Annotated in this window: 55 protein-coding genes and 1 riboswitch (1 of these 56 running past the window's edge); of the genes, 25 read left to right on the top strand and 30 right to left on the bottom strand. The window is 70.8% G+C overall.

What is annotated here, in order from left to right; genetic code table 11:
- The 5 genes from groL to VHU88_14050 form a co-directional block, all read right to left on the bottom strand.
- A protein-coding gene (groL, locus tag VHU88_14070) for a chaperonin GroEL (protein ID HEX3612808.1) crosses the window boundary here: on the bottom strand, window positions 1–867 show its 5' portion. The gene continues 777 nt to the left of window position 1, outside the view; 867 of the gene's 1,644 nt are visible here — the first part of the coding sequence; its start codon is at window positions 865–867; its stop codon lies off the left edge, out of view.
- A 188-nt stretch (window positions 868–1,055) separates the two neighbouring features.
- Window positions 1,056–1,721, bottom strand: a complete 666-nt coding sequence (locus VHU88_14065; protein HEX3612807.1) for a pyridoxamine 5'-phosphate oxidase family protein — start codon at window positions 1,719–1,721, stop codon at window positions 1,056–1,058.
- Window positions 1,722–1,849: 128 nt separating this feature from the next.
- Complete coding sequence (locus tag VHU88_14060) at window positions 1,850–2,050, bottom strand: cold-shock protein (GenBank protein ID HEX3612806.1); 201 nt, start codon at window positions 2,048–2,050, stop codon at window positions 1,850–1,852.
- 213 nt (window positions 2,051–2,263) lie between these two features.
- Window positions 2,264–3,517: a threonine synthase gene (gene thrC, locus VHU88_14055; GenBank protein HEX3612805.1), complete on the bottom strand. Its 1,254-nt coding sequence runs from the start codon at window positions 3,515–3,517 to the stop codon at window positions 2,264–2,266.
- Between the two features lie 12 nt (window positions 3,518–3,529).
- Window positions 3,530–3,685, bottom strand: a riboswitch (SAM riboswitch).
- Window positions 3,686–3,824: 139 nt separating this feature from the next.
- Entirely contained in the window at window positions 3,825–5,333 is a 1,509-nt protein-coding gene (locus VHU88_14050) for a hypothetical protein (protein HEX3612804.1), read from the bottom strand.
- Window positions 5,334–5,600: 267 nt separating this feature from the next.
- Here VHU88_14050 and VHU88_14045 point away from each other — a divergent pair, with 267 nt between their 5' ends.
- Both VHU88_14045 and VHU88_14040 read left to right on the top strand, forming a co-directional pair.
- Window positions 5,601–6,698 (top strand): polysaccharide deacetylase family protein, encoded by a 1,098-nt coding sequence (locus tag VHU88_14045; protein HEX3612803.1) that lies wholly within the window; start codon window positions 5,601–5,603, stop codon window positions 6,696–6,698.
- Between the two features lie 10 nt (window positions 6,699–6,708).
- Window positions 6,709–8,148, top strand: coding sequence for a trehalose-6-phosphate synthase (locus tag VHU88_14040; GenBank protein ID HEX3612802.1), 1,440 nt, complete (start codon window positions 6,709–6,711; stop codon window positions 8,146–8,148).
- Between the two features lie 42 nt (window positions 8,149–8,190).
- Here VHU88_14040 and VHU88_14035 read toward each other — a convergent pair whose 3' ends face one another.
- From VHU88_14035 to VHU88_14005, 7 genes are all read right to left on the bottom strand, one after another.
- Window positions 8,191–10,455: a molybdopterin-dependent oxidoreductase gene (locus VHU88_14035; protein ID HEX3612801.1), complete on the bottom strand. Its 2,265-nt coding sequence runs from the start codon at window positions 10,453–10,455 to the stop codon at window positions 8,191–8,193.
- Between the two features lie 89 nt (window positions 10,456–10,544).
- The gene (gene otsB, locus VHU88_14030; protein ID HEX3612800.1) at window positions 10,545–11,351 is read right to left on the bottom strand and encodes a trehalose-phosphatase; all 807 of its coding nucleotides are present in this window, start codon (window positions 11,349–11,351) and stop codon (window positions 10,545–10,547) included.
- Between the two features lie 88 nt (window positions 11,352–11,439).
- Window positions 11,440–12,045, bottom strand: a complete 606-nt coding sequence (locus VHU88_14025) for a LytR C-terminal domain-containing protein (GenBank protein ID HEX3612799.1) — start codon at window positions 12,043–12,045, stop codon at window positions 11,440–11,442.
- A 23-nt stretch (window positions 12,046–12,068) separates the two neighbouring features.
- Window positions 12,069–12,377 (bottom strand): DUF3263 domain-containing protein, encoded by a 309-nt coding sequence (locus tag VHU88_14020; protein ID HEX3612798.1) that lies wholly within the window; start codon window positions 12,375–12,377, stop codon window positions 12,069–12,071.
- A 265-nt stretch (window positions 12,378–12,642) separates the two neighbouring features.
- The gene (locus VHU88_14015; protein HEX3612797.1) at window positions 12,643–13,557 is read right to left on the bottom strand and encodes a hypothetical protein; all 915 of its coding nucleotides are present in this window, start codon (window positions 13,555–13,557) and stop codon (window positions 12,643–12,645) included.
- 366 nt (window positions 13,558–13,923) lie between these two features.
- Window positions 13,924–14,502, bottom strand: coding sequence for a TlpA disulfide reductase family protein (locus VHU88_14010; protein ID HEX3612796.1), 579 nt, complete (start codon window positions 14,500–14,502; stop codon window positions 13,924–13,926).
- Between the two features lie 68 nt (window positions 14,503–14,570).
- Window positions 14,571–15,014: a hypothetical protein gene (locus VHU88_14005; protein ID HEX3612795.1), complete on the bottom strand. Its 444-nt coding sequence runs from the start codon at window positions 15,012–15,014 to the stop codon at window positions 14,571–14,573.
- Window positions 15,015–15,236: 222 nt separating this feature from the next.
- On the opposite strand from VHU88_14005, the gene VHU88_14000 reads away from it, so the two are divergent.
- The 3 genes from VHU88_14000 (at window position 15,237) to VHU88_13990 (ending at window position 18,108) form a co-directional block, all read left to right on the top strand.
- A complete protein-coding gene (locus VHU88_14000; GenBank protein HEX3612794.1) occupies window positions 15,237–15,692 on the top strand; it encodes an SRPBCC family protein in 456 nt (151 codons plus the stop codon).
- A gap of 182 nt (window positions 15,693–15,874) precedes the next feature.
- The gene (locus VHU88_13995) at window positions 15,875–16,639 is read left to right on the top strand and encodes an SDR family oxidoreductase (GenBank protein HEX3612793.1); all 765 of its coding nucleotides are present in this window, start codon (window positions 15,875–15,877) and stop codon (window positions 16,637–16,639) included.
- A 35-nt stretch (window positions 16,640–16,674) separates the two neighbouring features.
- The gene (locus VHU88_13990; protein HEX3612792.1) at window positions 16,675–18,108 is read left to right on the top strand and encodes an aldehyde dehydrogenase family protein; all 1,434 of its coding nucleotides are present in this window, start codon (window positions 16,675–16,677) and stop codon (window positions 18,106–18,108) included.
- A gap of 81 nt (window positions 18,109–18,189) precedes the next feature.
- Here VHU88_13990 and VHU88_13985 read toward each other — a convergent pair whose 3' ends face one another.
- Complete coding sequence (locus VHU88_13985; GenBank protein ID HEX3612791.1) at window positions 18,190–18,450, bottom strand: DUF2752 domain-containing protein; 261 nt, start codon at window positions 18,448–18,450, stop codon at window positions 18,190–18,192.
- A 118-nt stretch (window positions 18,451–18,568) separates the two neighbouring features.
- Here VHU88_13985 and VHU88_13980 point away from each other — a divergent pair, with 118 nt between their 5' ends.
- From VHU88_13980 to VHU88_13955, 6 genes are all read left to right on the top strand, one after another.
- A complete protein-coding gene (locus tag VHU88_13980; GenBank protein HEX3612790.1) occupies window positions 18,569–19,780 on the top strand; it encodes a CaiB/BaiF CoA-transferase family protein in 1,212 nt (403 codons plus the stop codon).
- A 207-nt stretch (window positions 19,781–19,987) separates the two neighbouring features.
- On the top strand, window positions 19,988–20,602 hold the full coding sequence (locus VHU88_13975) for an ATP-binding cassette domain-containing protein (protein ID HEX3612789.1): 615 nt from the start codon (window positions 19,988–19,990) through the stop codon (window positions 20,600–20,602).
- Window positions 20,603–20,700: 98 nt separating this feature from the next.
- Window positions 20,701–21,141: a hypothetical protein gene (locus tag VHU88_13970; GenBank protein ID HEX3612788.1), complete on the top strand. Its 441-nt coding sequence runs from the start codon at window positions 20,701–20,703 to the stop codon at window positions 21,139–21,141.
- A 21-nt stretch (window positions 21,142–21,162) separates the two neighbouring features.
- Window positions 21,163–21,717 carry a hypothetical protein gene (locus tag VHU88_13965; GenBank protein HEX3612787.1) on the top strand — a complete coding sequence of 185 codons (555 nt, stop codon included), beginning with the start codon at window positions 21,163–21,165 and terminating at the stop codon, window positions 21,715–21,717.
- Between the two features lie 49 nt (window positions 21,718–21,766).
- Complete coding sequence (locus VHU88_13960) at window positions 21,767–22,951, top strand: DUF1015 domain-containing protein (protein ID HEX3612786.1); 1,185 nt, start codon at window positions 21,767–21,769, stop codon at window positions 22,949–22,951.
- Window positions 22,952–23,090: 139 nt separating this feature from the next.
- Window positions 23,091–23,246: a hypothetical protein gene (locus tag VHU88_13955; GenBank protein ID HEX3612785.1), complete on the top strand. Its 156-nt coding sequence runs from the start codon at window positions 23,091–23,093 to the stop codon at window positions 23,244–23,246.
- Between the two features lie 47 nt (window positions 23,247–23,293).
- Here VHU88_13955 and VHU88_13950 read toward each other — a convergent pair whose 3' ends face one another.
- Entirely contained in the window at window positions 23,294–23,845 is a 552-nt protein-coding gene (locus VHU88_13950) for a phosphatase PAP2 family protein (protein ID HEX3612784.1), read from the bottom strand.
- Window positions 23,846–24,181: 336 nt separating this feature from the next.
- Between VHU88_13950 and VHU88_13945 the strand changes: the two genes are divergently transcribed.
- The 3 genes from VHU88_13945 (at window position 24,182) to VHU88_13935 (ending at window position 26,394) form a co-directional block, all read left to right on the top strand.
- Window positions 24,182–24,400 carry a hypothetical protein gene (locus VHU88_13945; protein ID HEX3612783.1) on the top strand — a complete coding sequence of 73 codons (219 nt, stop codon included), beginning with the start codon at window positions 24,182–24,184 and terminating at the stop codon, window positions 24,398–24,400.
- A gap of 100 nt (window positions 24,401–24,500) precedes the next feature.
- A complete protein-coding gene (locus VHU88_13940) occupies window positions 24,501–25,649 on the top strand; it encodes a glycosyltransferase family 2 protein (protein ID HEX3612782.1) in 1,149 nt (382 codons plus the stop codon).
- 1 nt (window position 25,650) lies between these two features.
- Complete coding sequence (locus tag VHU88_13935; protein ID HEX3612781.1) at window positions 25,651–26,394, top strand: class I SAM-dependent methyltransferase; 744 nt, start codon at window positions 25,651–25,653, stop codon at window positions 26,392–26,394.
- A gap of 16 nt (window positions 26,395–26,410) precedes the next feature.
- On the opposite strand, the gene VHU88_13930 is transcribed toward VHU88_13935, so the two are convergent.
- A complete protein-coding gene (locus tag VHU88_13930; GenBank protein ID HEX3612780.1) occupies window positions 26,411–28,756 on the bottom strand; it encodes a hypothetical protein in 2,346 nt (781 codons plus the stop codon).
- Between the two features lie 278 nt (window positions 28,757–29,034).
- On the opposite strand from VHU88_13930, the gene VHU88_13925 reads away from it, so the two are divergent.
- Window positions 29,035–30,339, top strand: a complete 1,305-nt coding sequence (locus tag VHU88_13925; protein ID HEX3612779.1) for a glycosyltransferase 87 family protein — start codon at window positions 29,035–29,037, stop codon at window positions 30,337–30,339.
- 25 nt (window positions 30,340–30,364) lie between these two features.
- Here the strand turns inward: VHU88_13925 and VHU88_13920 are convergent, their stop codons facing one another.
- The 6 genes from VHU88_13920 to VHU88_13895 form a co-directional block, all read right to left on the bottom strand.
- Window positions 30,365–31,690 carry an acyltransferase gene (locus VHU88_13920; GenBank protein HEX3612778.1) on the bottom strand — a complete coding sequence of 442 codons (1,326 nt, stop codon included), beginning with the start codon at window positions 31,688–31,690 and terminating at the stop codon, window positions 30,365–30,367.
- A 9-nt stretch (window positions 31,691–31,699) separates the two neighbouring features.
- The gene (locus VHU88_13915) at window positions 31,700–32,509 is read right to left on the bottom strand and encodes a phosphatase PAP2 family protein (GenBank protein HEX3612777.1); all 810 of its coding nucleotides are present in this window, start codon (window positions 32,507–32,509) and stop codon (window positions 31,700–31,702) included.
- A 193-nt stretch (window positions 32,510–32,702) separates the two neighbouring features.
- Window positions 32,703–33,485 carry a polyprenol monophosphomannose synthase gene (locus VHU88_13910; protein HEX3612776.1) on the bottom strand — a complete coding sequence of 261 codons (783 nt, stop codon included), beginning with the start codon at window positions 33,483–33,485 and terminating at the stop codon, window positions 32,703–32,705.
- 141 nt (window positions 33,486–33,626) lie between these two features.
- On the bottom strand, window positions 33,627–34,496 hold the full coding sequence (locus tag VHU88_13905; protein ID HEX3612775.1) for an ABC transporter permease: 870 nt from the start codon (window positions 34,494–34,496) through the stop codon (window positions 33,627–33,629).
- Window positions 34,483–35,466 carry an ATP-binding cassette domain-containing protein gene (locus tag VHU88_13900; protein ID HEX3612774.1) on the bottom strand — a complete coding sequence of 328 codons (984 nt, stop codon included), beginning with the start codon at window positions 35,464–35,466 and terminating at the stop codon, window positions 34,483–34,485. Before VHU88_13900 ends, VHU88_13905 begins: the two co-directional genes overlap by 14 nt.
- 37 nt (window positions 35,467–35,503) lie before the next feature.
- Window positions 35,504–36,622, bottom strand: coding sequence for a hypothetical protein (locus VHU88_13895; GenBank protein ID HEX3612773.1), 1,119 nt, complete (start codon window positions 36,620–36,622; stop codon window positions 35,504–35,506).
- Between the two features lie 285 nt (window positions 36,623–36,907).
- Here VHU88_13895 and VHU88_13890 point away from each other — a divergent pair, with 285 nt between their 5' ends.
- Window positions 36,908–38,323, top strand: coding sequence for a hypothetical protein (locus VHU88_13890; protein ID HEX3612772.1), 1,416 nt, complete (start codon window positions 36,908–36,910; stop codon window positions 38,321–38,323).
- A 140-nt stretch (window positions 38,324–38,463) separates the two neighbouring features.
- Entirely contained in the window at window positions 38,464–38,817 is a 354-nt protein-coding gene (locus VHU88_13885) for a hypothetical protein (protein ID HEX3612771.1), read from the top strand.
- Window positions 38,818–38,827: 10 nt separating this feature from the next.
- On the opposite strand, the gene VHU88_13880 is transcribed toward VHU88_13885, so the two are convergent.
- The 8 genes from VHU88_13880 to VHU88_13845 all read right to left on the bottom strand — a co-directional run bounded on the left by VHU88_13880 (window position 38,828) and on the right by VHU88_13845 (window position 48,125).
- Window positions 38,828–39,778 (bottom strand): hypothetical protein, encoded by a 951-nt coding sequence (locus VHU88_13880; GenBank protein HEX3612770.1) that lies wholly within the window; start codon window positions 39,776–39,778, stop codon window positions 38,828–38,830.
- 80 nt (window positions 39,779–39,858) lie between these two features.
- On the bottom strand, window positions 39,859–40,554 hold the full coding sequence (locus VHU88_13875) for an ABC transporter ATP-binding protein (GenBank protein HEX3612769.1): 696 nt from the start codon (window positions 40,552–40,554) through the stop codon (window positions 39,859–39,861).
- Between the two features lie 16 nt (window positions 40,555–40,570).
- Complete coding sequence (locus tag VHU88_13870) at window positions 40,571–42,097, bottom strand: ABC transporter substrate-binding protein (GenBank protein HEX3612768.1); 1,527 nt, start codon at window positions 42,095–42,097, stop codon at window positions 40,571–40,573.
- Window positions 42,094–43,998 carry an ABC transporter permease gene (locus VHU88_13865; GenBank protein HEX3612767.1) on the bottom strand — a complete coding sequence of 635 codons (1,905 nt, stop codon included), beginning with the start codon at window positions 43,996–43,998 and terminating at the stop codon, window positions 42,094–42,096. Before VHU88_13865 ends, VHU88_13870 begins: the two co-directional genes overlap by 4 nt.
- Window positions 43,991–44,533 carry a hypothetical protein gene (locus VHU88_13860; protein HEX3612766.1) on the bottom strand — a complete coding sequence of 181 codons (543 nt, stop codon included), beginning with the start codon at window positions 44,531–44,533 and terminating at the stop codon, window positions 43,991–43,993. The genes VHU88_13865 and VHU88_13860 overlap by 8 nt, the downstream gene beginning before the upstream one ends.
- Window positions 44,530–44,835: a hypothetical protein gene (locus VHU88_13855; GenBank protein HEX3612765.1), complete on the bottom strand. Its 306-nt coding sequence runs from the start codon at window positions 44,833–44,835 to the stop codon at window positions 44,530–44,532. The genes VHU88_13860 and VHU88_13855 overlap by 4 nt, the downstream gene beginning before the upstream one ends.
- Complete coding sequence (locus VHU88_13850; GenBank protein HEX3612764.1) at window positions 44,832–46,148, bottom strand: hypothetical protein; 1,317 nt, start codon at window positions 46,146–46,148, stop codon at window positions 44,832–44,834. The genes VHU88_13855 and VHU88_13850 overlap by 4 nt, the downstream gene beginning before the upstream one ends.
- 120 nt (window positions 46,149–46,268) lie before the next feature.
- The gene (locus VHU88_13845) at window positions 46,269–48,125 is read right to left on the bottom strand and encodes a metallophosphoesterase (GenBank protein HEX3612763.1); all 1,857 of its coding nucleotides are present in this window, start codon (window positions 48,123–48,125) and stop codon (window positions 46,269–46,271) included.
- A 659-nt stretch (window positions 48,126–48,784) separates the two neighbouring features.
- On the opposite strand from VHU88_13845, the gene VHU88_13840 reads away from it, so the two are divergent.
- Window positions 48,785–50,089, top strand: a complete 1,305-nt coding sequence (locus tag VHU88_13840; protein HEX3612762.1) for a helix-turn-helix domain-containing protein — start codon at window positions 48,785–48,787, stop codon at window positions 50,087–50,089.
- 139 nt (window positions 50,090–50,228) lie between these two features.
- Window positions 50,229–51,833: an ABC transporter substrate-binding protein gene (locus VHU88_13835; GenBank protein ID HEX3612761.1), complete on the top strand. Its 1,605-nt coding sequence runs from the start codon at window positions 50,229–50,231 to the stop codon at window positions 51,831–51,833.
- A gap of 94 nt (window positions 51,834–51,927) precedes the next feature.
- On the opposite strand, the gene VHU88_13830 is transcribed toward VHU88_13835, so the two are convergent.
- Window positions 51,928–52,596: a TetR/AcrR family transcriptional regulator gene (locus tag VHU88_13830; GenBank protein HEX3612760.1), complete on the bottom strand. Its 669-nt coding sequence runs from the start codon at window positions 52,594–52,596 to the stop codon at window positions 51,928–51,930.
- Between the two features lie 251 nt (window positions 52,597–52,847).
- On the opposite strand from VHU88_13830, the gene VHU88_13825 reads away from it, so the two are divergent.
- The 6 genes from VHU88_13825 to VHU88_13800 all read left to right on the top strand — a co-directional run bounded on the left by VHU88_13825 (window position 52,848) and on the right by VHU88_13800 (window position 57,519).
- On the top strand, window positions 52,848–53,096 hold the full coding sequence (locus VHU88_13825) for a hypothetical protein (GenBank protein HEX3612759.1): 249 nt from the start codon (window positions 52,848–52,850) through the stop codon (window positions 53,094–53,096).
- Window positions 53,097–53,113: 17 nt separating this feature from the next.
- Window positions 53,114–54,238, top strand: a complete 1,125-nt coding sequence (locus VHU88_13820) for a hypothetical protein (protein ID HEX3612758.1) — start codon at window positions 53,114–53,116, stop codon at window positions 54,236–54,238.
- A 2-nt stretch (window positions 54,239–54,240) separates the two neighbouring features.
- Entirely contained in the window at window positions 54,241–54,912 is a 672-nt protein-coding gene (locus VHU88_13815) for a phosphatase PAP2 family protein (GenBank protein HEX3612757.1), read from the top strand.
- Between the two features lie 88 nt (window positions 54,913–55,000).
- Window positions 55,001–55,438 carry a hypothetical protein gene (locus VHU88_13810; GenBank protein HEX3612756.1) on the top strand — a complete coding sequence of 146 codons (438 nt, stop codon included), beginning with the start codon at window positions 55,001–55,003 and terminating at the stop codon, window positions 55,436–55,438.
- Window positions 55,439–55,474: 36 nt separating this feature from the next.
- Window positions 55,475–56,161 carry a response regulator transcription factor gene (locus tag VHU88_13805; GenBank protein ID HEX3612755.1) on the top strand — a complete coding sequence of 229 codons (687 nt, stop codon included), beginning with the start codon at window positions 55,475–55,477 and terminating at the stop codon, window positions 56,159–56,161.
- Complete coding sequence (locus VHU88_13800) at window positions 56,158–57,519, top strand: HAMP domain-containing sensor histidine kinase (protein HEX3612754.1); 1,362 nt, start codon at window positions 56,158–56,160, stop codon at window positions 57,517–57,519. The genes VHU88_13805 and VHU88_13800 overlap by 4 nt, the downstream gene beginning before the upstream one ends.
- Window positions 57,520–57,671 lie beyond the last annotated feature (152 nt).

The raw sequence follows: 57,671 nt of genomic DNA, 5'->3' as shown, positions 1-57,671 counted from the left end.
GTCCTGCAGCATGGCCTTGCGGCGGTCGCCGAAGCCGGGAGCCTTGACGGCGACCGACTTGAACGTGCCGCGGACCTTGTTCACGACCAGGGTGGCCAGGGCCTCGCCCTCGACGTCCTCGGCGATGATCGCCAGCGGCTTGCCGGACTGCATGACCTTCTCCAGCAGCGGCAGCAGGTCCTTGACCGAGGTGATCTTGCTCTCGACGAGCAGGATGTATGCGTCCTCCAGGGCCGCCTCCATCCGCTCCGGGTCGGTCCAGAAGTACGGCGAGATGTAGCCCTTGTCGAAGCGCATGCCCTCGGTGAGCTCGAGCTCGAGGCCGAAGGTGTTGCTCTCCTCGACGGTGATGACGCCTTCCTTGCCGACCTTGTCCATCGCCTCGGCGATCATGTTGCCGATAGCGGTGTCGGCCGCGGAGATCGATGCGGTGGCCGCGATCTGCTCCTTGGTCTCGACCGGCTTGGCGATGTTGGTCAGCTCCTCGCTGACGCGCTCGACCGCGGCCTCGATGCCCTTCTTCAGAGACATCGGGTTCGCGCCGGCGGCGACGTTGCGCAGCCCCTCGCGAACGAGAGCCTGGGCCAGGACGGTCGCCGTCGTCGTGCCGTCACCGGCGACGTCGTCGGTCTTCTTCGCGACCTCCTTGACCAGCTCGGCCCCGATCTTCTCCCACGGGTCCTCGAGCTCGATCTCCTTGGCGATGGAGACACCGTCGTTGGTGATCGTCGGCGCTCCCCACTTCTTCTCAAGAACGACGTTGCGGCCCTTGGGCCCCAACGTGACCTTGACGGCGTCCGCGAGCGCGTTCATACCGCGCTCGAGACCGCGCCGCGCCTCCTCGTTGAAGGCGATGATCTTGGCCATTGGTGAGGGTCCTCCCAGCGGAGTTGCTTGCGCAGATCGGGCGGTGCCCGCGACGGACGACCGAAAGCTCGACGGCCCCTTGCCGCAGCGCTTCCGGCCTCACCGGCCGACCTGATGTTTCTGTCACTCCCGGCCTGGGAGTGCTAACACATGCTTAGCACTCGCCCCCGACGAGTGCAAGCCGGCGGTCAGGCCCCGCTGGGGGCACTGGGCGAGGGCACGGTGCCGCCCTCGCGGGCAGCGGTGACCCCGAAGTAGTCCCCGCCTTTGCGCTTCACGTCGTCGGTGCCCCACTCGACCTGCTTGTCGAGGCGGGCCAGCAGCGGGATGTGCTTGGAGCAGTGGATGTAGGCCTCGTGGATGTCGACCACGACCCAGCGTTCGGGCCGGCGCCCGCCGGTCCGGGTGAGCATCTCCAGCAACGGGATCGTGACTCGCTCGTCGGCCAGCAGTTCCTCGTGCGCCATCGCCGTGGCCGCGCCGTTGACGTGCAGGCCGATCAGGTCGGTGAAGAAGTCGACGAACAGCAGCCCGATGTGCGGGTTCTCCGAGATGTTGCCGAGGCTCGCGTAGACGCCGTTGCCGCGCAGGTCCGGGAAGACGATGGTGCGCTCGTCGAGTGGGGTCACGAAGCCGGGTTCGCCGGCCCGGAACGAGCAGTCACACTCACCGCGCGAGTCCGCGGTCGACACGAACATCATCTGCTGCCGGGCGAGGAACTCCTGCATCCGGTCGTTCAGGTGGTCGAGGACCTGTCGGTCGTAGAAGGTCTGGGCCCGGTCGACCGAGTCCCATTCCTCCTGCATGCGGTGCTCGCCGTCGGATCCGGGCAGCAGCCGGGGTTCATCAGACACCGTTCAAGGTTACTGGCCGCAAGTGACTGGCGTCGGACAGTTGAACATGTCGCCGGTCATCTTCGTCAGGGACAACACGAGGGCCGACCCGATCGGGTCGGCCCTCGATTCAGGACGTTTCGGAGCCGTCAGACCGCGCGCACCGCGTCGGCCTGCGGGCCCTTCTGACCCTGGGTGATCTCGAACTCCACCCGCTGACCCTCGTCGAGCGAGCGATAACCATCTGCCTGAATCGCCGAGTAGTGCACGAACACGTCCGCGCCACCGTCGACCGCGATGAAGCCGTACCCCTTCTCCGCGTTGAACCACTTGACGGTGCCCTGAGGCATTGATCTCTCCTGGTGCAACAGTGCATCGAACCCGCACGTCGCGAGCCGGGTCGTACTCGTACACCCGGGCCGCGTCCGGCCGTTCGAACGAGAGAGAGATGGCGCACGTCCGGTATGACCTACGCCACTTGATCGACCGAGGCCGACTTTATAGCTCCGACACGCCCGGGCAACAGATCCACAATGCCCAATATCGCCGAGCGTTACCCCTGGTCAGAGCCGGGCGATGGCTTCGCGGTAGGAGCGCAGGGTCGGCGCGATCGTGGCCGTCGGGCCGACGTGGTCGGCGATCGCGTCGAGCGTCTTGAGGCCGTCGCCGGTGTTGAACACGACGGTCTCGGCGTCGGGGTCCAACTGGCCGGCGGCGAGCAGTTTGCGCAACGTCGCGATCGTGACCCCGCCGGCTGTCTCACCGAAAATGCCCTCGGTGCGCGCCAGTAGCCGCATGCCCTCGATGACCTCCTCGTCGCTGACGTCCTCGACGACCCCGCCGGTGCGCCGGCAGACGTCGAGCACGTACGGCCCGTCGGCGGGGTTGCCGATGGCCAGCGACTTGGCGATCGTGTTCGGCCGGACCGGGGCGACCACGTCTTGGCCGGCCTTGAACGCGCCGGCCACCGGGGAGCACCCGGTCGCCTGGGCGCCGAAGATCTTGTAAGGGGTGTCGTCGACCAGGCCGAGCTTGGCGAACTCGGTGTAGGCCTTGTCGACCTTGGTCAGCTGCGAGCCCGACGCGATCGGGATGACCGTCTGGGCCGGGATACGCCAGCCGAGCTGCTCGGCGACCTCGTAGCCGAGCGTCTTGGAACCCTCGGCGTAGTAGGGCCTGACGTTGACGTTCACGAACGCCCAGTCCTCCTCCTCACCGGCAAGTTCGGAGGCGAGGCGGTTGACGTCGTCGTAGTTGCCCTGCACCGCCAGCAGCGTGCCCGCGTAGACGGCAGTGGTCAGGATCTTCTGCTGCTCGAGATCGGCCGGGATCATCACGACCGAACGGATTCCGGCCCGGGCCGCGGCGGCGGCCACGGCGTTGGCCAGGTTCCCGGTGGACGGGCAGGCCAGCACGCTGAAGCCCAGTTCACGGGCCGCGGCCAGCGCGACGGCGACCACCCGATCCTTGAACGAGTGGGTCGGATTGCCGCTGTCGTCCTTGACCCACAGCGACCGCATCCCGAGTTCCTTGGCCAGGTTGTTCGCCTTGACCAGCTTGGTGCAGCCGGGCTCCAGGTTCGGGGTCGAGGCGACGTGCGAGGGCACCGGCAGCAGGTCGGCGTAGCGCCAGATGTTGTGCGGACCGGCAGCGATCGACTCGCGGGTGATCTCCGGGAACTCGTAGGAGACCTCCAGCGGGCCGAAGCACTCACCGCAGGCGTAGAGCGGGCCGATCTCGTAGTTGGCGCCGCACTCGCGACAGGACAGGTTCGTGGCCGACCCGAGCAGGCGGGTCTGGGCGGTGGCAGGCGACATCGGGGAAGTTCCTCCTCATCTTTCCCGCGGACGCGTTGCCCGGCGGGCCGGAGTTGGCACCTGCTCCCGCGTACAGCCCGACACAGCTTCGTGTCGGTGCCGGTTTTAACTGCGCGGGTGGTTGCCGGGGCTTCGTCGGGCCGTTCCCTCTGCCCCTCTGGATGAGCTGTCTCAAGTTGTGAGCCCGCGCCAGGCGCGAACCGGTTGAAGTCTAATCGAAGCGCCAGAGATGCGACGGAGCTGTGCCGCAGCCCACGAACCCCGGCCGGCGTGACCGCCGACCGGGGTTCGAGTGACTGGGGTGCAGCTAGCGGAGCGAGGCCGGGTCCGCCTTGCCGGCCGGCCGGGCCGCGTCCGGCGCGGAGTCGGCCGGGAGCCGATCGGAGGTGGGCCGGGTCGTTGTGCCCGGGGTCGGAGTGGCGGTCGGCTGACTGTCCCGCGCGCCCTGGTGGCCGGCCACCGGTGAGCTGTTGGGCGGGGACGCCGGGTCGTTGACCTCGGTCGAGGTCGCCGGCGGTTGCGCGGGCTGGGCCGGCCGCGCGGGCGCCTGCGGCTGGGCGGGCTGCGCAGCCGGGGCTTGGGTCTGGGCGGGCTGCTGCGGGGCCGCCGGAGCCTTGGTCTCGGTGGGGTGCTGGGCCGGTTGCTGCGGGGCCGGCTGTTGCGGGGCCGCCGGAGCCTGGGTGTGAGCGGGCTGCTGCGGGGCAGCCGGGGCCTGCGCCGGTTGCGCCGGTTGCATCGGATGGTTGGGCTGCACGACCACCGTGCTGGGCGGGGAGTAGTAATCGGCATCCGAGGCGTGGTCCATCCGGCGGTGCCGGCCGCGGTCGCTCTGATCGCCCTGGCTCGGATGCTGGCTGTGCACCTGGCCGGGGTTCTGCGCCGGTTGCTGGTTCTGGATCGGCTGCTGGTTCTGGACCGGTCGCTGGCTCTGCGTGGGTTGCTGGTGCTGTGTGGGCTGCTGGTTCTGGACCGGGCGCTGGTTCTGCGTGGGTTGCTGGTGCTGCGTGGGCTGCTGGTTCTGGACCGGGCGCTGGTTCTGCGTGGGCTGCTGGTGCTGCGTGGGCTGCTGGTTCTGGACCGGGTGCTGGCTCTGTGTGGGCTGCTGGTTCTGGACCGGCCGCTGGTCGTCGGTCCGCCGGTGCCTGCCGGAGCCGGGGTCGGTGGAGATCACCCCGCCGCCGGAGCCGGACGAACCGGACGAGCCGCCGACGGAGGCCGGGGCTGAGCCGGCGGACGACGAGGAGTTCCGGCTCGTGCTCGGGGTGGACGCATGGGACGTGCTCGGGCCGGCCAACTTGGTGGAATCGGCGGCGGCAGCCGGGGCCGGGGCCGACGCGACCGGTGCCTTGGGCGCCGGGACTGCCGGGGTCACCGGGGCGGCCGGCTGCGCGGGGACCGCGGCCGGAGCCGGGGCAGCGGGTGCCGCCGGAGCAGCCGGGGCGGCGGGTGCGTCCTGGTTCACCACCGGCGCCACGACGGGCTTGGCCTTGGGCCCGGCCACCGTCAGATTCTCGGTGGCCACCTTCGGGCCCTGCGCGGACGGGGAGGAGATGAGGTTGACGACCGCCCAGGCCGGCACGGCAGTGCCGACGACCGCGGCCGCGACCACGAGCGAAGTCTTCCGGGACAGGCCGGCCGATCCGGCCTTGGCCGAACCTGCCGCCCGGACAGGCTGCGGCGCAGCCGTGCTGCGGGCCGAGGGGATGCGGCGCAATTCGCGGCGCCGCTGGAACTCCCGGCCCGAACCCGCGATCGCCTGCAGCCACAGCGACATCTCGTCGCCGAGGCGGGGCTTGGGACGCTGTCCGTCGGTCATCGTCACTCCTCCGACGACCCTGTCGGGCGGCCGCCTTTGGCTCTTCGGAGCACTTTTCGACAAGGCGGTCGAAGTGACCGCAGCAGTGCCGTCCGTGCCCATCTCCGGAGCAGTCACGCTAATTTCGTGAACAGCAACCCTGACCCGGATTTGCCGGAACAAGGCTTGTTACGGGCGCAATATGGAAGTAGGTGGAGTAACCAACTCGCCACCAAATCTGCCTTTCCCGGAACAACCGGCGGACCCGATCCGAGGCAGCATGGACGGATGGTTGCACGCCTCGGAATCCTGTCCACCGCAATGTTTGCGTTGACGGCCTGCGCGGCAGCCCGCAGCGGTGCCGTCGCGGTCCCGCCGACCGCCACGTCGACCCCGGACACGACCGCCGCGCCCGCCACCCAGTTCGCCTGGACGGCCGCGGCGGACAGCGGCGGGAAAGCCCGGGTTGTGCTGACCGCGCCGATCTACGACTCCCCCGGCGCCCGCGTCCCGGTGATCGTCACCGTGCACGACGCGCCCGCCGGCCTGCCCGCCGACGCCCTGAGCGCGACGGCCTCGGACGGCAGTCGGATCACCGACTGCACAGATGTCTGGCGCAACCAGAGCCAGGCCACCGTCTCGCGCACCTGCTACCTGTTGGCGCCGGCCTCGCTGACGCACCTGGAACTCACCGGCCACGCCCGCTGGAACGCGGCCGGCGGCGGTGCAGTCTCGCTGGAGTCCCCCACGGTGCGCTTCCGCACTTCCGGTCCCGTCTCCGGGCCGGTCAGTCTGGAGGCCGCCCACCGGATCGAGAACTGCGGCAACCCCGGCCCGGCGGTGTGGCTGACCTTCGACGACTACGTGCCCTCGGTCGCGGTCGCCCACTCGCTGGTCGACACCCTGGGACGCAACCACGCCCGGGGGCGGTTCTTCCTCAACCACGTCACCCCCGAGATCCGGCACATCCTGGAGTCCTCGGGACACATCGTGCAGGACCACACCCGGGACCACCTGGCGATGAACGACCTGAGCGACGCCGGAATCCATGAGCAGATCACCACCGGCCCGCATCCGACGGCCGGGGCGCCGCCACTGCTGCGTCCGCCCTACGGGGCCGGCGCCGAGGCGTCCCGGGTCGTGGACCTGATCGCCAAGGACGGCTACGCGACCTGCCGCTGGACGGTCGACAGCCGCGACTGGGCCGGCTACCCGCCGGAGCAGATGGCGCAAGCGGTCCGGGACGGAAACTCGTTCACCCCGCCGGTGGCCGCAGGCGGCGTGATCCTCATGCATGCCAACCACTTCACGCCGGAGAAGTTGCAGGCCGTGGTCGACGCGGTGCACGCCCGCGGGCTCGAGGTGGACGGACCGGGCAACGGATAACGTGTGGCCCATGTCGGAAGGCCCGCCCGAGATATTGCTGGCTTCCAACCGAGGCCCGTTGAGCTTCCACGTGGGCCCGGACGGCCGGTTGAGTGCGACCCGCGGCGCCGGCGGCCTGGTGGCCGGGCTGGACCGGTCCGGCGTCGCCGAGCGCGCGATGTGGGTGTGCGCGGCACTTTCCGACGCCGACCGCACGGCCGCGCACACCGCGCCGAACGGCCGGCTGGACCTGGCCGGGCACGCGGTGCGCGGCAGGGTCCGGATGCTGCCGATCGACCCGACCGTGTTCAGCCACGCGTACAACGGGGTCGCGAACTCGGTGCTGTGGTTCGTCCACCACCTGCTGTTCGACGTGGCGCGCAACCCGGCCTTCGACCACAGCTTCAGCCGCGCCTGGAACGACTACGTCGGCTACAACACCACCTTCGCCGAGGCCCTCGCGGCCGATGCGGCCCCGGACGCCCGGGTGCTGGTTCAGGACTACCACCTGACGCTGGTGCCGGCGTTGTTGCGCAAACTGCGGCCGGACCTGCGGGTGGCGCATTTCTCGCACACCCCGTGGGCGCCGCCGGACTACTACCGGATGCTGCCGGACGAGGTCGGCGCACAGGTGCTGCGCGGGATCCTCGGCGCCGACCATGCCGGCTTCCTGACCCCGCGGTGGGCCCGGGCGTTCCTGGACTGCTGCGAGCAGTCGTTGGCCGCCGAGGTCGACCGCGTGGGGATGACGGTCACCTACGAGGGCCGGACCACTCGCATCCGGGTGCACCCGCTGGGCATCGACGTGACGTCGCTGCGCGAGCGGGCCGGCGCCCCGGACGTCGCGATGCACATAGCGACGCTGCGCAACCAGGTCGGCGACCGGGCTGCGATCGTCCGCGTCGACCGCACTGAGCTGTCCAAGAACATCGTTCGCGGGCTGTACGCCTATCGGGAGCTGCTGCGCCAGGCGCCGCACTGGCAGGGCCGGGTGGTGCACCTGGTGATCGCGTACCCGAGCCGGCACGACCTGCCCGAGTACCGCGAGTACAGCGCCTCGGTGCAGCGGGTCGCCCGCGAGATCGACGACGAGTTCGGCACCGAGAACTGGCGGCCACTGCTGCTGTTCACCGACGACGACTTCCCGCGTTCGCTGGCCGCGTACCGGATCGCCGACGTGATCATCGTGAACCCGGTGCGGGACGGGATGAACCTGGTGGCCAAGGAGGCCCCGGCGGTCTCGACCCGCGACGCCGCGCTGGTGCTGTCCCGGGAGGCCGGCGCCTGCGACAGCCTCGGCCCGTACGCGGTGACCGTCAATCCCTACGACATCTCCGGGACGGCCCGCGGTCTGGACACAGCACTGCGGATGGACCCCGCCGAACGCGCGGCCCGGTGCGAGCGGCTGGTGAACGCTGCCGCCCGGTGCGCCCCGGAACAGTGGTTCCGCGACCTGCTCGACGGCCTGTGAACCCAGCCCACAGCATGATCTGACGCCTCGTCAGGGGGCGGGTCAGGCTGGGCCGAAGGAGTCGGGGCCCAGGCCGCCGGGACCGCGCGGGCTGCGGCGGCGTTCCAGTCCGGCGCGTCGGTCCGGGGCCGGGGCCTCGGCCGCCGGGGCGTCGCCGCGGACGGCGAACACCTCTACCGGGATGCCGTTGAACACCGCGTTGCCGGTCAACGGGTCGACGACGGCGTCGTCGGTGAGCAGGTTGCTGTTGACCCCGGGCCGCCCGGCCGCGACCCGCAACCGCGCCTCCGGTTCGTCGTGCCCCCAGCCGTGCGGCAAGGAGACGACCCCGACCGAAACATCCTCGGTCAGTTCGACGGCCGCCACGACCTCACCGGTCTCCGAGACCACCCGGGCCATGCCGCCGTCGCGCAACCCGAGTGCGGCCGCGTCCTCGGGATGGACCCGCAATGTGCAGCGGCGCGCCCCGGAGACCATCGCGGGCAGATTGTGCAGCCAGGAGTTGGCCGAGCGCAGGTGTCGGCGGCCCACCAGGCGCAGACCTGCGTCGTCGGGGTTCCGCAAAGCGGCGCGGATCCGCGCGGCCTGCTCCAACAGCGGTTCCGGCGCCAGGTTCAGCACCTCGCCCTGGGTCGCCAGCAGGTCGGGCAACCGCGGCTCGAGCTCACCGAGGTCGACCCCGTGCGGATTGCACTCGAGGTCCTCCAGGGTCAACCCGTAGGGACCGGTGCACAGCAGGATGTCCAGCAGTCGCTCCGGGCCGTGCCGCTTCATGGGAAAGTCCGCGAGGTCGACGCCGAACTGCTCGGCCAGTGCGGCGGCGACCGCCTCGTCGAAGTCCTCTACGTCCTCGACGTCGCGTCCGGTCGCGGCCAGCGCCAGGCGGGCCACGGTCTCCCACTCGGGGTGCATGCCCAGCGGCATCGGCAGCGGCGGCGCGGAGTACTTCGCGACGTTGCGACAGGCCAACGCGTAGCGGTCCAGGGCGTAGTGCGGCCGCTCCAGCGGCGAGGGCACCGGGAGGACGATGTCGGCCAGCGCGGTGGTCTCGTTGAGATAGGTGTCGACGCTGACCATCAGGTCCAGGTGGCGCACCGCGGCGCGGAAGCGGGCGGAGTTGGGCAGCGAGCGGGCCGGGTTCCCGCCGATGGTCAGCAGCGCCCGGACCCGGCCGACGCCCGGGGTGTCCATCTCCTCGGACAAGGCCGCGGCCGGGGCCTCGCCGCACAGGATCGGCAACCCGCGGACGCGGGTGCGCGGACCGGACAGCGCGAACGGTTGCGCGGGCTCGAACGGCGAGTGCGCCGGGAGCGGGAACATCGTGCCGCCCGGGCGGTCCAGGTTGCCGGTCAGCACGTTGATCACGTCGACCAGCCAGCTGACCACGGTCGCGTCCGGGGTTGTCAGCGGCCCGGCGCCGACATGCAGGATGCCTGGCTGCGCCGCGGCCAGGTCGCGGGTCAATCGGCGCACCGCCCGGTCGTCGACCTGCGTGCGCCGCGCCACCCGCTCCGGCGTGAAATCCGCGGCCAGCGCGGCCACGTCGGCCAGCCCGACGGTGAACGCGGCCAGGCGGCCCATGTTGACCAGCCCGTCGGCGATCAGCACGTGGACCATGCCGAGCAGCAGGATCGCGTCGGTCCCCGGCCGGATCCGGACGTGCTCGTCAGCACCGTCCGCGGTGCTGGAGCGGCGCGGGTCGACGACGACGTAGCGCCCGCCGCGCCGGCGCAGCGCCCGCAGCTTCGAGCGCAGGTCCGGCGCGGTGACCAGGCCGCCGTTCGAGGTGACCGGGTTGGTACCGAGCAGCATCAGGTAGGTGGTCCGGTCCACGTCCGGGACCGGGATCGCCGAGGTGTCGCCGTAGAGCAGCCCGGAGCTGACCTGCCGCGGGCGCAGGAACATCGTGGCGGTCGAGTAGACGTTGCGTGTGCCCAGCGCGTCGGCCAGTGCCCGGGTGTAGAGCCGGGCGCCGAGCGAACCGAGCGCACCGCTGCCGGTGAACACGGCGATCGCGTCCGGGCCGTAGGTGTCGGCGACCCGCGGCAGCCGATTGGCCAGTTCGGCCCATGCCTCGCCCCACGACGACTCACGCAGCTGCCCGGCCCGGCGCACCATCGGCGTTCGCAACCGGTCCGGGTCCTGGTGCAGGCCCTTGAGGGCGACGCCCTTCGGGCAGATGAACCCGGCCGAGAGGACGTCGTCGCGGTCGCCGCGGACCTCCTCCAGCGTTCCGTCGCTCTCCACTCCGACGAGCAGCCCGCAGGTCGCTTCGCAGAGTGGACAGGTATGCGGGAGCGAACGCACGGAACCGTTGTATCGCCCGTGCGGCGTCGGTCGGCTCCGCGGCGATCCTGGGGTTGGCAAGATCCTTTCCACGGTTCGTCGCGCTGGTCTCAGCAGTCCCGGGAAGTGCCCCCTGTAATGGCTGTCAGGAAGTTCACCACCGCTCCCGGGTCGGCGAGCACGAGGTCGGCAGCTACGGCCGGGGCCGGCGACTCCGGGTTCGCGACGGCCACTTTCAGCCCGGGCACACCGGCCGCACGCAACTGGTCGACGACGGCGAACGCGGCCAGGTCTGCCACGTCGTCGCCGACGAAGCACACCGCCCGAGCGTCGCCGACGAGGTCACGCAACGCCGTGCCCTTGTCCGGTCCGGGTTCGAGGAGCTCCAGGACCAGCCGCCCGGGCAGCACCTCGAGGCCGCAGCGTTGCGCGACCGCCCGAACCGCGGCCGTGGAGTCGACGGCGGCGGCCGCCGCATCGGCACAACCGCGGAAGTGCACGCCCAACGAGTGCCCCTTGTCCTCGATCCGCACGCCGGCCGGCAACGAGGCCACCAGCGCCTCGAGCTCCACCAGGGCCCGCTCCATCTTCTGCGTGTGTCGGCGCCCTTCCGGGGCATCCGAAGGGCGCGGACGCAGCCCGAAGTTGGTGGGTTCAGGCGGCCAGCTCTCGCGGCCGTGGACCCCGATCACGGTCACGGCGGGCGCGTCGCGCGCGGTGAGGTCGAGCAGCTCCACGAGGCTGCTCGCGGCCCGGCCGCTGACCAGCGCCACCCGCCCGAACACCCCGGCAGCGGCGGCCAGCGCCGCGCGGGCGCCGGATTGGGGTCGGGCCGCCGCGGGGTCGAGCACGATCGGGGCAAGCGTTCCGTCGTAGTCGAGCGCGAGCAGCGAATCGGCGCGCGAGCTCGTCAACACGGAGAGTCCGACCCGGCCGGCGGGGCTGACCGAGTACGCGGCAAGAGGATCAGGGGCACCGGCCACCCTTCGACCGTAGCCGCCGCACTCAGGTGAGCTTGAAGTCCTTGCAGATGATCACGGTGAGCTTGTCGGCCGGGACTCCGTCGAAGACGGGCAGGCTGCGGGTGATCTCCGGGAACTTGGCCATCAGCGCCTTGGCGGCCGCCTCCTGACCCGCCGGGTAATACACGGTGGTCACCGGCACCGCGCCGTACCACGGCCCGGTGCCCGCCACGTCCCAGCCGGCCGAACGCAGTGCGGACCGGAAGGCGACCACGAGATCGCGTTGCCGGGTCTGGTCGAAGATCACGACCTGCGGCCCGGCCACGAACGTGTCCGAACCTGGCGCGGCGGACGGCGCGGGCACCACCGGCAGCGCTGGTGCAACCGGGGCGGCAGTCGAGGCGGGCGCCGCCTGCGGGATCGACCGCGGCGCCGGGGCCACCGGGATCGGAGCCTGGGTGGCGACGGGGCGGGGCGTCTCGACCGTGGCCGCGGGCGCAGCGACGGCGCGGTCCATCCGGTCGACGCGCTGGCCGAAGACCAGCAGCAGCACGCCGATCAGGGCGATGACCGACAGCGAGGCCAACGTCGAGGAGCCCAGCATCCCGAATGCTGCGCCTGGCCGACCCCGATACCCGCGGTTGCGCATTGTGCAGAACTCCTACGAAGAACCTAGGCGTCGCGACCGAGGCGACGCGCGGACCGGGCCCGCTGCCGGGCGTGACGCAACCGACGCAGGCGTTTGACCAGCATCGGGTCGTGGGCCAGGGCCTCCGGGCGGTCGATGAGGGCACCGAGCACCTGGTAGTACTGCGTGGCCGAGATCCCGAACAACTCGGAGACCGCGTTCTCCTTGGCCCCGGCGTACCGCCACCACTGCCGCTCGAAATCGAGGATCTGGGCCTCGCGCCCGGTCAGCCCACCGGTGGTGGACTCAACGAGCTGGGGGCGGTCGAGAGTGGCGACGCTGCTGAATTCCATCGAGCATCCTCCGTGTTCAAGAACCGGCGGTCGCAGCCATCGTAAGCCCGAACAACACCGGTGTCATTCGCGACTCGTGGCCTGTCGCCGTCTGTCTTTCGGAGGTTCTCACCGAGCACTGACAGTTCGGACTCCTGGCCACGCGCGCGACGAAGGAGCACGTGCGGCCAGGAGCCCGAAAAATGTGCACTGCGGTGCACCACGCGGCTGCGCCCGCCACCGCGCGAGGCGGTGACGGACGCAGGAGCGATCAGTTGCGGAGCTTTCAGGCGCCGAGGCCGCCGCGGCGACGGGCCACCAGGGTGACGCCGGCGCCGGCCATGCCCAGGCCGGAGCAGAGCAGCAGGGCGGTCATGTCCGAGTTGCCACCGGTGTGGGGCAGCGCCTCGTTCTCGTAACCGTCGTTGTTGCCCCCACCGCTGTGGTGGCCGCCGTTGTCGTCGGTGGCGCATGCGTTGCCGCCGCCACCGAGCAGGCCACCGAGCAGGCCGTTGGTGATGTTGCCCAGGCCGAGCAGGCCACCGTTGGAGTCGCAGTTGCCGCCACCGAGCAGGCCGCTGAGCAGGCCACCGTTGCCGGTCACGCCGTTGAGCAGGCCGTTCACGGTGTCGGTGACCGGCTTCAGGGTGTCGGTGACACCCTGCAGGCCCAGGCCGTTGACGACGCCACCGAGGCCGCCGGAGGTCAGGCCGCCCACGAGGCCACCGACGCCGGCAGCGCCGCCGCCCGAGGTCAGGCCGGTGACCGTGCCGAGCACGCCACTGGCCGGGCCGTTCGAGGCGAGACCGGTGACGGTGCCCAGGACCCCGGCAGCCGGGGTGTTGCTCAGCAGGCCGCCCACGACCGGGAGACCGCTGCTGTCGTTGGAGGCGCTGCTCAGGACACCCGCAGCCGGGGTGTCGGAGCTGACCGAACCGGCAGCGCCGGTGACGGTGCCGACCAGGCCGCCCACGACCGGCAGGCTGCCGACGACCGGCAGGTTGCCGAGCAGGCTGCCCGAGCCGCTGTCCGAACCGCCCAGCAGGCCGGTGACGGCGGAGGTGTCGAGCGGCGACGTGGTGTCGGCGGAGGCGGCACCGGCGGCGACGACGCCCAGCGGGACGGCGGCGACGGCGGAGACGGTGGCGATACGGACGAGGCGCTTGCGAGTGGCGGTCTGACCAGCGTGACGACCGGACATGTTCGGTGTTCCCCCTCGAGGATGTCTGCGGCGAAGGCGCCCGTCCGAATCTCAAGCCCCCCGGCGAGAGGATCCGTCTTGGTGTGGCGCTTCGTTGTTTCGCGGCTGAGACGGGCGCCCGCAGGACCGCGGTTCCGCTCATTAGACAAGCTCACAGGCAGTCCTGCCTCGGTTACGGATTGCGGTTGCTCCGTTGCGGTGAGCACAAACCGGACGTCTACCGGACAAATTGATGAGGGGTTTCCGGGGCGAGCCCGGCCACGGGCGGCACTCTTCGTAAGACGGCTGCCCACCACCCGAACCCGACATGGCTCGACGATCCACCCCGGAAACCTTTACTGGCGCAATACCAGCGCCCGAACAAGATCAGACCTCTGCACGGATCTGTTGGACCAGTTGGGTGAACGTCCGCTCGTCACTGCCGCCCAGGATCCGCGCCGCGACCCGGCCCTCTTTGTCCAGGATCAGCGTGCTGGGGATCGCCCGGGGCGGCAGCGTGGTGCGGAATGTCAGCTGCAGGTGCCCGTCCGGGTCGCGCAGGCTCGGGTAGGTGACGTCGAAGCGGCGCTCGAAGGCAACCGCGGAGGCGTCCGCATCGTCGCGGGTGTTGATGCCGAGGAACTGCACGGAGTCGTGCGGGACGTCGTTCCAGGCCTTCTCCAGCTCTGGGGCCTCCCGGCGGCACGGTGCGCACCAGGAGCCCCACACGTTGAGCAGGAAGACGGTCCCCCGGTGCGCGGCGACGTCGAAGTCGCCGCCGCCGACCAGCGGGCCGGAGAGCGCGACCGGGGCGCCGCGGTGGTCCGGCGCGATGATGGTCACCGCACCGGCGCCCTCGACGAAGCCTGCGTCGCCGCTGGTGGGCGCGACCGTTCCGGTGGCCGAGCAGGCGCAGAGGAGGAGCAGGAGCGCCGCAGCCGCCGGCGGAGCGCCTGGCCGCAACACCTGCTGTCTCCTCCCGCTCGGAATCGACACAATAGGTGGCTCTTCGACGCCGCCCCGGCGCGGGGAGCTCAGGCCGAGGCGGAGCCGCTCTTGCGCTGGGCCGGGATCAGCGGCTGGCCACGCAGTGCGCGGACCGCGGCGCGCAGATGCAGGTAGCGGTCGCGCGAGCCGTCGGTGGCGACGACGGCGCCGCTGCGCAGCAGCGTGTCGAGCAGCGCAGCGGCATCGCGCAGGACGGCGTGCACGCTCAGGTCGGCCGGGACGGCGGACGGGCCGAACGGCGCGGCGTGCTCCCGGGCCAGCGCCAGGTGCAGGTCGGCGATCTCCAGCGCCCGACGGGTCGCCGGGTCGAGAAATGGTCGCCGCGGCAGGTCCAGGTGCAGCGCTACCAGGTCTGTGACGGTGTCGATGACCTGGGCCACGGAGTCGGCGGCGGGCGCGCGCTCCGCGGTGACGCAAGCCGACTGCAGCCGATCCAGGTGGGCGTTCCAGTGCACCGCGATCCCCTCCAAGCCAGTTGCGTCCGGGACGGTCCGTGACGCGGCTTTCAGCCAAGCTGGCCCGTCTTTGCGGGAGCTGAGCCAACTCTGAGACGCAGCCATGTCTCGTCCGGTTCCGACCACAGCTTCCGCAAAATCCGACTCGTCCGGCTCGTCGGTTACGCCGTTCGAGTGGTCGCTGCGTGACCCGGCGCAAGGTTCGCGAGGTCCAGGCGGCCCGGCAGAATGTGCGCCGTGAACCACACGTACTCGTTCACCGGCGCGTGGCACCTGCCGGCGGACCGCGACGTGGTCTTCGCCGCACTGGAGCGGTTGGACCACTATCCGCTGTGGTGGCCGCAGGTGCGCCGGGCCGAGCGCCTGGACGACGACACGTGCAATGTCGTGGTCCGCTCGACGCTTCCCTACGACCTGCGGATGACGGCGCACCGGGTGGACGCCGACCGCGACCGCGGGGTGCTTCGGGCCCGGCTGACCGGCGACCTGGCGGGGTTCACGGGATGGCATCTGGTACCCACGTCCGACGGCACCCGGGCCGAGTTCCACGAACGGGTGGAGGTGCACCGGCCGCTGCTGCGGTGGCTGGCCGTGGCCCGTCCGGCGTTCCGGGCCAACCACGCCTGGATGATGCGCTGCGGGCAGCGTGGGCTGCGTCACCATTTGCTGCTCCGGCCCAGGTCGGAGGGCTGATCGGGGGTCCGGAGCGTGCCCGGTGCCACACCTCGCGGACCTTATGTCCGGGAATGTCGCGACTTAGGATTTCCAGCAGGGCCAGCACCGGATCCCCGTCCCGAGGCGGTGCGAGCGTCGGCCCCAGGACCGCAGTCGCGCGCCGCCGTGGCTGCCCATTTCACGTACCTAAGGAGCAGAACGTGGTCTCCCTGTCGGGCAAGGTAGCCATCGTCACAGGTGGAGGATCCGGCATGGGCCGGGCCACCAGCCTTCTGATGGCGGCACTCGGCGCCTCCGTGGTCGTCTCGGACCTGGACGGCGCGAAGGCCGAAGCGGTCGCGAAGGAGGTCGCCGGTGACGGCGGCCAGGCGGTTGCCATCGCCGCCGACGTGACCAGCGCCGCCGACAACCAGGCTGCCGTCGACCTCGCCGTGACCACCTACGGTGGCCTCGACGTGCTGGTCGCCAACGCCGGCATCGCACACGACCCGACCCCGTTCGAGGAGTTGTCCGAGGGCCTGTTCGACAAGACCTTCCAGGTGAACGTGCGCGGCCCGTGGCTCGGCGCGCGCGCCGCGGCCCCGGCGATGCGGCAGCGCGGTGGCGGCTCGATCGTCGTCGTCGGCTCGATCATGGGTGAGCGGGCCCGTCCCGGATTCAGCGGTTACGCGCCGTCGAAGGCCGCATCGAACCACCTGGCCAAGGTCCTGGCCCTGGAGTTGGCCAACGACAACATCCGGGTGAACTGCCTGGCCCCGGTCGCCACCGACACCCCGATGCTCGCCTCATTCATCGGCGCCAAGAACAACTTCGAGGAGGGCAAGGCCAAGTTCATCGCGGGGATCCCGCTGGGCCGTCTGGCCACCGCTGAGGACATCGCCGAGGCGGCCGCGTTCTTCGCCTCCGACGAGGCCGCGTTCCTCACCGGCGTCGTCCTGCCGATCGACGGCGGCCGCGGCATCTGACCCGCCCGGCCATCCGCGTCTAATTAGGAGTTCCCTTGCTTCGCATTCCCTCGATCATCGACGGTAAGGAAATCGACGGCCACGACGGCGTTCTCGACGTCATCGACCCGGGCAACGCGCAGAAGTGGGCCGAGGCGGGCCAGTGCGGCCCGGCCGAGGTCGACCTCGCCGCCAAGGCCGCCCGCGCCGCCTACGACGGCGGGTGGTCGGACACCCCCGCCGTCGAGCGTGGCCGCCTGATGCGCAAGGTCGCCGACCTGATCCTGCGCGACGGCGACAAGATCGCCGAGTACGAGACCAAGGACGTCGGCAAGCCGATCAGCCAGGCCAAGAAGGACGTCGTCGCGGTCGCCCGGTACTTCGAGTACTACGGCTCGATCGTCGAGTGCCTCGACGGCGACACCCTGCAGACCGCCCCGTCCGTGTTCGGCATGACGATCCGTGAGCCGTTCGGCGTCACCGGCCACATCACGCCGTGGAACTACCCGCTGCAGATGATCGCCCGCACGTTGGCCCCGTCGCTGGCCGCCGGGAACTGCTGCGTGCTCAAGCCGGCCGAGCTGACCCCGGTCAACGCGACCGTGCTCGCCCAGTTGGCGCTCGAGGCCGGATTCCCGCCCGGTGTCTGGAATGTCATCCAGGGCCCGGGTTCCACGGTCGGCAACGCGATCACCCTGCACGACGGCATCGACCACGTCTCGTTCACCGGTTCGCGTCCGGTCGGCGAGCAGGTCGCGATCAACGCCGCCAAGCACGTCATCCCGGTCGTGCTCGAGCTCGGTGGCAAGTCGCCGAACATCATCTTCCCCGACGCCGACATGGCCGACGCGATCCCGCAGGTCGTCAACTCGATCATCCAGAACGCCGGCCAGACCTGTTCGGCCGGTTCCCGCGTCCTGATCCACGAGGCCTGCTACGACGAGGTCAACGAGCTGATCGCCGCGGAGTTCCGCAAGATCACGCTGGGCCACGGAATGACCGACCCGGGCATGGGCCCGATCGTGTCGGCCAAGCAGTTGGACACCGTCTCCGGAATGGTCGCCGAGGGCATCAAGCTCGCCGAGGGCGACCTGGTCGTCGGCGGCAAGCGCGCGGAGGCCCAGGGCGACGGGTACTTCATGGAGCCGACGTTCTTCACCAACGTCCCGGAGAGCGGCTACCTGTTCAAGGAGGAGATCTTCGGCCCGGTGCTCGTCGGCACGAAGTTTTCCGACGAGGCCGACGCGATCCGGCTGGCGAACGCGACCGAGTTCGGTCTGGTCGCCGGTGTCTGGACCAAGGACGCAGGGCGCGCGCTGCGCATGGCGAAGAAGATCAAGACCGGCCAGGTGTTCATCAACACCTACGGCGCCGCCGGCGGCGTCGAGCTTCCCTTCGGTGGTTGGAAGAAGTCCGGCTACGGCCGCGAGAAGGGCTTCGAAGGCATGCTCGGTTACACCCAGACCAAGACCATCGCGATCGGTCTGTAACCAGGACGGACGAACCCCGTCAGCCTTCGGGCCCGCGGGGTTCGTCCGTCTTTGCGGCGTTGCCGTCCGACGTTGCGGGGCCTAGCGGACGCTGGACGTCGGACGCATCGCGGTGGTTGCCCGGCGAGACGCCCAACCGAGCCAGCCCACCGTGACGGCACCCAGGGCGACCTTCCGGAAACGGCCCTCGGTCCAGCGCCGAGGGTCGAGTGCCGTGTCGGCGTGCGCTTCTCCCGAACAGGCCCAGCCGATCAGCAGCAGGCCGAGTACCGGACCCATCGGGTGGTACCGCACCGCCGCACGCAGATCGCCGTGTGCAAGGCGCACGAGGGCACGCGTCAGCCCGGTGCCGCCCAGACGCCCCCACCGCGGTCGTTAGGCTCGGCCGGACCGCTAGTTGTCAATCCTCTGCCAACTGTGGACGTATCGGAGGAGCGATAGGTCCACACGCCGGCAGCAGATGATCGAGAGGGCCGACGACGTGAGCGCGCCGGGCACACTCCCGCTGGCTGGGCTGAGGGTGGTGAGCTGCGAACAGGCCGTCGCCGCCCCGCTGGCGACCAGGCATCTGGCCGACCTCGGGGCTCGCGTGATCAAGATCGAGCGCCCCGGGGTCGGCGACTTCGCCCGGGCCTACGACGAGACCGTCAAAGGCATGTCGAGCCATTTCGTGTGGCTCAACCGGTCCAAGGAAAGCCTGACGCTGGACCTGAAAGACCCACGTGGGCTCGCGATTGTGCGGGAGTTGCTCGACGACGCCGATGTGTTCGTGCAGAACTTCGCCCCGGGCGCTGCCGAGCGACTCGGCCTGGGCGCAACGGAACTGACGGACCGTCATCCGAGGTTGGTGCACTGCTCGATTTCCGGGTTCGGCAGCGCCGGCCCGTACCGCGACGCGAAGGCCTACGACCTGTTGATCCAGGCCGAGACCGGCGTGCTGTCGATCACCGGCTCCCCGGAGACGCCCTCGAAGGCCGGCATCCCGGTCGCCGACATCGCCGCCGGGATGTACGCGTTCTCCGGGATCCTGGCCGCGTTGGTCGAACGCGGTCGCACCGGTCGCGGCCGCGCGATGGAGATCTCGCTCTTCGACGCGCTGACCGAATGGATGGGCTACCCGCTCTACTTCACCGCCTACGGCGGCACCCCACCGACGCGTTTCGGCGCCGCGCATCCGGCCATCGCCCCCTACGGCCCGTTCACCGCGGCTGACGGCGAGGTGGTGATCGCCATCCAGAACGAGCGGGAGTGGGCCTCGTTCTGCGCCGGCGTGCTGGAGCACCCGGAGCTGGCCACCGATCCCCGGTTCGCCTCGAACTCGCTGCGGGTGGCCAACCGCGGCGAACTGTCCGCCGCGCTGGACGCGGTGGTCGGGGCCCTGACGATGGCGGCGTTGACCGAACGGCTGGACCGGGCCCGGATCGCGAACGGCCGAATGAACGAGGTCGCCGGATTGCTCGAGCACCCGCAGCTGTCCGGCCGCGACCGGTGGCGCCGGATCGACTCCCCCGTCGGCGAACTGGCCGCGCTGCTGCCGCCGATCTCGATGCCCGGCGCGGACCCCCGGATGGACCCGGTGCCGGAACTGGGCGAGCACACCGAGGCGATCCTACGAGAGCTGGGGCGTTCCGAACCGGAGATCTTGGCCCTCCGCGACGAGGCCGTGATCTGAATCCGCACGATCATCGATGAGCGCAGCGCGCACTCTCATACGCGGGGCGTCAGATTTCGGCCCCGAATCGGGCCCGGCGTGACTCTGGCAGAGGCGCGGCGTCAGATTTCGGCCCCGAACCGGGCCTGGCGTGACGTCTGGCGTATGAGAGAACCCCCGCCAGATCATCGATGATCTGGTGTGCGGGGCCGCCTTAGGGTAGGCGGCATGGCGGTTGTCTCGGCCGAGGGTGTCGGCGTGCGGTTGGGCGGCTATCCGGTCTTCGCCGGGCTGAACCTCTCGGTGGAAGCCGGCGAGATCGTCGCGGTGCTCGGCGACATCGGCTCGGGCAAGAGCACGTTGCTGCGCCTGCTGGCCGGGCAGATCCCGACGGACACCGGCGCCCTGCGGGTGCTGGACCACGCGCCGGACGACCCCGAAGTGGCCCCCCACGTGATCCTGACCGCCGGGGAGCCGGAGTGGGAACCCGGCGCCAACGTGCTCCAGGTGCTGGAGCTGTCCCGGATGGCCGGCGAGGAGGACGACTCCTGGCCGCTGCCCCCGCGGGTCTGCGAAGCCTTCGGGCTCGAGAAGCGCGAGCAGGACCAGCCCTACACGCTGTCCCAGGGGCTGCGGCAGCGGCTGAGCCTGGCCGCCGCGTTCTGCAAGCCGTCCCGGCTGCTGCTGATCGACGACCCCGAGTTCGGCCTCGACGCGCAGTTCCGGCCGGTGCTGGCCGAGATCCTGCTCGGCTACGCCGCCCGCGGCGGCACCGTCGTGATGGCCACCCACGACCTCGACCTCGCGGTCGGGGCGAAGGCGCGGACGCTCTCGTTGGACTGACGTCCGCGCGGCCACCCTCTTGGGTCATTCCCCGCGCGGTGACCCCGGACCCGGCTCTACGGTGCAGACGAGCCGACGATCCGTGGGGGGTGACTGGCTTGACGTCGCAGGACGCCGACGTGCTGCTGGCACGGGAGAGTCTGACCGTCGGCACGCTGCCGCGCTACCGGAACCCGTACACGGTTTACGCCCTCGGCGTGCTCACGCTCGGGCTCTACTTCGTGTGGTGGATCGTCGCGGTCAACCGCGAGGTGCGCGCGTTCGACGCCCGCATCGGCGGTCGCCCGCTGCTGTCGGCCGTCTCGATCACCCTCGGTGCCCCGCTCGGCGTTCCGCAGTTCCTCGCCGTCGAGCACACCGCGGCCCGGATCGAAGCCGCGCAGGCCGCCGCGGGACTGCCGCGCACCTGCGACCCGCCCACCGCCGTGCTGATGTGGCTGTGCTTCGGCGTCGGCGTCATGTACCTGCAGGACGAGCTCAACAAGGTGGTCCGCCGATACGGCGCCCCCAGCGGCACCGAGGTGTTCCACTTCGCGTGAGCTTCGGCTCTACTTTCGGACGTGACCTTTCTGACGAAAGCGTCCGAGGCCGAAGTGCTCCGCGCCCAGTTGACGGCCGAACTGGCCGATCGCCGCCACGCCCGCCGGCGCGCGCTGTTGCTCGGCGCGGTGGTGCTGGTTGCCCTGGCCGCCGCAGCCGGCGCCCACCACATACTGGATCGACCGACCGTCGCCGAACGAGCCGACGCTGCGGAGGCACGTGAGCTGCTCGAGGTCTGGCGCTCGACCATGGTCGAGGCCGCGAACCAGAATTTCACCGACGCGGACCTGACGGCTCGGCACATTGATCCGAGCGCCTACCGCGTCCGGGAAACTCTGGAGGAGTTCCAGGGCGCGGGCCGCGCCCACCGCGGGCTCTGGACCGACGGCGTGGCCGTGCGGGTCTTGCCGCACGACGTGGTCGAGGTGACCGCGGCCATGTACGAATCGCCGCCGGACGCCGCGTTGCGGACCGGCGGACGCCGTCAGTCGCTGACCCTGGTCCGTGGCCAGGACTCCCGGTTGCGCCTGGTCCGCGTCCTGGAGGAGCTCGACGACGGGAAGGGTTGGGGCTGAGGTCGAGCCGCGCCGGGTGGACCGGGCGCCGGGTGCAAGGATCTCGGGCATGCCGCAGTTCGCGCCGTTCCCCGGGATCCGGTACGCCGTCGACGACCTGGCCGTGGTGACTGCGCCGCCCTACGACGTCATCGATCCCGACGAGCGGGCCGCGTTGGCCGCGCAGCACCCGCACAACGTCGTCCGCATCGACATGCCGGTGGTCGAGGACGGCCCGGACCCGTACGCGGTCGCCGCGCAGACCCTGAACTCCTGGCGTGCCGACGGCGTCCTGCGCTCGGACGCGCCGGCGTTCTACCCGTACCGGATGACGTTCACCGACGAGACCGGCGCGACTCGTTCCACGTTGGGGGTGCTCGGCGCGCTGGGCATCTCGCCGGCCGCGCGGGCCGATGTGCTGCCGCACGAGCACACCACCCCGAAGGCGCACAGCGACCGACTGTCGTTGCTGCGGGCCACGCAGGCCAACCTCTCGGCGATCTGGGGGCTGTCGCTGACCACCGGGCTCACCGGCCGGATCGCGCTGGAGACCGCCGAGCCGATCGACTCCTGGACCGACCCGGACGGGATCCGCCACGAGATCTGGCGCCTGGACGACCCGGCCGCCGTGCGGGCGCTGTCCGAGGCGATCGCGGCCTCGCCCGTGGTCGTCGCCGACGGCCACCACCGGCTGTCGACCTGTCTGATCCACGCCGACACCGACGGCTCCCCCGCCGGTGCCGACGCCACCCTGTGCCTGATGGTCGAACTGGACCACGACCAACTGACGGTGCAACCGATCCACCGACTGATCGCCGGCCTGCCCGGCGACGCCGACCCGGCGCAGGCGCTGGGCAAGAGCTTCGACGTCGGCGAACTCGAGCCGTTCCCGGACGCCGGGGTGGTGGCCCGCCTGGTGGCCGAGCGCGCCCTGGCCTTGATCACGCCGGACGGGCTGCGCCTGCTCCGGCCCCGGCACCCGAGCGGCCCGGGCGTCGTCGAGCCGTTGGACTCCGAGACGGTGGCTGCCGCGGTCGCCGAACTACCCGAGCACGAACTGACCTACCAGCACGGGGTCTCCCGGGCGGTCGCCGCGGTTCGCGCCGGCCGCGCGCAGGCCGCGATCCTGTTGCGCCCGGTGTCCGTCGAGCAGATCCGGGCGACTGCCGCGGCACGCGGGCTGATGCCGCCGAAGTCGACGTTCTTCCACCCTAAACCGCGAACTGGCACGGTTTTCCGCTCACTTCTCGACTGAACGACAAAGCGGACAGCGCCAGCGCAAAGCTGGGTCCTACGTTCGGTTGATCTTCTCCAGAACCGTCGGCGACACGCCGCCGGCTCCCCTAACTTGCGCTGCGGGGCACTACTTCAGCTGCAAGTTCTCGGGGAGCGACGTGAGCACGCACGGCAATCTGTTCAAGGCGCCAGGGCCGAGAGCGCAGACCGAGCCGATGTGGCCGGGCTACGATCCGACGCCGGCCAAGGACAGCCGGCTGAGCATGTTCGCCTGGCTGTTCCGCCGGCGCAGCAGCCCGCGCCACGCAGCCTGATCGAGGCAGCCTGATCGAGGCAGCCTGATCGAGGCAGCCCACCGGGCTCAGCGCCCGGCCATGGCCTTCGGGGCCGGCCCGGCCGCGAGGTCGGGCAGGAAGCGCCCGATGACCGCCATCACCGCGACACCAAGCGCCGCCACCAGCAGGGCGCCGGCGATGTCACCGGGGTAGTGCACCCCGACGTAGATGCGGGCCACCCCGATCCACAACCCCAGGACGAACATCAGCGCGCCCCAACGCACGGAGAGGAACAACGCGACCGCCAAGGCGATCCCGAACGCCGCGGTGGCGTGGTCGCTCGGGAACGACTGGTCCTTGGCATGCGAGATCAACGTGTGCGCCGAGGGATGGGTCACGAACGGCCTGGCCTCGGTGTGAACCTTCGCCGCGATCTGTGCGAACGCGAAGGTCAGCACCAGTCCGCCGAACGCCAACGCGACCGGACGGTAGTCCTTGTCTCGCAAGCGCTGTCCACACAGCAGCGCGAAGCCCGCGAACACCAGGAAAAGCAGGTCCTTGGCGGCGAATTTCATCAGGTCGTCGAGCCCGCTGTTGCCCGACCAGTCGTTGATCGTGCGGAAGAGGTGGTAATTCATCCGGCCGGGTCCCCGTCGCTGGTGATTCAATTTCGCGTCACCAGACGTTAGCGATCTCGAGGACAACAGCGGGCCAAAGCGCGCGATCGCGCGCCGAGCCGTTATGTAGGCCCACGGCGCACGGGCGCGGCTGCCCGGTTTTGTCGGATGTGCGACCTAGGCTGAATCGATGAAGCCGCCGTGCCCGAGCTCCGCCGGGAGGCCGTGATGGGGCGCCACGCCCGTGTGGGTGACGAACTTTCGGCCCATCGATCTTTGAGCGAACGGCCAATCCCCGCGCCCACGGAACATGCGTTCAATCCTGACCAAGGACCGCATCAACCGAGGAGTGACGACTTGACCGCGTTGCCCGCCACCTTGATCACCTCCCCGATGCCCAGTACTTATCTGTGGCCGGGGTGCGGCGTCACCCGTGCCCAGAACATGCCCGACGAGCCCTGGGTGGTCACCGTCGACGAGGAGTTCTCGCTCGAACCGGACGGTGCCCGCGAGCTGGCCGCCCAACTGCTGGCCGCCGCCGATCTGGCCGAGGCACTGCGCGCGGCCGCGGTCTGATCCGCCACCTGCGGAGTAGTTCCTCGGATGGCCGATCCGGCCGGTCCGGGCCGATACGCTGGACAAACGTCCAAACACCGGGTCGAAGGAGTCCTCGCGCGTGGGGTCGGAAGCGCTGACAGTGGTTCTGCCGTGCCTGAATGAGGCGGAGACCCTGGAGATCTGCATCCGCAAGGCGCAGAAATCGATTGCCGACCTCGGCATAGACGGCGAAGTCGTCGTCGCCGACAACGGCAGCACCGACGGTTCGCAGGACATCGCCCGGCGCTGCGGGGCCCGCGTGGTGGACGTCCCGATCCGCGGCTACGGGGCCGCGCTGCGGGCCGGTATCGAGGCCGCGACCTCGCCCTTCGTGATCATGGGCGACGCCGACGACAGCTACGCCCTGGACAACCTGGGCCCGTTCTACCAGTCGCTGCTCGAGGGCAACGACATCGTGATGGGCAACCGGTTCAAGGGCGGCATCGAGCCCGGGGCCATGCCCTGGCTGCACAAGTACATCGGCAACCCGGTCCTGTCCTACCTCGGTCGCAAGTTCTTCCGGGTGCCGATCGGCGACTTCCACTGCGGACTGCGCGGGTTCCGTCGCGAGCGCATCCTCAAGCTCGGCCTGCAGACCACCGGCATGGAGTTCGCCAGCGAGATGGTGGTCCGCTCCGCACAGCGCAAGTACAAGATCGCCGAGGTCCCGACCACCCTCAAGCCCGACGGCCGCTCGCGACCGCCCCACCTGCGCACCTGGCGCGACGGCTGGCGGCACCTGCGGTTCCTGCTGGCGTTCAGCCCGCGGTGGCTGTTCCTGTACCCGGCCTACGCGTTGATGCTGATCGGGGCGGTGGCCACGGTCGCGTTGCTGTTCGGCCCGGTGAAGATCGGCCATGTGACGTTCGAGACCCAGACGATGACAGTCGCGGCCACCTCGCTGATCATCGGCACGCAGATCGCCGCGCTGTCGCTGGTCGCCCGCTCGTACGCCACCCATCTGGGCCTGCAACCCCGAAGTCCAAAGCTGGAACGCGTGCTGGAACGGCTCACCCTGGAGTGGGGCCTGATCATCGGCGCGCTGCTCTCGCTGGCCGGCGTCGCCTTCTTCGTCGGCGCACTGCTGCACTGGCGGCACCACAGCTACGGTGAACTGGCGGCCCGCGACATGCGGGTCCCGCTGGCCGGGATGGTGCTGCTGGTGGCCGGGGTCCAGGTGGCGCTGGTCTCGTTCACGTTGAGTCTGACCCAGATCGGGGATCGCTGAAGTGTCCGAGGGCAAGCACCCGAAGTCGAACGAGGTCGAGTACGACACCGGGCTGCAGTCGTTCACGCTGGAGTCGCTGAACAGCGCGGTGAACTACCACGCCTGGGTCCGCGACCTGGTCCGGCCGTACCTGGGTGAGCACCCGATCGAGATCGGCCCCGGCCTCGGCGACTACGCCGCCGACTGGCTGACGGCCGGCCTGCCCAAGATCACGCTGTCCGAGATCGACCCGTCGCGGCGGGCGCTGCTGACCAACCGCTTCGGCGACGACTCCCGGGTCGAGGTCAGCGACATCGACGTGCTCTCCCCGGTCGACGCGCAGCACTCCGCGCTGCTGGCGATCAACGTGCTCGAGCACATCGAGGACCACGTCGGCGCGCTGCGCTCAGCGCACCGCCTGCTGCGGCCGGGCGGTGCGGTGGTCATGTTCGTCCCGGCGTTCCCGTTCGCGATGAGTCACTTCGACCTGCAGGTCGGCCACGTCCGGCGGTACCGCCTGCGCACACTGCGCGAGGCCTACGCGGCGGCCGGGCTGAGCGTGGAACGCATGCACCACGTCAACGCCCCCGGCCTACCGGCCTGGTTCGTCGGCATGCGCCTGCTGAAGATGACGCCGCAGGACGGTGCCACGGTGCGCCTGTGGGACAAGTACGTGGTCCCGAACGCGCGGAAACTCGAGGCGAAGCGGCACCCGCCGTTCGGTCAGTCGATCTTCGCCGTGGGCCGCGTGCCCGGGTCCGCCTGATCCGAGCTGCCCTCGCTCAGTCGCCCTTGGCCGGCTCGGTGCTCAGCGGCTGCGGCGCGCCCCAGGGCGCGTCGGCCATTGCGGCGGCCACGTCCGGCGGCGGCGGCACGCAGATCGTCCCCGGCGCATCGGTCCCGGCCGGCGCCTGGAAGGCGTACTGCCATGCGGCCAGGCCCCCGTCCGGCTCGGTGTTGTAGAAAAGCGTCCCGTCGGGCCTGGTGAGGAAGAACTGGACGAACCCGGAGCGGGACATCCCGGCCGAGAGCACCGCGTCGGGCAGCACGCTGCGGCGCTTCGTCGACGCCGGCCGGTTGAACGGGTCGCGCCTGTCGCCGTCGAGTGCGAAGTCGTCGACCTGGACCAGGCGCTTCGGGCCGCGCAGCAGGTTCACCTTGACGTTGAAGGTGACCAACCAGGTGATCCGCCACCGGTGGCCCACCTTCGAGCACGACTTGTGCATCAGGGTCGGCTGGCCGGCCGTGACCGTGACCTGCCCACCGGCCGTCTTCTGGGTGGAACCCATGGCGCCGACGACGCCGGCCCGTTGCTTGTTCCCGGGCAGCATCTGCGCACCGGCCGCGTTCGCCGTCGCTACCAGCACGACGGCGGCAGTCCCGGCAGCCAGCGCCGCGCGACGGCGGTCCCCGCAGGCCTGGAAGAACCGAGCCGCCGCCGACGGCCGGGACTCGGCCCGCCGCAGCGCCCCCTCCCGGATCACGCTGACGCCGAGAACCAGCGCTGCCGGCAGGAACAGCTGGGCGGGCAGCGCGTACCGGTAGTCGAACCCGGCGCCCAACGAGGGCATCAAGAGCGTGCCGAGCCCGCACAGCACGAACGCCCCGGCGAGGATTCCCTTGCGGGTGCGCCATCCGCTCAGTGCCCCCCAAGCCCCGATCAGGACGCCGAACAGCAGCAGCGGGCCGGGGGTGTACGCGAACCGCTGGTACCCGCGCAGCACCGAGGCCAGCTTGTGGCTCATCCGCGGCTGGATGACGTCGGACTCGAAACCCATCCGGGCCACGCCGATGTTCCACGGCGGCGGCGGGCCGAGGCGCGCGGGGAACTGCCAGGAGACCTCGGAGAAGTCGCGGGGTCCGGTGTGCCGGCCTGGTTCGAAGTAGTGCGCGAGCACCGAGACCACGTAGTGGGCGTAGTCGACCGGCTGGTTCTTGATGACGTCGCGGGCGAAGGTGCCGGCCACCTTGTCGTCGCGCAGGTTGATCGCCACGCCCCGGGCGGCCCCGGCGGCGCGCAGCTGCGCCTCGGTGGCGTCGGCGGGCAGAGTGCGCAGCGGGATGTCCGGCAGTCGCTGCATGAGCGAACCGGGCGACCACGTGTACTGGTTGCTGCCCGCGCGCTGGCCCAACGGGCCACTCGGGCACAGTGCCTGGTCGGTGGCCGGGAGCTTGTTGCACTTCGCGAACTGGGCGACCTCGCCGTAGAGCTCGCGGCCGCTGTAGCTGGTCCAGGCCAGCTGCCCGTAGTACGAGTGGAACATCAGCGCGTACCCGACCAGCGGCACCGCGAGGGCACCCGTGGTGGCGGCGATCGGCTTCCAGCCGCAGCGCATTAGCAGCATGACCACGATCGCGACCAGGGCGCAGGGCAACGCCACGGTCCGGGTCAGCGTGGCCAGCCCGAGAAGCACCCCGGCCAGTGCGTAGACCGGCAGCGGCCGGCGCTGCTTCAGCACCAGGTAGAGCCCACCGACCAGCAGGATCTCGAAGAGCGCCTCGCTGAGCACGACATGCTCGACGTCGATCTGGAAGGCGTCGAGCAGGACCGGCGCGGCAGCCAGCGCCGACCCGAGGTCGCCGACGCCGAACGACCGCACCAGGCGGTAGATCAGCACCCCGGTGGCCAGGCCCAGGGCGTGCTGCACGACCGGCACCGCAACCAGCAGGTGGCTGACCGACAGGCCCTTGAGGAAGATCGGGTAGATCAGCGGGTGCCAGAGGTTAGGGGTGAGGTTCTCCGAGTTCCACAGGTAGGAGAACGAGTCGCCGTTGAACTCCAGCGCCGGGTAGTAGGCGGCCAACGTGATCAGCCGCAGCAGCAGACCGAGCGCGAACATCCAGAAGATCGCCGGTGCGGTCCGCCGTAGGGCCATCACCTGCCCGAGCCGCGCACCGGCCGCGACGCCGCGGCCGCGGCGGTCTTCGGCGGTGCCGATCGGCGACGTGACCTGGCTGGTCGGAGCTTCCGGGTCCCCGGCCGGTTCGACGTCGACCTTCAGACCGGTGCCCACCGAGTCGAAGGCGACCGTGCCGGTGCGGTGCCGACCGGAGCCCGACTCGGCGGCGCGCGGTGCGCTGCCGTTCGAGTACGCGCCCTGGGACGGTCGAGCGAACAACCGCTTCAAGGTGCTTTTCTCCTAGATGCCGGGGCGGACCGCGGGTACGCGGTCCGCTCAGTTCGGCGCGAGTGCCCGACCGCTGCCCAGTCTTGCAGAGCGTACGTGCCCGAAAGCGCGCGATTCAGACAAGTCGGATTGTTCCTGCAGCTACCGCGTGTCCCGTCCGCACCAGCAGCACCGCGCCGTATCTGTCCCCCGCACTGTCCTGTCGCATGGGGGCAGGAGACGGTTGGGCGGCATACTTCTCGCGGCGCGGCCAGTCGGGCGGAAGGGAAGATCACCGGGTGTTCGACTGGCACGTCTTCGCGCCGCAGGGTTCGCTGCTCCTGCTCGCCGCGGTCCTGATGATCGTGGCCGAGCGGAAGCAGTGGCGGCCGTCGCTGCTGGTGGTGGTCGTGGTGGCCCTGGCCCTGCGCGGCGAGATGGCGCTGGTGTCCTACAACATCCAGCCGTACGACACGTTCCATTACTTCTTCGAGGTCGGCCGCCGGGTACTCGCCCACCAGGACCTGTTGAACCACAAGAACGACAACCCCTCGTTGCCCGGGGCGATGGTTTCCAGCGGCTGGAGCTATCTGCCGGTCTACGCCTGGCCGCTGGGCGGGATGTACTGGATCGCCAAGCACGGCATCCTGCCCTGGTACCTGGCCTCGAAACTGGCCCCCATCGGGGCGGACACCGTGGTCGCGGTGCTGGTCGGGAAGCTCACCCACCCGGAGAACAACCCGGCCCTGCGCCGCTTCCAGTACGCCTGCAACCCGGCCGCGATCCTGATCTCGAGCGTGCACGGTCAGGTCGAGCCGTTCTGCCTGATGTTCGCCGCCGCGGCCGCGCTGGCCCTGCGCCGGCAGCGACCCGTGGCCGCCGGGATCCTGCTCGGCCTGGCGATCGGCAGCAAGACCTGGCCCGCGCTGTTCCTGCCCGCGCTGCTGCTGGGCGCGGACTCCGCCCGGGCGCGGATCAAGATCACGGTCGGCGCGGTCGCGGTCCCGGTGCTGTTGTTCGTCACGATGCCGATCACGACCGGCGCCGCCTGGTCGAGCCTCGGCAGCGACGCGAGGGTCATGGAGGGCTACCGCTCGATCACCGGCACCTGGGGCTGGACCGCGGTACTGGACAAGATCCGGGGCATCGCCCCGGACCCGCTGTTCGGCCAGAAGCTCAGCCCCGAGCAGCACCGGGTCGGCACAATGCTGATGCTGCTGGCCGTGGTCGTCGTGCTCTGGCGCTGGCGCTCGGCGGACTCGGTGACGTTGATGGCCTGCCTCGGGTCGGCCTTCCTGGTGGTCACCTCCGGCTTCGGCGCGCAGTACCTGGTGTGGCCGATGCCCTTCCAGACCGCCCGCCCGAACCGCTGGACCGTCCCGTTCCATCTGGTCGCCGGCGCGTACGCCGGGTTCGGGTACCTGGTGCTCAGCCAGTCCGGCCGGCTGTACACGGACTATGCGAGCTCGTGGTACGTCGGATCGGCAGCGGTGATCGCGGTGCTGATCGGGTGCATGGCCGCGACCCAGCCGGGACCGCGGCGGACCCGGCCTTCCCGGGCGGCCCATCGCCTCGTCCCCGCGGCCCCCCACGGGCAGAGTTGAAACCGGAGTGACGACCTTCGCCGCGTCAGGCCGCCGCGTCCGTTCCAACTCGGCCCGGGAGTGGCGTGGGGGTGGGACGGTGAGCGGCGAGGCGGTGGCCGAGCCGCTGGCTCGGCGCCTCGATCACCAGGTAGGTCACGCTGCCCAGCGCCAGGACGGCCGTCACGAACAACAGGAACACGCCAATCTGGTGCGACGGCGCTGCGTGCGCCCCGCCGTACTTGCGCAACTGCCGCGCGAACACCGCGCCGAGGACCGGGTGCACCAGGTAGGTCGAGTAGCTGATCCGCCCCACCCACTGCAGGGGCGTCGGGAAGTGTGCCTGCCGTAGCACGAAGCCGGCGCCGAACACCGCGACGGCCAGCGCCAAGGAGCACACGTACTGCCGGTTGCCGTCGAACGTCCCGGCGTGCGGGCCGGGGTGGAGCATGCCGATCAACGCCGACCCGACGGCGCAGCCGAGCACCGCGACGGCGGCGGCGCCGGCTTTCCAGGCCTTGATCTGGCCACGCTCGGCCCGGTACACGGCGGTGCCCAGGAACATGTACGCCGGGATGAGCAGGCTCTGCCACGGCCACAGCCGGCTGTTCAGCGCCAGCAGCGCCAACGCGGTCGCGCCGAGCAGGACCCCGGCGGGGAGGGCGAGCAGTCGCCGCCGACTGGTCGCCCCGGCGACTCCGACCAGGAGGATCGCCGCGGCCGCCGCCGAGGCCTTCGTCATCCCCAGTCGGTCGGTGATCACCAGCATCGGCAGCGTCTGCCCGAGCACCAGCGCGGCAAGTCCGAACAGCACCGCGACCTGGGCGCTGAACCGATGCAGGCCGGCCACGAACAGGCACGTCACCAGCAGGTAGAACGCCATCTCGTAGGACAGCGACCACATCACGTTGATCGAGTTGTAGACCCCGAGCAGATCCTGGAGCATCGTCCCGTGGCCGAGCAGCGCGGCCGCGGGGTGCGAGTGGATCACCCGGTCGTGGGAGTTGTACCAACCCTCGTACCGGAACACGATGACGGTCACGTAGACGCAGATCCACAACGGGTACAGCCGGAAGATGCGGCTGATCCAGAAGCCGCGGACGTTGCCCTTGCGTTCCAGGGACGCCGGGATGATGTAGCCGCTGACGGCGAAGAACAGGAAGACTCCGGCGTCGCCGGCGCTCACCCAGGTGTTGGTGAAGTCCCGGACGTGCGGCATCGCCACGTAGCCGACGTGCTCGTAGACGACCAGCAGGGCCGCCACACCACGCAGGACGTCCAGCCAAGCCAGCCGCGACTCGGATCGGGTTCCGCGCCGCCCGGCGGCACCGGCCCGGCGGCGCAGCAGGGCGCCAAGCCGGGCTTGCAACACCGCTCGATGCTACCTTTCGCGGCTGGTCGAGCCGGTTCCCACGGGCTCGGCGTCGAGTGTTGCCGGCGGTTGCGAAGAACGTCTGAACAGCCCCATGACGCGCCGGAAGTTGGTCGGCGGCAGCCGCAGCAGGACGAAGCTGACCAGCAGCAGGATCAGGCACGAGACGATCCCGTCGAGCCAGTAGTGGTTGGCGGTGCCGACCACCACGATCGCGGTGATCGTCGGGTGCAGCAGCACCAGCCAGCGCCACTTGCCGCGGCAGGTCGCGATCACGCCGGCGGCGACCATCACTGCCCAGGTCACGTGCAGGCTCGGCATCGCCCCGAACTGGTTGATCAGTTGGGCGTGCGCGGAATCCGTGCTGTAGACGGTGGGTCCGTACTTCGCGCCGGTGTCGATGAACCCATAGCCGTCGAGCATCCGGGGTGGCGCGAGCGGGAAGAACAGTTCGATGAGCAGGCCCAGGCCGGTCGCGAACACCATCACCCGGCGGATGGGCGGGTACTGCTGCGGTCGCCGCAGGAACGCCCACAGCAGGAACGCCCCGGTCGCCGGGAAGTGCACGAACGCGTAGTAGGTGTTGGCGAACCGGATCAGCGCGTGGCTGGTCAGCAACGCGTGCTGCTCCGACAGCTCGTTGGGCAGGTGCAGCCAGCGCTCGAGGTCCCAGACGCGATGCGCGTTGCGGTACGCCGACGCGGTGTCGCCCGACCGCAGCATCCGGCCGCCCTTGTAGACGGCACAGAGCACGGCCAGCGCGCCCAACTCGCGGCCGTAGCGGTTCAGGACCAGCGTGCGCCCTCGCTGCAGTGCCACCGAACCAGCTTGCGCCAAGGCGGGGCACCTCCTCCGAACGCGAACAACGGGTCGTCGTCCCGGCCAGGCGGACTCGACGAGATTAAACCGAACTCCCGATTGGTCCCACATTCGCGGTGACCAAGAACGCAACTTGGTGTCGGGTCGGCCATGATTTGGGCCACCGCGCTCGGGATGGGTGAGAAATACCCGCTCAGCGTGTGCGGTCCGCAGCCCGAACCGGAACGACACCGTGGCGGGTACCGCCGCGCAGGTTGCCGAACCGTTTGGCCACGCCCCACACGGTGACCCGCCAGATCGCCTCGAGGACGATCGCGCCGCTCATCTTGCTCACGCCCAGCTCGCGCTCGACGAACGTGATCGGCACCTCGACGACCTTGCAGCCACGGGAGACCGCGCGCCAGGCCAGGTCGATCTGGAAGCAGTAGCCCTGGCTGTGGACGTCGAGCAGGTCGAGGTCCTCCAGCGTGGCGCGCCGGAACGCCCGGAACCCGCCGGTCACGTCGCGCAGTTCGACGCCCAGTGCGATCCGCGCGTAGGTCGTGCCGGCGCGGGAGATCAGCTTGCGGTGCTTCGGCCAGTTCACGACGGCCCCGCCGGGCACCCAGCGCGAGCCCAGGACCAGGTCGGCATCGGACAGCCCGGCCAACAGCGCGGGCAGGTCCTCCGGGCGGTGCGAGCCGTCGGCGTCCATCTCGACGAGGACGTCGTAGACGCGGTCCATGCCCCAGGCGAAGCCGGCCAGGTAGGCGGCGCCGAGCCCGGACTTGCTCTCGCGGTGCATGACGTGGACCCGCGGGTCGCCGGCGGCCAGGCCGTCGGCGATCTCGCCCGTGCCGTCCGGCGAGCCGTCGTCGACCACGAGCACGTGGACTTCGGGCAGCACGGCGAAGACGCGTGTCACCAGCCGGGCCAGGTTCTCGGCCTCGTCGTACGTGGGCACGATCACCAGGACCCGATCGGTTGAACCCCTCACCTGCCCATCGAGCATCCCGGGCTCCCGTCGACGCCTCATGCCGGCTCTTCAAGATAGACGAACGGTGCGGCCGCCCGGTTCGCCGAGCCGCCGTGTTGCGATCCCCTCACCCACTTCTCATGGCGCGTGGGGCTTTCCGGGTCAACTGGTGATGTCCGCCCCGCCGAGCCGGGCCCAGGCCGCGGTGCCGAACAGGGCGACGTAGCCGACCTGCAGCCACAGCCACGAGCCGAGGGTGTGCCAGTCGACCTGCGCCCGCAGGATCTCGCCGAACCCCGTCCAGTAGTGCGTGAACAGGAAGTCGCGCAGTGAGCCAAGTTGCGGGATCTGGTCGAGCACCGCGGAGACGACCGCGGCGCCCACCGTCGCGGCCATCGCGGCAATCGGCACCTCGGTCAGCGTCGAGATGAACAGGCCGACGGCCAGGAAGCCGGTCAGCGTCAGGATCACGTACCCGGTGACCTCGACGACCCGCAGCAGGCCTTCGTGCAGCGGGATCGTGTCGCCGGACAGCAGGGTCACCGGGTGCAGCCCGAAGAACGCGCCGCCGGCGACCAGACCGACAACAGCGACGATCGAGACCGCCACCGCCGTGTAGGCCAGTACGCCGACGGCCTTGGCGATCAGCAGCCGGGTCCGGCTGACCGGGACCGTGAGCAGGTACCGCAACGTTCCGCTGCCGGCCTCCCCGGCGATCGAGTCGCCGGCCACCACCCCGACCAGCAGCGGCAGCAGCAACGGCAACGTGATCGTCAGCGCGGTGAAGACCAGGAACACCCCGTTCTCGGTGACCTGGTTCATGAAGTCCGGCCCGCCGCCGCGGCGGTCGTGGTGGTTGAGCCGGACCGCGAGGCCGATCGCCAACGGTGCCGCCGCAAGCAGCGCCAGCAACGCCAGGTTGCGGCGGCGCCGGAAAACCATGCCGATCTCGCTGAGAACCAGTCGGCGCATCGCCCCGCGCTGTCGGCGCACGGTCAGGAACGCGCGCGCGGTCAGCTCAACCTGCGACATCGAAGCCCTCCCCGGTCAGGCCGACGAAGAAGTCCTCGAGGCGGGGCCGGGCGATCTGCAGCCCGGTGAACGGCACCCCGCTCATCACCAGAGCCGGCGCGACCTCCTCGGCGACGTTCTCCGGCAGCACGCCGTGGACGACGCCCTCCTCGGTGCGCACCTCGCGCACCCCGAGGCGGAGCAGCGCCGCGGCCGTGCCGGACGCATCGGTTGTGGTGACGGTGACCGCGCGGTCCGCGCCGCCCAACACCTCGGCCAACGTGCCCTGCCGCAGCAGTCGACCGGCGCTCATGATCCCGACGTGGGTGGCCACCTGCTCGATCTCGGTGAGCAGGTGGCTGGAGATCAGCACGGTCATCCCGTCCGCGGCCACCGCGCGGACCAACTGCCGGATCTCCCGGGTGCCCTGCGGGTCCAGCCCGTTGGTCGGCTCGTCGAGCACCAGCAGGTCGCGCGGGGCCAACAGCGCGGCCGCGATCCCGAGCCGCTGCTTCATGCCCAACGAGTACTGCCGGTAGCGCTTGCGTTCGGCCGCCCGCAGCCCGACCCGCTCCAGCGCGGCGGTGATCCGCTCGTCGCGGGTGCGCGGGTCGGCGGTCGCGTCGCAGGCGTCCAGCCGACGCAGGTTCGCCAGCCCGGACAGGTACGGGTGGAAGGCCGGGCCCTCGACCAGCGACCCGACCCGGGCCAACGCGCTCGCTCCCCCGCGCGGCATCCGCCGCCCGAGCAGGTCCACGGTCCCGGCGGTCGGGGTGACCAGCCCGAGCAGCATCCGGATCGTCGTGGTCTTGCCGGATCCGTTCGGGCCGAGGAAGCCGTACACCGCGCCGGCCGGGACCCGCAGGTCGATGTCGTTCACGGCGATCTGCTTGCCGAACCGCTTGGTCAGGCCCTCGGTGCGGATCGCCCAGCGGACACCGGGCTCCCCCGGTCGTACCCGGGCCGCCGTTTCCAGGATCACCGAACTCATCGCTTCGTCCCCCCGGACGCTCGTCGCTTCCCGGCCGTCACTTCGCCGCCGCGGACCGCACCACGGCGGGCGGCACGGCGCCGACGAATGCCCGACCGTCCGGCGTGATCAGCAGACTGAACAGGTCCGTGGTGAGCAGCCGCCCCTCGGGGACGACGGTCGCCGCGCTGTCCAACCAACCGAGCATCGAGGTGTGCCGCGAACCGGGCGCGCCGCCCGGCGTGGTGCCCGGGTTAAGGTCGCTCGACGGGAACTCGACCACGGTGCCCCAGCCCGAGCCGATGGTCTGCGGCTTGGCCGAGGAATCCGCGGCGCCGTCGGTCGAGGAGTCACCCGAGGACCCTCCGGAGGCCGGGTCGGTGGTATCGCCACTGCCCCCGCGCCCCGTGCTCTGCGTGACGGTGGCGCCCGGCGGCGCGGTGAACCGGAACTCCGCGGCGGCCGGGGTGGTGAGGCTGACGTAAGTGAAGCCGAGGCTCCACGCCGGCGCCGAACCGGCCCCGAAGACCTGGACCCGCAGCGGGATGTGGTCGGCCGCGTCGACGTCGATCCGGACGCTGCGGATCAACGTGTCGGTGGTCCGCGGGGTCAGCGTGAGCCGGTAGGTCGGCCGCCCGGCGACCCGCCCGGTGCCGGCGACGGCCACCGCGGTCGTCGGGTCGAGATTCGAGAGCAGCCGCGCGGCCGCCGCCTGCGGGGTGAGGTCGGCCGGGGCCGAGCCGCCATCGCCTGACCCGTCCGGCGCCGGCAGCACCCGGTGGGTCGCGGTGTTCGTCGAGCTGTCGTAGGTCCACAGGTCGGTGCCGCTGTGGACCAGGTCGGTCTCGGCCATGTCGTCGAGCAGCGCCAGGCGTTGACGGTCCGGGCCGTCGACCCAGAGCTTCATCGTATGCGTCCCGGTCAGCAGCGCCGCGCCGCCGGAGGTCGCGCCGGCCAGCCGGTCGGGCAAGGACGGCAGGCCCAGGGCCGAGTTGAGTTGCAGCGTCCCGGACAGCGCACCGACCGAGGCCGTGCGCACCCCGGCGATCAGGTCCGCGGCGGTGACGGTCGGCAGGCTCGGGTCCGGGGTCGAGGCGAACGCGTGCGGGACGGTGGCAGCGGCCAGGATCACCACCGCGACAGCCCCGGGCACCATCCAACGATTGACAGGCCTCATTCGCCAACACCTCCGCAACGGTTGCTCTGCCAGCATGACTCACGGTGGATGTGAGCGACATGGGCCCGTGGCTACTCCAAGGAACCAAACCGGGCATGCTTCGCCGTCGGCTGCGGTAGGTGCTTCGAATTGCTCGCCGACGTCCGGTCCGGGGACATTTCGCCGTTTTGATCCTTTCTTACCTATCTGATCGTCTCTATCTTCCGCACCGGGGTGTGGACTAGCCTTACCAACCGGACGGTCGGGCAGTTCTGCCCATGAACCGACCGCAGTCAGGAGCACGACATGAGCCAACGCCGAGCCGTCCGCCGGTCTCTTTCCACGGCGATGCTCGTCGGCGCGGCCGTGGCCGCGCTGACGGCCTGCGGCGGGGGTACGCCGGCAGCTGTCGACGCGAGCGAACCGCGCCCGATGGCGCAGGCGGTCACCGACGTCGAGCCGGCCGCCGACACCGCGGCCACCAGCGACTCGGTCCTCGTCGAGTGCGGGATGGCGCAGCTGACCCCGCGGGTCGACGCCGGCGACCCGGTGCTGGACCGCGGCCGGAACTTCTACCAACGACTGGCGGCCACCCAACAGGTCGCGCCGGCGGTGCAGAGCGTCTACGGCGCGGACGTCGACCAACTCAACAGCGACCAGCGGCACGAGGTGCTGCTGCTGCTGTCCAGCCTCAACCAGTGCCCCGGGGTCACCCAGGAGCTGCAGGCGTCGGTGCTCGAGGCCTTCGACGAACTGGCCCCGGAGCAGGTCACCGTGCCGACCGACACGAGCGACCCGGACCAGACCTCCCTCGAGCAGATGCAGCAGTCCCAGCAGGCGATCGACGACTCTGCGCAGCGGCAGACCGAGGACTCCGCCGAGGCGGTCGACGAGCAGATCCGCTCGGACAACGCCGTCTCCGACGACTTCGACTCCGACGGCGACTGGTCCGGCCACGGCTGGTGGTACCGGCCCTGCTGGACCCACCCGAGCACGGTGCGCACCGACTGGAACCAATGGGGCCAGGACCGCCGTGACGGCATCTGGTGGGGGTGGAGCGGCAGCAGTTGGCTGCGGTTCGGGGTCGGCCGCCCGGTCGGCCTGCCGATGACCGGGCACCACGCCGCCGACCCGAGCACCACGCGCTCCTGGATCCCGCCGTGGCGCGGGACCCCGGTGACCCCGACCACCGTGCACGGCAGTACGACCGGCACCGGCGCGACCACGGGCACCTGGCGGGGGACGGACCCGGCCCCGCCCGGCACGTTCAACTCGCCGAACCCGCCGGCCGGCACGTTCACCGCACCGGACCCGGCCCATCATGGCGGCGCGTACTTCGACCCGAACCAGCCGCGGTCCCGCGCCCCGGGCACGGGCCCCGACGACCACACGTTCCACCCGCCGGGCACGACCTACGACGCCGGGCCCGGACCGGAGCCGGGCATCGACCGCACGCACTCCGACAGGTCCGCGGACGCCCCGACGGCGACGAACCCGACCGGGACCACGACGAACCACTTCGGGTCCGGGACGCCGAATCACTTCGACTCGGGGCAGAACTTCCACCCGTCCCAGCCGTCGAACCAGTTCCACCAGCCGACGACCACCACGAACCAGCAGCAGTTCCAACAGCATTCCCAACCCGCTCCCGCGCCCGCGCCGGCTCCGCATCCGGTCGCGCCGGCGCCGGGCGGAGCGCCCGGAGGTGCCTGGCACCACTGAGGTGAGACCGAACTGAGGTCGCGGGTGAAAATTGTCCGTTCGGATGATCCGGGTCCACCCGTTCGAACCCCCTGCGCCGACACCCCCGATCCGTCGAACCCGACATGGGGTTCGCTGGGCGCGGGCACAGGGCGACGCGGTTGGCCGCGTTCGCCCTGACCGCCCTGGCCGGCACCGGACTGTTCGCCTCAGCCGTGGTCTCCGACTCCACCCTGGCGCTGATCCCCTCGACCCAGGCACCCGGCCCGAACGACGACGCGGGCCCGTGCAACGACGAGGGCGCGGTCGGCGAATCCTCGATCCCGCTGGCCTCCTACCGGTTCCAGTGCGTGTCCGGCGAGTGGCTGCTGACCTCGATGGACTCGTCCGGTTCGGGCGAGCCGGACGGCGCGACCACGACCGACTCCGCCGGCAACACGTTCAAGTCGTTGGACGGCGTGTGGGTGCCGCAAGGCGTCCCGCACATCCCGGCCATCAAGGTCGTCGAGTCCTGACCCGGCGGGCTCAGGGCGCCGAACCCGGGAGCGCGATCAAGCAGCCGACCGGTGCGGGCAGCCCGGGTGACCCGCCGCCGGACCCCGACCCGTTCGTCGTTTCCCCGGCGTGGCGCCGCGCCCAGGACGGATAGCTGTCTGACGCTGCGTCAGTTGTCACGCAGGTCAGGCCGGAGCCGTCCAGCTTGATGACCCAGATGGCGTCGGTACCGCCGCGGCTGTCGCCGGCGAATGCAATTCGTGTCCCGTCCGGGGAGAACGCCGGGACGTGGTCGAAGCCGGCGTCGTCGGTGACCCGGCGCTGGTCGCTGCCGTCGGCGTTCATCACGAAGATCGCCGCCGTGCCGTCGCGGTTGCTGCTGAACGCGATCCGGCTACCGTCCGGGGAGTAGCTCGGGTCGGTGTCGAACGCCGGATCCGTGGTCAGCCGGGTCAGGTGCGAGCCGTCCACCTCGACCCGCCAGATGTCGGCGTTCTCGCCGCGTTCGTCGTTGCGGATGCTGGTGAAGGCGATGTGGCGGCCGTCCGGGGAGAACGTCGGGTGGTAGTCCGGCGCGAACTCGTCGTTCTGGGTCAGCCGGCGTTGGCCGCGGCCGTCCGCGTCCATGATCCACAGATCGGTGTGGCCGATCTCCAGTCGGGCGAACACGATCCGCCGCCCGTCCGGCGACCAGGTCGGGAAGCTGTCGGCAAGCGTGCCGTCGGTCAACCGGTGCTGGCCGGTGCCGTCCGCGTTCATCACCCAGATCTGGTCGACGCTCTCGCGGTGGCTGGTGAATGCGATCCGCGTCGCGTCCGGCGACACGGCCGGTTGTCCGTCGGGATGGGCATTGGTGAGTCGGACCGGCGCCGAGCCGTCCGGGTTCATCGCCCAGATCTCCGAGCCGGACTTCGCCTCGCTCGCGAACACGATCCGGCCGTCGGACGCGACAGCGGCACCGGCCGGGGTCGGCAGTGCCACCGCGATCAGGACGCAGGCCGCTGCCCAACCCCGTCGACGGCATGCGGTCACCCCTGCAGGGTGCCACGTCGCGCGGGATCTCAGGCGGCGTGGCCCAGGTACCGCGCGAACAAGTCCTCCCCGTCCAGCTCACCGGGCTCACCGGAGAACACGATCCGGCCCTTCTGCAGCAGGTAGACGTAGTCGGCCATGGCCAGGGCCTTGGTCACGTACTGCTCGACCAGCAGCAGGCTGGCGCCGTCGGCCGCCAACCGGCGCAGGAACTCGAAGATCTCGTCGACGACGATCGGGGCCAGGCCCATGCTGACCTCGTCGAGCAGCACCGTCGAGGGCGACTGCACGTAGGCCTTCGCCAGCGCGAGCATCTGCTGCTCACCACCGGACATCGTCCCGGCGACCTGGTTCAGCCGACGACCCAGCACCGGGAACGCCGCGGCCGCGGCCGCCACCGCCGCCTTCTCCTGCCCCCGTTTCGCCTGCACGACCAAGTTCTCCCGCACTGTCAGCGACGGGAACACCCCACGCCCCTCGGGTACGTGGCACACCCCGCGCTCGACGACCCGGTGCGGCGGCCACCCGGTTACATCGACCCCGTCGACGACCATCCGGCCGGACTCCGGCACCAGCAGACCGGCGGCCACCCGCAGCAACGTGGTCTTGCCCGCGCCGTTGGCACCCAGCAGCGCGACCACTGCCCCGCTCGGTACGACCAGATTCACGTCGTGCAGTACCCGGGTCGCGCCGTACCCCGCAGACAACTCCCGCAGTTCGAGCACCGACGAACTCCAATCCTCAGCGGCAGATGGCCTTTGACCCCTGCGGTGCGGTCCAGCCTTTCTGGGTGAGCAGCTCGAAGAACACGCAACCGTTGCTCTTCGCCAGTCCGCCGGAGTTGAACGTCAGCGGGCCGCTGAGTCCGTCCAGTGTGTCGTTGTGAATCTTGTGCAAGCCGTCCAGCACCATGGCCGGGGTCAGCGTGTCCGACACCCCGGCCGCGCCGAGCTTGCCGACCGCCGCCTCAAGCAGCTTTGCGGCAGCCCACATCTGAACCGACGAACCGCTCGGCTCCTCGCCCGGCGCGTACTTGACCAAGGCGTCCTGGTAGGCCTTGAGGCCCGGCGTCGAGCTTTCGGTCCATGGCGCGTTCCCGCTGGCGGTGCCCAGGTTGAACTCGCGCAACGTCGGATCCTTCGCCTGTCCGGGCGAGAGCGTGCCGCCGATGCCGGTCAGCAACGGTTGGTAGCCGATCGCCTTGCAGGACCGGGCCACCCGTGCCATCGCGGTGCCGTCCATGCCGAGCGCCAACTGGTCCGCGCCGGCGCTCTTCGCGCTCTGGCACTGCGCGGTGAAGTCGGTCTGGGTCAACGAGATCGCCGAGGTGTAGACGATCTGCGCATTCGCAACCTTCGCCAGCGCAGGGGCCTGCTGGTTGAGGTAGGTGCAGGCCTTGACCTCCACGCAGTAGAGCAGGCCCACCTTGGTCTTCCCGAGGCCGACGGCCTGCTTGAGGAGCCCGACCACCTGGTCGTCGACACTCGCGCCCTGGGGGAACAGGTACTCGCTGCTGCCGTACCACTCGGGTGCGATCACGTCGCCGCCGACGGCCGGCACCTTCGCGGTCTCCACACCTTGTTTGAACCCGGCCATGCTGAAGTCGTCGTGCCCACCGATGAAGGCGACCACGTGGTCGTCGTGGGCGAACTGCGCGATCAGCGCGGACGCGCGGGCCGGGTCGCCCCCGTCGTCGCCGAAGAACAACTGGACCGGGTGGCAGGCCAACCCGCCGCGGGCGTTGATGTCCTTGGCCCACACGGCCACCGAGGTCCGTCCGCCGGACCAGGCCGGGCCGGTCACGCCGGAGAACGTGCCGACCTGCCCGACGGCGACCGGGGTACCGGCCTTGGTGCACGCCGGGCCGGCCGCGGCGGGCTTCGCCGCTGCCGCTGCACCCGCCTCCGGCTTGGTCGCGGCTGCCGCGGCCTTGGCCGGGCCGGCCGCTGTGGTGGTCGACGTGCTTGCCGGCGCTGCCCCCGGCTTTGTGCTCGTGGTGCCGGTCGAGACGGGGGCCGTCCCGGTGGCGCCGGCCGGAGCCGCCGCGCCGGCCTGCGCCGGGGCCGCCGCAGAGCCGGCTGCCGGTGCGCCCGCAGCCGCGCCCGCCTGCGCGGCGGCGCGGACCTGGTTCAGTGCGGTGGGAGCCAGGGTGGCCGGGCCACCGCCGGCCGCGGAGGCGATCTCGGAGTCCGAGATGCGAGGACCGCAAGCGGTCAGCAGCAGTCCGGTGCACAGGAGCACCGACAATCGACGCACGTGAATCCTCATCGGCTGGCTCCCAGCGGGCTGACGGGTTTACGAGCGGCCGCGACCCGGGCCGCCGTGGTGCCACGCAGTCGCCACCGAACCGTCTGCGCCCAATGGTGCAAGGGAAGTTCCGGCCGGGTGGCCGCGAACGTCGCGGCGAGGATCGCCGAGGCACCGAACGCGATCTGGAAGCCGTCGTCGGCGCCGGAGTGGTACGCCGGCAGGACGTAGACCAGCACCGGCCCGACAATCGCGCCGCTGATCGTCGACCGACCGGCCGCCGCCAGCACCGCCAGCAGCACCAGCGACGAGACGAAGTTGAACCCGGTGCCGCCCACCGACCCGAACTCGCCCGCGTAGAGCGCGCCGCTGATCCCGGCCAGGAACGCCGAGATGCAGAACACCAGCACACGGGTGACATTCGCCGAGGCACCCAGCGTGGCCAACGCGGTCGGCGAGTCGCCCAGGCTGCGCAGCAACCGGCCCAGGCGGGTGCGTTCAATGGCCAGGATCAGCACGACCCCGACGACCGCGAACGCCAGCAGCAGGTAGTAGTACCGAGTATCGGACTGGAACGCCGAGGGCCGGTGGGTCTTCAGGTCGGAAAGACCGAACATCCAGCTCTTCGTGTAGCAGAACTGCGCGATGAAGATGCCGAACCCGAGCGTGGCCAGGCCGAGGAACAGGCCGGACAGGCGGATCGCCGGGATCGCGACCACCGCCCCGACCGGGATTGCCACCAGCCCGCCCCAGAGCACCGCGACTCCCCACGGCACCCCGGCCCCCTCGGCGTGGGCGAACGCTGCCGCCCCGACCGCGGCCAGCGCGACGTGACACAGCGACACCTGGCCGGAGGTGTGCACCAGCAGGCCGAGGGAAAGGAACAGCAGCACCTGGCTCAGCGCCGAGATCCACACCGGCAACCGCGACCCGACGACGTGCGGGATCAGCAGCGCCACGCCCAGGACCACGACGCCGCCGCCGAGCCGGGCAGCCGGTGGCAGGTGCGCCGCGGCCACGGTGCGGGCCCGCACCCCGGCGCCGAGGTCGCCGAGGCGGCGTCGGCCGAGCAGCAGCAGCGCGAAGAACAGGACCAGGAACGGGACGTTGAAGTCCAGGCCCTGCAACCACTCATGGGTGGAGGTCTCCTTGGAGACCAGCTTCTGGCCGACGCCGATCGCGATGCCGCCCGCATAGGCCAACGGCAGGCTGCGGAAGGCCCCGAGGGCAGCGGCACCGAAGGCCTGCACGACCAGCAGCGAGAGCAGGGTGACGTCGAGTTCCTGCTGCTGCGAGGCGAGCAGCACGCCGGACGCGGCGGCGAAGACCGACCCGATGATCCAGGCCTGCCGCCGGACCCGGGTCGGTGCCGTGCCGGCGGTGTCCAGCAGCGCGGGGTCGTCGACGACCGCCCGCATCAACGTGCCCAGCCGGGACCGTTCGACCAGCAGGTACAGCCCGAGGGCGGCCACCGACACCGCCACGAAGATGATCACCGAGTCCTGCGCGACCGCGACCCCGGAGATCCGGAACGCGCGCCCGCGCGGCAGGAACGCGCCGAACAGCCGGAAATCCGAGCCGTAGATCCAGGTCACCAGGGCCCGGATCAGCAGCAGCAGACCGATCGTCCCGACGATCTGGTAGGCCACCGGCACCCGCGCCAACCGCCGCGCCATCAGCTCCAGGCCCAGGCCGAGCGCTGCCCCGAACACCCCGACCGCGAGCAGGGCCGCGAACGGCCAGGGCATCCCGTGCTCGTCGCGCAGTTCGTAGAACACGTACGCGGCACCGGCGCCGATCGCTCCGTGGCCGAAGTTGAAGATCCCGGAGGTGCGGTAGGTCAGCACCAACCCCATCGCGGCCAGGCCGTAGATCGAGCCGTAGACGACGCCGAAGACGAGGTACGGGACGTATTCATGCACGGCGGCCGGCCTCCGCAGGCAGGCAGACACCGCACGGGAGCCGGCCGTCGGCCTCGTGATCCGCGATCGGGCCGAAGGCCACGTCCTTGCCGGTCAGCAGCAAGCAGTCCGGACGGTGGTAGCGGCGGGTCCCGGGGAGCACCGCGAACCCACTCGGCGGATCCACCTCGACCCGCACCACCCGCGGCCGCGCCGCGAGTTCGGCGCGCTTGCGGCGCCGCACCTCGGCGACGACCGGCGCGCGCAGCAGCGCGATCCGGCGCATGCCCACCAGCAGCCAGCCGGCCATCACGAACCCGGTGAGGATCAGCGCGGCGATCGCCAGCCCCAGCCAACCCCGTTGGTCGTCCAGGGCGGCCTTGCCACCCGCGCCCGCCCAGCCGACGGTGATCCCGGTGACGCCGAGCACCAGCAGGACCGCGAGCACCACCAGGCCCGATCGGCCCCACGGCTCGGCCCCGTCGTGCGGAGCGCGCCGCAGGTTGGCCCGGCGCCGGCGCTCGGCCGCCGCGCCTGGAATAGCGACAGAGGTCATCGACGGGCGCCCGACGGGGCCCCGATCGGTTCGCCGGCCGTGTGCTCCAACCAGTCCCGCATGCCACGCAGTTCCCGCCACTGGTCACGCAGGTCCGCCGACAGCCAGACCATGCCGCCCAGGCCGAGCAAAAACACCCCGCCGAGGCCCTCGGAGATCAGGTACGGCATCTGCTTGGCCACGAATCCGGTGTCGCTGACGTGGTACCAACCGAAGATCAGCAGGACCACGCCGGCGACGGTCGCGCCGACCCCGAGCACCCGGTCCCACTGGGCTCGCAGCACAACGACCAGGTCCCTCATCGCACACCTCCGAAGCGCAGCAGGACGGTGCAACCGAAGGCGCCGATTCCGACCACCGCGACCAGCCAGTACAGGCCGCTCAGGTCGCCGGATTTCGGCGGCGCGGGCCGGGAGACCGCCACCTCTGCCAGGTCGATCGTGGGGGCCGCCGGTGCGGCGGCGACCGGGACGACGGCCGGGGCCGGAGCCACCGGGGGGGTCGCGGCCGACGCGATCGGAGCGGTCGCGATGCCCGGGGCGGCCGGTGCGGCGGCGTCGACCGCCGGCGTGGCGGCCGGCGTGCCCGGCAGCGCGATGCCGACTCCGACGGCGGCCGGGGCCGCGGCGGCCTGGTAGGTGATCTCGGCCTTCACCAGGCCGAGCGCCAACATGACCGGCGTCTCGCCGGAGAAGCCGCCCGGCGTGCCCGGGGGCGGGCCGGGCAACGTGGCGCGAATCTGCAGGCCGGCCCCGACGATGCCGTCGCTGGTCTGCTTGGCCTGCTCGTAGGTGGTCGGGTAGCCGGCCTGGGTGAGTGCCTGCTCGACCTGTTCGGCTGGGACCTCGGTCTCGTTGGCAGGCTGGCCCGGGGCAATGATGCGGAACTTCCCGTCGACCAGGCTGATCGCCGGCGCGGAGACCTTCTGGCCGGCCTGGTTGGAGCCGGGCGGGGGCGGCACGGTGAACGTCAGGCCGCGGGCGGCCAGGCTGCTGAAGGACAGCACGGACGAGCGGGTCAGCGCGCCGGACGCGTCTCGGGCAGCGGTGGCGGTGGCGTGCAGGCCGCTGATCGTCAGGTCGTCGCCGAGCCGGAACACGTCGGCGTCGGTGACCGCGGAGGCGTCCACCGTGTCCGCGTCGCGCAGCACCCGGGCGACCGACGTCGAACCGATGCTCGCTGAACCGCCGGTGGCGGTGGCTTGGGTGAGCGTCTTCGCGCTCTCGGCGTGCAGTTCGATGCCCGGATAACTGAGCTTGGCCGGGGCGTCACCGAGGCTCGTCGAGACGACGAACGGGTAGCCGGGCAGCGGTAGTCCCGTACTGCCGGCCGTAACCCCCGGCAGGCCCGCGATGTCCTGACCCGGCCACGGGAACGCGGCCAACGCGTCGGACTGCTGCAAGGAGTTCTGGGTCGCGGACGCCAGCGGCCCTTGCGCCTGCGGGGAGATGTTCAGCGGGATCGACTGGTTGGTCAGGATCAACCGCAGCCCGCCGGCCTCCGCGGTACCGGTGTAGCTCGCATCGGCTGAGGCCTGGCCGCTCAGCACCAATCCGCCGCCGACGAGGAGCGCGGCGGCAGTACCCAGCGCCAGGGCCCGATGGACAGGTGACATGCCACTGAACTATGCGGGACCGCCGGCCTTAAGGAAAGGGTGCCGTATACCAAATTGTCCGAGTTGACGCGCCGTTCCATCAGCCGAATCACAGCCGACATATTCCGCCTGCCGGCCCCGTCAGACGTCCGCCGCAGGCCCGGGTTCGGCGCTCCGGGCGCTGTGGTCGACCGGGTGCGGCGAGTTCGACTCCACCAGGCGCGCCAGCGTGATGACATCGATGAGCACGCCCTGGTCAGTGATGGTGCGGACGGTCATCGTGGACTCCCCGCCCGGGGCGCCGGGGACCACCTCGACCTCGAGCAAGGCGTAGCCCTCGTACCGGGCCTGCGACCAGTCCACGGTCTCCGGCTCCCGGCCGCCGCCGGAGGTCGTCAGCGTCGTGTGGATGACCTCGCCGTTGTCCGGGCCGGGCCACCCGGGGTAGCGGTCGGTCTCGCCCGGCTGCCAGCCGCCCGACGGCCGTCCGCCGGTGCCGGCGCAGATGTAGGTCGTGCCGTGCTCGACCGGGTGGACTGTCGACCCGGTAGGGGCGTCGGTGGTGCTGCGGCCACCGCGGATCGGGTTCGTCCGCTCCCAGGCGTGGTTGTGCCCCTGGACGGCCAGGTCGACGGAGTAGCGCTCGAACAACGGCGCCAGCGCGGTTCGGACGCCCTCGTCGGAGGCCGGGCCGGCCAGCGTCGCGTAGGCGCAGTGGTGGAAGAACACCACGATGAACTCGACGGCCTTGTCGGCCCGCATCGCGGCCAGGGTGTCGCGGACCCAGTCGGTCTGGGCGCCCTGGCTGTAGCCGTGGTTGGCCATGCTCTCCGAGCACAGGTCGTTGCTGTCGACGCTGAGGAATCCGACGTTGCCGTAGCGGAACGAGTAGACCGACGGGCAACCACTCGGCCCGTTGGTCGGCAGGTCCAGGCGCGCCCGGTGGCCGCCGTAGCCGTGAGTGGCCCCGGCGCCCTGGTTGTCGTCGTAGAGCGCCTCGACGTCGTGGTTTCCGGTGGCGAACATCCACGGCGTGGTGGCGGCGCTGCGTTCGACGGCCGTGAAGTAGCGCGTCCAGGTCAGCGGGTCGAAGTTCTCGAAGCCGGTGTCCGGCGGCCCGAGCGGCCCGTTGTTGCGAACCGGTCCGCCGCGGCCGGTGGCCGCGTAACAGATGTCGCCGGCCAGCAGGTGGAACGCCGGTTCCCGGTCGACGATCAGGTCGGTCAGCGCGGCGGCCGGGCGGTCCGCGCGGCGTTGGCCGGGCCAGTAGAAGTCGTCGGACGGTCCCCACGGCGGGCCTGGTCCGTCATCGACGCCGTGGTCGCCGAAAGCGGTGAACGTGAACGACCCGCGGCCGGCCGGGGCGGTGCGGAATACCGCGTCCGGGCTGGTGATCCCGTCGCCGAGCCGGAAGCGGTAGTGGTAGCGCTGCCCTGGTCGCAGGTCCGTGGCCAGGCCGTGGAGGAACCACTGCTCCGCGGCGCGGATCGACCCGCCCTCCTGCGGGACCAGGCTGACGAGGTGGCGGATCTCGGCGACCAGGGTCTGTCCGTAGTCGGTGTCGAGGCCGACGTCGACCAGCACCCGTCGGGGCGGAGGGGCGGTCAACTCCGCGGCCATGGCCATCGAGCTGCCCGGGTCGTTCCCGAAGGAGACCCGGCGGCCGAGGAACGTCAGTGGGCCGCTGATGGGCGTCGGCGAGAAGCTCGGGGTCGGGCTCGGCGTCGGCCCGGACGTGGGCAGGTATCGGACCGCCCCGGCCGGTCGGCCGCCGTCGAGCGCGAAGGCCAGCCCCAGACCGGCCAGCGCCCCGGCCGCGCCCCGCAGGGCGGCCCGCCTGGTGACCACCCGGCTGCGCAGGAACTGCGCGATCCACTCGTGCTGCTCGGCAACGCTGAGGTTGGCAGCCAACTCCGGCGGGACGCCGACGTCCGGTGTAGAGCCGGGCGGATTCGGTGGGCGTCTGCGCCACCGATCGGAGTTCCCGAGACCGACCACGACCGCTCCTGGGCGGCGTCCGGGACCTCTCGCGCCGCTGACGTGACTAGGACCGGGCCGCGGCGATTCGCGACTTTCGGCCGGTTACGTCCGGATGTTACCGAGCGCACTGCTTTCACAACTGCGCAATCGAGAAACCCGGCCGAGCGTGTCTCGGCGGACGCCGGACGATCGGGACGCACCTGCTCGACCGTCCGTCGGAGCACGACCTGGCCCGGGAGACGACTTCGGCCGTCCCGCCGCTCAGGTCGGCCGCGCACCGGAATCGACACCGTCAAGACTTACGGCGCGGCGATCGGCTCGAGAAAGGCGGGAATCGGCCGACACGATCCGGCCCCCGATCTGTGAATTTCGCCACCCGACCACCGACCGTCGCGCGGACCGCGTTCGAAAGGCCCGAAAAGCCGAAGTCAGCGCGGTGGGGACAACATTCCGTACCGTATGGTCTTTGCATTCCATACGGTACGCACCGTGACGAGGTGCCGGATTTTCCGCACACTTCGTGAATGCTCCACGAAAATGGTGACCTGGGGTCCGCCGACCACAAAGCCCTCGCCCCGGCGCTTCGGCCCGATCAGGCGGGGGCTGTCGTCACGGAACTGCACACCGCCGCCGTGGCCACTTCCCGGTCCAGGCGGAAATCACTCGACCGAACCGGCGTGTGGGAACAACACACCTCGCCGGCGCATCCGACCCGCGACGAGTTGGCCGCCCTCGCCCGGACCCTCGAGTCGGACCTCGAACGTCTGGTGGCCTCGGCGGCGGACGCGGTCAGCGCGCACGTCGAGGCCTACCGCGCCGAGGACAACCCCGGGTCCACGGCTGCGCTGCTGGACCAGTGCCGGGAGGTACTGGCCGTCCTGACCCAGTGCCTGCTCCAGGACCGGGTCCCGCAACCGCAGGACTTCACTGCCACCGGCGCCCTCGCACTGGTGCTGGTGACCAACGGCGTCGGGTTGGCCGAGTTCCTGAAGTCCCTGCGGTTGGCCCAGATCAACCTCTGGAACCGGTTCGTCCCGCTGCTGGCCGACGCCTCGCCCGCGGCGTTGTCGCGCGCGGTCTACCTGCTGATGCAGACGATCGAGGTGGCCAGTTCGTGCGGGGCCGAGGCCCACCTCGAGGCCGAGCAGTTCCGGACGGTCGACCGCGACCGGTTGCGCGCCGATCTGGTCGACGACCTGCTGATGGGTCGCCCGCCGGTGCTCGGGCCGCGCCGCGCCATCCTCGAGGCAGGCGGCCTGCGCGACGACGCACCATTCGTCGTCTGCGCACTGGATCTCGGCGGTCCGACCGACGACCCCGGCGCACTGGGCAACTTGCGCGACTCGATGCGCGCGGTGCTGGGTCGGGCAGCCGGCGGCCTGGTGGTGGCCCGGGCCTCCGACGTGGTCGGCGTCTTCCCGGCACTCGACGGTGGCGCGGCGGTCGGTGAACGGATTCACCTGCTGCATCAGGAGATCGGCCGCACCGGGACCACGGTTTGCGTCGGCATCAGCACCGTCCGGGTCGGTTGGGCCGGCGCGCCGTCCGCCTACCGGGAGGCCGTCTCGGCGCGCGACGGCCTGGGCCCGGCCGGTGGTGTCTGCCAGGTCTCGACGATGTCCGCGATGGACTACCTGGCCCTGACCGAGGACGACACCGCCCGACGGCTGATCGATCCCCGCATCCGCGACTTCGTCGAGGACGAACTGGCTTCCGGCGGACAACTGCTGCAGACGCTCGAGGCCTACGCGGCAGGCCACCTGAACTCCCGGTCGGCCGCGGAACGACTCGGCGTGCACCCCAACACGGCGTACTACCGGCTGGACCGGATCGCCGAGCGCACCGGCCGGGACCTGCGCAGCTTTCCCGCCGTGCTGGACCTGCTGCTCGCGATCCGGCTGTTGCGCGGCCGCCGGGCCGCGACCTGGGACAAGCCGTCCCGTTCGTTGTTGCCCACAACGGCTTCTGTGGCGGCGCACTAAGGCTTTGGGCGTTCCCAAAGGCACGATTTTCACGTTGACGGACATTTCGCTTGCCGTCACCGCATCCATCCCTTGGGCAGCCGGCGCCGGAGCCTCGTTCGGCGCACGCCTCGCTGCCCAACATTTAAGGAGTTGCCCAGTGCATCGCTGGAATCATCGCGTCGTGAAGGCCGTCCCGGTCGTCGCGGCTGCCGCTCTCGTCCTTGCTGCCTGTGGCAGCAGCGGCAGTTCTAACTCCGTGGCTCAGTCGCCGGCCGCCCCGCCCGCCGACGCCGCCGCTCCGGCTGCTGCCGCCCCGGCCGCCGCCGCTCCGGCTGCCGCCGCTGCTCCAGCTGCCGTCGCTGCTCCGGCTGCCGCCTCGAGCACCACGACCGCTGCCGCCCCGGCCGCCTCCACCACGAAGGCTGCCCCGGCCGCGAAGTCGACCACCAAGGCCACCAAGGCCGCCAGCAAGCCCAACGCCGCTGCTCCCGCTGCTGCGTCGGACTCCGCCAACAACGGCGGCACGCAGGTCAAGTCGACCGAGTCCGCCTCGGGCAAGGCCACGAACCAGAAGATCTACGACTCCAAGCAAGGCGCGACCGACGTCGGTGTCACCAAGGACACGATCCGCCTCGGTTCGGTCAACATGCACGGCATGGCGCTGGGCAACGTCCTGGTGACCCCGCAGGTCCACGGTGACCTCGCGGCGATGCAGGCCATCAACGACCGGGGCGGCATCCTGGGCCGTCGCATGTCGATGACCGACTGCGACGACGGCCCCGGTGAGGTCGCGCGGGCCAAGGGCTGCATCAAGAAGCTGGTCGGTCAGGACCAGGTCTTCGGTCTGATCACCGGTGTGGACTGGGCGACCGCCTCGATCCACGACGACCTGAAGCAGTACCACCTGCCGTACTTCGGTGCCTGGGCCTACTCCCAGACCGAGTGGCAGGATCCGTTCATGTTCCCGACGCACATGTCGATGGTCCACGAGGCCATGGCCAACGCGCACTGGGCCGTGAACGTCATCAAGCCGAAAACTTACGGCCTGGTCTGCCTGACCAGCCCGGAGATGCAGTTGGCTTGCAACGGCGTGCAGCAGATCATGGACGCCTCCGGCGCGAAGATGGTCAAGCGCGCCGACGTGTCGATCTCGGAGACCTCGATGAGCGCCTACGTCCTGGCGATGCGGGCGGCCGCCCCGGAGCACATCATCCACTACGTGATCAACCCGGCCACGATGGCGAAGTTCATGGTCGAGGCTGCCCAGCAGGGCTACTACCCGCCCAAGGGCATCTCCGGCAACCACCTCGCCGCTGAGGTCCTCGGGTCCCTGTTCGGTCAGTGGCCGATCAACCGCTACTGGACCAACACGACCTACAAGCTGTGGGGCCCGGAGTTCATGGCCACCATGAACAAGTACGCCCGGTTCAACCGCGGCACCAACCACCACATCGTGCAGGCCGGCTACGCGGCTGTGAACATCTTCGCCCAGGCCGCCAAGGCCGTCGGTCCGAACCTGACCCGCGACCGGATCATGTCCGAGCTCGGCAACGGCACCGTCTGGCAGGCCGACGCCTCGCTGGACCAGCGCTTCGCCTACGTCTCCTCCGAGCGTGGCGGCGACGACTGGAACCACGAGTACGGCCAGGGCCGCGAGTTCATCTACAAGTACACCAGCACCAACACCGTCTCGAACCCCGACGGCTCCCCGTCCGGCTTCACCCCCGACGACCAGCAGTTCGTGATCCACACCTGGAAGTGAGTCTCCGGCGATAACTACTGGGGCGGGCGCGCGAGCGCCCGCCCCAGTTTTTTGACACCCAGTCAGATATCGTGCGGCAGAGCGTTTCGAGATCTCAGCACGCATTGGCGGAGTCGACGGCCTCGCCGCGGCACCGCAGGTCCAGACCGCAGGCGGAGTCCAGGAACGCCAGCACCGGCCGGACCAGGTCGGCCTCCTCCGCGGGGCGTTCGAGATGCTCCAGGCCGAGCATCAGCGCCACGAGCTGACGGGCCGTCAGTGAGACCAGTTCCGCGCCGTCGACGAGCGAGGACAGGGTCGCGACGGTCAGCGAGAGCACCAAGCGATCGATGCGCTCCTGGGAGGCCGCGACGACCGCGTTGCTGCGCGACCAGGCCCGGATCGAGACCTCCGCCTCGTGCGGCATCGCCGCCCACTGCCTGATGCCGGAGCAGATCCGGACCTTGGGGTCGGGCTCGGAGGCCAGCGCCAAGAAGAGATTGTTCAGAACGGTCTCGCGATAGGCGACGAACGCCTCGACGAAATGATCGATCCCCCGGAAGTGGTAGTAGAACGAACCTTTGGTGATCTGCATTCGGTCACACAGTTGCGCAGTCGTCAACGACTCCGACCCGAGTTCGGCGAGGATCTCCATCGCCACGCCGAAATAATCCTCGGCGGTGATCGTGCGCTCGGCCGACTTGCGTCGGCCGGAAGACCGTTTCGGTGCCGGCTTCGGCACGAATTCCGTCGGGTACCAGCCCGTCGCGAGTTGTTCGGTCATCGACCGAACCCACGGTTCGCGCGATTCCCCGCGGACACCTGCAGGATTGTTCTCATCCGGCATCCCAGCTTTCGACACGCCGCTCCGACCCGATGGCCTGCGCTCCGCACGCCGTCGTGCGCAGGCTGCTCATACGCCCCGAGAACGACGATATCACTTGGGCGGTACGACACCGTACTGTCGCGGAGGTCCCGACCCTCGGGGTTGACCGCGTCGGCCCGGCGCCCAGTCGCCGGCTAAGCTCACCAGCCGTGACGCGCTTCCTGGTGGCCTCGAACTTCCGCTGGGACGAGTACCCAGGCCTGCGCCCGGGCCGGATCTACAGGGGTGCCGGTGACGTCGGCCGGTCGCCACTGGGCGAAACCCACCTGGTCGCGGGCCCCGACGCCGCCGAGACCATCTGCGGCCTCCCCCGCGCCTCGTTCCCGCACGATTTCCCGGAGTCGGCCGACTCGGCCGTGTCGCAGCCGTGCCCGACTTGCGGGGCCGCAGCGTCGTGAGGCCGCGAGGGCCGGCCGTGGCGGGTGCGGTCATCGTGCTGCTCGCCGGGTGCGGTCCGGCGTCATCGCCGACCGCGACCGCCTCCCCCACAGCGACCCCCGCGACCGCCGCGGACGTGTTCGTCGCTCAGCACGACGGGGGTGCCGGCATCTTCGGCCTGGGTGGCACCAGGCTGTCGCTGTTCGACGAGGCGACCGGGAAATTCCTGCGCGACGTCGAGGCGGCTCCCGGTCCGGTCAACATGCTGCGAGCCCACTTCGCCGGGTACTCCCGGTCGCGGGACGGCTTCGTCTACGCCCTGGTGCACGGCCCGTCGGACAAGCGGAACACCGAGCAGCACTCCTGCGGCGGAACGGTTCTCGACCACGACGTCGCGACCGGGCGGACCCGGCCGTTGTTCAGCGTCGGGGACGACGTGAACCTGACCTGCCCGGTCGAAAGCCCGGACGGTACGCAGCTCGCCTATCAACTCGGACCGTGCTCGCAGAGCGCGGCCGAGATCAGCGGACCGGCAGGCCGGAGCCGGGTCGTGGTGCGCGACCTGGCCACCGGACGAGAGCGGAAGATCTCGGTCCCGGGCACCTCGGCTCGGAGCCCGCAGTGGCGTCCCGATGGGCAGGCGCTGGTGTTCCTGGTCGGACCCAATTACGCGGTGGGATTCAACGGATCGAAACAGGCCACGTACGGCCCGAGCGGCTTCCTGGTCGTGCCGGCGACGGCTCGCGGAGCCCAGCCGGCCGTGGCGGTGCAGTACTCGCCGGATCGGGCCTGCGGCATCGACCAGGCGGTGTTCACCGGTTCCGCCGTTCAACTCCTGCTGGACTGCCGCGCGGAGGACCCGCTGTTGAAGAAGGCGCACGCGGAGGGGATCGGCGGGCAGCCGTCCAGCTATCCGGAGCGGCTCCTCCAGTTGGTCGGCTCCGGTCCGCGAGTGGCCTGGACCGCTGACACCGGCTTGTGCCCGGTCTTCATCCGAGCGGGTCACGACGCCGCGGGCCGACTGCTCGTCACCGGCGAGAACTGCGGGGCGGACGTGCCGGCCAACCGGGGCAACAACAATCCGGTGCAGATCTGGGCGGGCCGAGAGGTGGCCCGCTTCGATCGCTGCGGCGGCGACCCGGGCGTGTTCGGAGCCACGTGAAAATGCCTGCCGGCCGCGGGTTTCGCGCTTTCGACCGAACCGCGCTCGCGGCCCTGCTCATCAGCGCCGCGGTGTTCGGGCTGCTGCTGGCGGCGGTCGAGGCGGGCTGGGGCGGGCGAGGGTCGGTGGATGCTCGCGTCGACTCCGCCGCCCACCGGTTCGTGCTGTCCCACCCCGCGGTGCTCGATGCCGCGCGGACGCTGACTCGGCTGGGAGCGCCGACTGTGGTGACCGTCGTGACCCTGGTCGCGGCCGCTGTGCTCGTTGTGCTCGGGCGCTGTCGGACGGCGTTGTTCGTCGGGGCAGTGCGAATCGCGACCCAACTCGCCGACTCGGCAGTCAAGGACCTGGTCGCCCGACCACGCCCCAAGTTCGCCCATCCGGTCGACCACGCGAGCGGCTGGAGCTTCCCGTCCGGTCACGCCGCCGGAGCGGCCTCGGTCTACCTGCCGCTGGCCGTCGTCGCCTGCGCGCTGTGGGCGGCCCGGTCCGTCCGGGTGGTTGCCTGGTCGCTCGCGGTGCCGGCATGTCTTGCCGTGGCGAGCAGTCGGGTGCTGCTCGGCGTCCATCACCCGTCCGATGTCATCGCTGGACTGGCGCTGGGCGTCGCGTTGACCGCAGCCGCGACGCCGCTCCTGGGCGGCGGACTCCAAGTCTGCGCACAGCGCCGCTGAACAGGTCCTTAGTAGGCGAGAACGCAAGATTGGCACCGGATCTGAACGCAACGGCGGCCCAGGCGGTCGACCGGTCTCGGAGGCGCACGTGACGGCAGGGCGTGGAATTGCGGTTCGGGAGCACGGCCACCGGCGGGTCTCGGTGGTGACCAGGACGACGGCGCTGTTGTCGGCCGCCGCAGCGGGCCTACTCGGAATGGTGTTCGCCGGCCAGGCGCCTGCGTCGACGAGCACCGGAGCCGACGTCGGGAACGCCGTCGCCCCCGCGGAAACCGGGTCGGCGCAACCGGACACCACCCCGTCGCAGGACACCTCGACCCCGGCCGACGTCCAGCCGGCCGATTCGGGGTCCGCCACGACCGACTCGTCCGCCGCAGCACCGACCAGGTCGGCGCCCCGGCACGTTACCCCCCGCACGGTGGTCAGCACTCCGCCGAAGCCGGTGGTGCGGGCGCCGGTCACGCCGCCCGCGCCGGTCGCCGCACCCGTCACCCACCGCACCCACGTCCGCTCGGGCGGCTCGTGACCGGGCCCGGCCGTCGGCTCCCCTAACGTTGCTGCCATGGAGATCCCGGCGGGCGCGGGCACCTTCGACGGGGTGCGCGTGCTGGTGGTCGAGGACGACGCCTCGATCGCCGCTCAGTTGGTTCGCGGGCTGACCCGGGCCGGGTGTCGGGTGACCGCCGTGGAGACCGGCGGCAAGGCGCTGGCAGCCGACCCCACGGACCTGGTGATCCTCGATCTGGGCCTGCCCGACATGGACGGCACCGAGGTCTGCAGGCGGCTGCGCGCGACCGGGGACGTGCCGATCATTGTGGTGACCGCACGTTCCGACGAGCGCGACAAGGTCACCGCCCTGGATCTCGGCGCGGACGACTACCTCGCCAAGCCCTTCGGGTTCGCCGAACTGACGGCCCGCATGCGGGCGGTGCTGCGCCGGTCCCGGGCCCGGGTCGATCAACCCGTGCAGCACGGATCGCTGCGGGTGGACCTGGCCGCGCACCGGGTCGAGGTCGACGGCGTGGAGATCTCCCTTACCGCCAAGGAGTTCGGGATCCTGGCCTGCCTGGCCGCCGAGCCCGGGAGGGCCGTGAGCCGGGAGGAGATCTTCGCCGCGGTCTGGGACGAGCACTGGTACGGCCCGACCCGGGTGCTGGACGTGCACATGGTCTCTCTGCGCCGCAAACTCGGCGACCCGGCGCTGATCGAGACCGTCTACGGCGTCGGATTCCGGCTGGGCCCGCCGTGACCCGCCGCATCATCGCCGGGTTCCTGCTGGTGCTCTCCGCCTTGCTGCTGATGCTGGTCGTCCCGCTCGGGATCGTGCTGTCCCGGCAGGAGGACGAGAACTTCGACGCCGGAGTGCAGTCCACCGCCCGAGCGTTGGCATCGGCCTCCGAGGAACATCTCGGCGACTTCGGCGATACCACCGACCAGGGGCCGCTGAACCTGAAGGTCAGCGCCGCGGACGGGGTCGTCGTGCTCGACCCGGCCGGGAACGTCGTGGCGCGAGCCGGTCGGGCGGTGCCCACCGCGGCGATCCAGACCGCGAACTCGGGCGCCGCCCCGCGGATCTCCGGGTACATCACGGTCCGCGCGCAGGTGGCCTCGGCCACCGGCCAGGACCTGGGCAGCGTGGTGCTGATCCGCGACGATGCCAACCTGTGGTCCCGCCTGCACCGACTCTGGGCGGTGTTGGCCGGCGCCGGGGTGGCCGCGCTGGCAGTCGGTGCGGTGGTTGCCGTCGCCCTGGCCCGCTGGATCCAACGTCCGTTGCAGGCCTTGCGCGCCGGCGCCGAACGGATCGGGGAAGGTCGCCTGGACACCCGGATCGGCACGGTCCCCGGCCCACCGGAGCTGCGGGCGTTGACCGCCGCCTTCGACGACATGACTCAACGCATCGCCGGACTGCTGGATGCGCAACAGGTCATGACCACGGACGTGTCGCACCAGTTGCGGACGCCGCTGTCGGCGCTGCGGTTACGCCTGGAGCTGTTGGCCCAGGACGTCCCGGCGCACCTCACCGACGACCTGCGCGACTGTCTTGCCGAGGTGGCCCGGCTGAACCGGCTCGTCGACGGGCTGCTGGCGGTGGCTCGGGCCGAGGCGGTGGTGGCCACCCGGGAGCCCGTCGACCTGGCCGACGTGGCCGCCGAGCGGGTTCAGGCCTGGGCACCGGTGGCGGCCGAGCGTGGGGTCACGTTGCGCTGCGAGCAGGTCCCGGCCCGGACGCTGCTGACGACGGGCCACCTGGAACAGGTGCTCGACAACCTGATCGCCAACGCGTTGGACGCGTTGGCCGCGGGTGGCTCGGTGCTGGTCGGCGTGCGGTGCGACGGCGAGCGGGTACTGCTGTCGGTGGTCGACGACGGTCCCGGCATGTCGGCAGAGCACCGCGCCCGAGCTTTCGACCGCTTCTCCGGCGAGACCGCCCGACCCGGTCACAGTGGGCTGGGGTTGGCGATCGTGGGGCGGTTGGTCGGCGTCGACCGGGGCCAGATCAACCTGGTGGAGACCCCGGGCGGCGGCCTGACGGCACTGCTCAGCTTCCCCGCCTCGCACGTTCCTGACGGACCGTCACGGCCGGCGTTGCTCCGGCCGGCCTAGGAGACACGCCCTAGCCTCGAAATTGCAGGTCGGCGGGTGTTGGGCGGCGGGTGAGACACGGAAGTGCCTGTCCGGCAAGGGAAGATCGGGATTCCTGAGGTCCTGATGTTCCCTGGCGGAAGGCACTCCGTAGGTGAAGGTTATCCCGGCCC

The organism is Sporichthyaceae bacterium (assembly GCA_036269075.1).
Lineage (GTDB): Bacteria > Actinomycetota > Actinomycetes > Sporichthyales > Sporichthyaceae > DASQPJ01.
This window is presented reverse-complemented; position numbering and strand designations above follow the sequence as displayed.

Bases quoted from the DNA above. Each gene is read 5' to 3' on its own strand.
- VHU88_13895 (HEX3612773.1), bottom strand. From the start codon at position 36,622: ATGAGGCCTGTCAATCGTTGGATGGTGCCCGGGGCTGTCGCGGTGGTG.
- VHU88_13850 (HEX3612764.1), bottom strand. From the start codon at position 46,148: ATGTCACCTGTCCATCGGGCCCTGGCGCTGGGTACTGCCGCCGCGCTC.
- VHU88_14020 (HEX3612798.1), bottom strand. From the start codon at position 12,377: ATGGAATTCAGCAGCGTCGCCACTCTCGACCGCCCCCAGCTCGTTGAG.
- thrC (HEX3612805.1), bottom strand. From the start codon at position 3,517: ATGTCGCCTGCCACCGCCCAGACCCGCCTGCTCGGGTCGGCCACGAAC.
- VHU88_13950 (HEX3612784.1), bottom strand. From the start codon at position 23,845: ATGAATTACCACCTCTTCCGCACGATCAACGACTGGTCGGGCAACAGC.
- VHU88_13815 (HEX3612757.1), top strand. From the start codon at position 54,241: ATGCCTGCCGGCCGCGGGTTTCGCGCTTTCGACCGAACCGCGCTCGCG.
- VHU88_13870 (HEX3612768.1), bottom strand. From the start codon at position 42,097: ATGAGGATTCACGTGCGTCGATTGTCGGTGCTCCTGTGCACCGGACTG.
- VHU88_13975 (HEX3612789.1), top strand. From the start codon at position 19,988: ATGGCGGTTGTCTCGGCCGAGGGTGTCGGCGTGCGGTTGGGCGGCTAT.
- VHU88_14045 (HEX3612803.1), top strand. From the start codon at position 5,601: ATGGTTGCACGCCTCGGAATCCTGTCCACCGCAATGTTTGCGTTGACG.
- VHU88_14050 (HEX3612804.1), bottom strand. From the start codon at position 5,333: ATGACCGACGGACAGCGTCCCAAGCCCCGCCTCGGCGACGAGATGTCG.
- VHU88_13855 (HEX3612765.1), bottom strand. From the start codon at position 44,835: ATGAGGGACCTGGTCGTTGTGCTGCGAGCCCAGTGGGACCGGGTGCTC.
- VHU88_13900 (HEX3612774.1), bottom strand. From the start codon at position 35,466: ATGAGTTCGGTGATCCTGGAAACGGCGGCCCGGGTACGACCGGGGGAG.
- VHU88_14060 (HEX3612806.1), bottom strand. From the start codon at position 2,050: ATGCCTCAGGGCACCGTCAAGTGGTTCAACGCGGAGAAGGGGTACGGC.
- VHU88_13890 (HEX3612772.1), top strand. From the start codon at position 36,908: ATGAGCCAACGCCGAGCCGTCCGCCGGTCTCTTTCCACGGCGATGCTC.
- VHU88_13980 (HEX3612790.1), top strand. From the start codon at position 18,569: ATGATCGAGAGGGCCGACGACGTGAGCGCGCCGGGCACACTCCCGCTG.
- VHU88_14040 (HEX3612802.1), top strand. From the start codon at position 6,709: ATGTCGGAAGGCCCGCCCGAGATATTGCTGGCTTCCAACCGAGGCCCG.
- VHU88_13960 (HEX3612786.1), top strand. From the start codon at position 21,767: ATGCCGCAGTTCGCGCCGTTCCCCGGGATCCGGTACGCCGTCGACGAC.
- VHU88_13805 (HEX3612755.1), top strand. From the start codon at position 55,475: ATGGAGATCCCGGCGGGCGCGGGCACCTTCGACGGGGTGCGCGTGCTG.
- VHU88_14015 (HEX3612797.1), bottom strand. From the start codon at position 13,557: ATGTCCGGTCGTCACGCTGGTCAGACCGCCACTCGCAAGCGCCTCGTC.
- VHU88_13860 (HEX3612766.1), bottom strand. From the start codon at position 44,533: ATGACCTCTGTCGCTATTCCAGGCGCGGCGGCCGAGCGCCGGCGCCGG.
- VHU88_13905 (HEX3612775.1), bottom strand. From the start codon at position 34,496: ATGTCGCAGGTTGAGCTGACCGCGCGCGCGTTCCTGACCGTGCGCCGA.
- VHU88_13830 (HEX3612760.1), bottom strand. From the start codon at position 52,596: ATGACCGAACAACTCGCGACGGGCTGGTACCCGACGGAATTCGTGCCG.
- VHU88_14025 (HEX3612799.1), bottom strand. From the start codon at position 12,045: ATGCGCAACCGCGGGTATCGGGGTCGGCCAGGCGCAGCATTCGGGATG.